At 63.9% G+C, this 57671-nt stretch carries 48 protein-coding genes and 1 tRNA gene (2 of these 49 cut by a window edge); 20 read left to right on the top strand and 29 right to left on the bottom strand.

Annotation, left to right across the window (positions count from 1 at the left end; genetic code table 11):
* Positions 1-749, bottom strand: partial view of a nitronate monooxygenase gene (locus J3A66_RS01875; protein WP_209570342.1) — the 5' portion only. It extends 310 nt beyond the left edge of the window; 749 of the gene's 1059 nt are visible here — the first part of the coding sequence; its start codon is at positions 747-749; its stop codon lies beyond the left edge, outside the window.
* Between the two features lie 259 nt (positions 750-1008).
* Here J3A66_RS01875 and J3A66_RS01880 point away from each other — a divergent pair, with 259 nt between their 5' ends.
* On the top strand, positions 1009-1614 hold the full coding sequence (locus J3A66_RS01880) for a plasmid pRiA4b ORF-3 family protein (RefSeq protein WP_209566712.1): 606 nt from the start codon (positions 1009-1011) through the stop codon (positions 1612-1614).
* Between the two features lie 150 nt (positions 1615-1764).
* Here J3A66_RS01880 and J3A66_RS01885 read toward each other — a convergent pair whose 3' ends face one another.
* Positions 1765-3090, bottom strand: coding sequence for a hypothetical protein (locus tag J3A66_RS01885; RefSeq protein WP_209566714.1), 1326 nt, complete (start codon positions 3088-3090; stop codon positions 1765-1767).
* A complete protein-coding gene (locus J3A66_RS01890; RefSeq protein WP_209566716.1) occupies positions 3077-4303 on the bottom strand; it encodes a hypothetical protein in 1227 nt (408 codons plus the stop codon). The genes J3A66_RS01885 and J3A66_RS01890 overlap by 14 nt, the downstream gene beginning before the upstream one ends.
* A 328-nt stretch (positions 4304-4631) precedes the next feature.
* Between J3A66_RS01890 and J3A66_RS01895 the strand changes: the two genes are divergently transcribed.
* Positions 4632-5135, top strand: a complete 504-nt coding sequence (locus tag J3A66_RS01895; protein WP_209566718.1) for a hypothetical protein — start codon at positions 4632-4634, stop codon at positions 5133-5135.
* Between the two features lie 190 nt (positions 5136-5325).
* Here the strand turns inward: J3A66_RS01895 and J3A66_RS01900 are convergent, their stop codons facing one another.
* The gene (locus tag J3A66_RS01900; RefSeq protein ID WP_209566720.1) at positions 5326-6114 is read right to left on the bottom strand and encodes a hypothetical protein; all 789 of its coding nucleotides are present in this window, start codon (positions 6112-6114) and stop codon (positions 5326-5328) included.
* Between the two features lie 347 nt (positions 6115-6461).
* Between J3A66_RS01900 and J3A66_RS01905 the strand changes: the two genes are divergently transcribed.
* Entirely contained in the window at positions 6462-7415 is a 954-nt protein-coding gene (locus J3A66_RS01905) for a DUF6615 family protein (protein ID WP_209566722.1), read from the top strand.
* Between the two features lie 53 nt (positions 7416-7468).
* On the opposite strand, the gene J3A66_RS01910 is transcribed toward J3A66_RS01905, so the two are convergent.
* Genes J3A66_RS01910 through J3A66_RS01925 form a run of 4 tightly spaced genes read right to left on the bottom strand, consistent with a single transcriptional unit; the run spans position 7469 to position 14840 of the window.
* The gene (locus tag J3A66_RS01910) at positions 7469-9535 is read right to left on the bottom strand and encodes an AIPR family protein (protein WP_209566724.1); all 2067 of its coding nucleotides are present in this window, start codon (positions 9533-9535) and stop codon (positions 7469-7471) included.
* Complete coding sequence (locus J3A66_RS01915; protein ID WP_209566726.1) at positions 9532-10518, bottom strand: PD-(D/E)XK motif protein; 987 nt, start codon at positions 10516-10518, stop codon at positions 9532-9534. The genes J3A66_RS01910 and J3A66_RS01915 overlap by 4 nt, the downstream gene beginning before the upstream one ends.
* Complete coding sequence (locus J3A66_RS01920) at positions 10515-13259, bottom strand: Z1 domain-containing protein (protein WP_209566728.1); 2745 nt, start codon at positions 13257-13259, stop codon at positions 10515-10517. Before J3A66_RS01920 ends, J3A66_RS01915 begins: the two co-directional genes overlap by 4 nt.
* A gap of 3 nt (positions 13260-13262) precedes the next feature.
* On the bottom strand, positions 13263-14840 hold the full coding sequence (locus J3A66_RS01925) for an ATP-binding protein (RefSeq protein ID WP_209566730.1): 1578 nt from the start codon (positions 14838-14840) through the stop codon (positions 13263-13265).
* A 139-nt stretch (positions 14841-14979) separates the two neighbouring features.
* On the opposite strand from J3A66_RS01925, the gene J3A66_RS01930 reads away from it, so the two are divergent.
* The 5 genes from J3A66_RS01930 (at position 14980) to J3A66_RS01950 (ending at position 18278) form a co-directional block, all read left to right on the top strand.
* Positions 14980-15159, top strand: a complete 180-nt coding sequence (locus J3A66_RS01930) for a hypothetical protein (protein WP_209566732.1) — start codon at positions 14980-14982, stop codon at positions 15157-15159.
* Positions 15156-16673, top strand: coding sequence for a DNA cytosine methyltransferase (locus tag J3A66_RS01935; protein WP_209566734.1), 1518 nt, complete (start codon positions 15156-15158; stop codon positions 16671-16673). Before J3A66_RS01930 ends, J3A66_RS01935 begins: the two co-directional genes overlap by 4 nt.
* Positions 16670-17251 (top strand): hypothetical protein, encoded by a 582-nt coding sequence (locus J3A66_RS01940; protein WP_209566736.1) that lies wholly within the window; start codon positions 16670-16672, stop codon positions 17249-17251. The genes J3A66_RS01935 and J3A66_RS01940 overlap by 4 nt, the downstream gene beginning before the upstream one ends.
* Complete coding sequence (locus J3A66_RS01945) at positions 17241-17708, top strand: very short patch repair endonuclease (protein WP_209566737.1); 468 nt, start codon at positions 17241-17243, stop codon at positions 17706-17708. Before J3A66_RS01940 ends, J3A66_RS01945 begins: the two co-directional genes overlap by 11 nt.
* Positions 17709-17792: 84 nt before the next feature.
* A complete protein-coding gene (locus J3A66_RS01950) occupies positions 17793-18278 on the top strand; it encodes a hypothetical protein (protein WP_209566739.1) in 486 nt (161 codons plus the stop codon).
* Here the strand turns inward: J3A66_RS01950 and J3A66_RS01955 are convergent.
* Complete coding sequence (locus tag J3A66_RS01955) at positions 18242-19528, bottom strand: phospholipase D family protein (RefSeq protein ID WP_209566741.1); 1287 nt, start codon at positions 19526-19528, stop codon at positions 18242-18244. The two genes, J3A66_RS01950 and J3A66_RS01955, sit on opposite strands and share 37 nt — an antisense overlap.
* An 87-nt stretch (positions 19529-19615) precedes the next feature.
* Here J3A66_RS01955 and J3A66_RS01960 point away from each other — a divergent pair, with 87 nt between their 5' ends.
* Entirely contained in the window at positions 19616-20083 is a 468-nt protein-coding gene (locus tag J3A66_RS01960; protein ID WP_209566743.1) for a hypothetical protein, read from the top strand.
* Positions 20084-20693: 610 nt separating this feature from the next.
* Here J3A66_RS01960 and J3A66_RS01970 read toward each other — a convergent pair.
* The 3 genes from J3A66_RS01970 to J3A66_RS01980 form a co-directional block, all read right to left on the bottom strand.
* Positions 20694-22457 carry a hypothetical protein gene (locus J3A66_RS01970; protein ID WP_209566746.1) on the bottom strand — a complete coding sequence of 588 codons (1764 nt, stop codon included), beginning with the start codon at positions 22455-22457 and terminating at the stop codon, positions 20694-20696.
* A gap of 341 nt (positions 22458-22798) precedes the next feature.
* Positions 22799-23503: a DUF4893 domain-containing protein gene (locus tag J3A66_RS01975; RefSeq protein WP_209566748.1), complete on the bottom strand. Its 705-nt coding sequence runs from the start codon at positions 23501-23503 to the stop codon at positions 22799-22801.
* The gene (locus J3A66_RS01980) at positions 23500-24285 is read right to left on the bottom strand and encodes a 3-hydroxybutyrate dehydrogenase (RefSeq protein ID WP_166747527.1); all 786 of its coding nucleotides are present in this window, start codon (positions 24283-24285) and stop codon (positions 23500-23502) included. Before J3A66_RS01980 ends, J3A66_RS01975 begins: the two co-directional genes overlap by 4 nt.
* A 168-nt stretch (positions 24286-24453) precedes the next feature.
* Between J3A66_RS01980 and J3A66_RS01985 the strand changes: the two genes are divergently transcribed.
* The gene (locus J3A66_RS01985) at positions 24454-25386 is read left to right on the top strand and encodes a neutral zinc metallopeptidase (RefSeq protein WP_209566750.1); all 933 of its coding nucleotides are present in this window, start codon (positions 24454-24456) and stop codon (positions 25384-25386) included.
* Between the two features lie 41 nt (positions 25387-25427).
* Here the strand turns inward: J3A66_RS01985 and J3A66_RS01990 are convergent, their stop codons facing one another.
* Complete coding sequence (locus tag J3A66_RS01990) at positions 25428-26429, bottom strand: NADP-dependent oxidoreductase (protein ID WP_209566752.1); 1002 nt, start codon at positions 26427-26429, stop codon at positions 25428-25430.
* A 282-nt stretch (positions 26430-26711) separates the two neighbouring features.
* On the opposite strand from J3A66_RS01990, the gene J3A66_RS01995 reads away from it, so the two are divergent.
* Positions 26712-26787 (top strand) — tRNA-Ala (locus J3A66_RS01995).
* Positions 26788-26900: 113 nt separating this feature from the next.
* On the opposite strand, the gene J3A66_RS19505 is transcribed toward J3A66_RS01995, so the two are convergent.
* Positions 26901-27350 (bottom strand): DUF4153 domain-containing protein, encoded by a 450-nt coding sequence (locus J3A66_RS19505; RefSeq protein ID WP_348633970.1) that lies wholly within the window; start codon positions 27348-27350, stop codon positions 26901-26903.
* Positions 27329-27805, bottom strand: coding sequence for a DUF4153 domain-containing protein (locus tag J3A66_RS19510; RefSeq protein ID WP_348633971.1), 477 nt, complete (start codon positions 27803-27805; stop codon positions 27329-27331). Before J3A66_RS19510 ends, J3A66_RS19505 begins: the two co-directional genes overlap by 22 nt.
* 589 nt (positions 27806-28394) lie before the next feature.
* Between J3A66_RS19510 and J3A66_RS02005 the strand changes: the two genes are divergently transcribed.
* The 3 genes from J3A66_RS02005 to J3A66_RS02015 all read left to right on the top strand — a co-directional run bounded on the left by J3A66_RS02005 (position 28395) and on the right by J3A66_RS02015 (position 31402).
* Entirely contained in the window at positions 28395-29012 is a 618-nt protein-coding gene (locus tag J3A66_RS02005; RefSeq protein ID WP_166747436.1) for an OB-fold-containig protein, read from the top strand.
* A gap of 26 nt (positions 29013-29038) precedes the next feature.
* Positions 29039-30775: a flotillin domain-containing protein gene (locus J3A66_RS02010; protein ID WP_209566754.1), complete on the top strand. Its 1737-nt coding sequence runs from the start codon at positions 29039-29041 to the stop codon at positions 30773-30775.
* Positions 30776-31075: 300 nt separating this feature from the next.
* Positions 31076-31402, top strand: coding sequence for a hypothetical protein (locus J3A66_RS02015; RefSeq protein WP_209566755.1), 327 nt, complete (start codon positions 31076-31078; stop codon positions 31400-31402).
* 17 nt (positions 31403-31419) lie between these two features.
* On the opposite strand, the gene J3A66_RS02020 is transcribed toward J3A66_RS02015, so the two are convergent.
* On the bottom strand, positions 31420-31632 hold the full coding sequence (locus tag J3A66_RS02020) for a hypothetical protein (RefSeq protein WP_159043688.1): 213 nt from the start codon (positions 31630-31632) through the stop codon (positions 31420-31422).
* Between the two features lie 234 nt (positions 31633-31866).
* Between J3A66_RS02020 and J3A66_RS02025 the strand changes: the two genes are divergently transcribed.
* The 3 genes from J3A66_RS02025 to J3A66_RS02035 all read left to right on the top strand — a co-directional run bounded on the left by J3A66_RS02025 (position 31867) and on the right by J3A66_RS02035 (position 33400).
* The gene (locus J3A66_RS02025) at positions 31867-32160 is read left to right on the top strand and encodes a hypothetical protein (protein WP_051916268.1); all 294 of its coding nucleotides are present in this window, start codon (positions 31867-31869) and stop codon (positions 32158-32160) included.
* 48 nt (positions 32161-32208) lie between these two features.
* A complete protein-coding gene (locus tag J3A66_RS02030; RefSeq protein WP_031393345.1) occupies positions 32209-32625 on the top strand; it encodes a secondary thiamine-phosphate synthase enzyme YjbQ in 417 nt (138 codons plus the stop codon).
* Positions 32626-32788: 163 nt separating this feature from the next.
* Positions 32789-33400, top strand: coding sequence for a hypothetical protein (locus J3A66_RS02035; protein ID WP_209570343.1), 612 nt, complete (start codon positions 32789-32791; stop codon positions 33398-33400).
* Positions 33401-33539: 139 nt separating this feature from the next.
* Here J3A66_RS02035 and secA read toward each other — a convergent pair whose 3' ends face one another.
* Together secA and J3A66_RS02045 are read right to left on the bottom strand one after the other, a co-directional pair.
* Positions 33540-36278, bottom strand: a complete 2739-nt coding sequence (gene secA / locus J3A66_RS02040; RefSeq protein WP_107933656.1) for a preprotein translocase subunit SecA — start codon at positions 36276-36278, stop codon at positions 33540-33542.
* Positions 36279-36375: 97 nt separating this feature from the next.
* Positions 36376-36627 (bottom strand): hypothetical protein, encoded by a 252-nt coding sequence (locus J3A66_RS02045; protein ID WP_037528446.1) that lies wholly within the window; start codon positions 36625-36627, stop codon positions 36376-36378.
* Between the two features lie 258 nt (positions 36628-36885).
* On the opposite strand from J3A66_RS02045, the gene argJ reads away from it, so the two are divergent.
* Complete coding sequence (gene argJ / locus J3A66_RS02050; protein ID WP_209566757.1) at positions 36886-38106, top strand: bifunctional glutamate N-acetyltransferase/amino-acid acetyltransferase ArgJ; 1221 nt, start codon at positions 36886-36888, stop codon at positions 38104-38106.
* A gap of 58 nt (positions 38107-38164) precedes the next feature.
* On the opposite strand, the gene trxA is transcribed toward argJ, so the two are convergent.
* The 7 genes from trxA to J3A66_RS02085 all read right to left on the bottom strand — a co-directional run bounded on the left by trxA (position 38165) and on the right by J3A66_RS02085 (position 49474).
* Positions 38165-38488, bottom strand: a complete 324-nt coding sequence (trxA, locus tag J3A66_RS02055; RefSeq protein ID WP_031393340.1) for a thioredoxin TrxA — start codon at positions 38486-38488, stop codon at positions 38165-38167.
* A gap of 65 nt (positions 38489-38553) precedes the next feature.
* Positions 38554-41982: a double-strand break repair helicase AddA gene (addA, locus tag J3A66_RS02060; protein ID WP_209566759.1), complete on the bottom strand. Its 3429-nt coding sequence runs from the start codon at positions 41980-41982 to the stop codon at positions 38554-38556.
* Positions 41969-44911: a double-strand break repair protein AddB gene (gene addB, locus J3A66_RS02065; RefSeq protein ID WP_209566761.1), complete on the bottom strand. Its 2943-nt coding sequence runs from the start codon at positions 44909-44911 to the stop codon at positions 41969-41971. The genes addA and addB overlap by 14 nt, the downstream gene beginning before the upstream one ends.
* A complete protein-coding gene (locus tag J3A66_RS02070) occupies positions 44904-45659 on the bottom strand; it encodes a nucleotidyltransferase family protein (protein ID WP_107933648.1) in 756 nt (251 codons plus the stop codon). The genes addB and J3A66_RS02070 overlap by 8 nt, the downstream gene beginning before the upstream one ends.
* Entirely contained in the window at positions 45656-46624 is a 969-nt protein-coding gene (locus tag J3A66_RS02075) for a phosphotransferase (RefSeq protein ID WP_209570344.1), read from the bottom strand. Before J3A66_RS02075 ends, J3A66_RS02070 begins: the two co-directional genes overlap by 4 nt.
* Positions 46621-47070 (bottom strand): tRNA (adenosine(37)-N6)-threonylcarbamoyltransferase complex ATPase subunit type 1 TsaE, encoded by a 450-nt coding sequence (gene tsaE / locus J3A66_RS02080; protein ID WP_107045840.1) that lies wholly within the window; start codon positions 47068-47070, stop codon positions 46621-46623. The genes J3A66_RS02075 and tsaE overlap by 4 nt, the downstream gene beginning before the upstream one ends.
* A gap of 43 nt (positions 47071-47113) precedes the next feature.
* A complete protein-coding gene (locus J3A66_RS02085; RefSeq protein WP_056675642.1) occupies positions 47114-49474 on the bottom strand; it encodes a PAS domain-containing sensor histidine kinase in 2361 nt (786 codons plus the stop codon).
* 425 nt (positions 49475-49899) lie between these two features.
* Between J3A66_RS02085 and J3A66_RS02090 the strand changes: the two genes are divergently transcribed.
* A complete protein-coding gene (locus J3A66_RS02090) occupies positions 49900-52839 on the top strand; it encodes a TonB-dependent receptor (protein ID WP_209566762.1) in 2940 nt (979 codons plus the stop codon).
* A gap of 137 nt (positions 52840-52976) precedes the next feature.
* Here J3A66_RS02090 and J3A66_RS02095 read toward each other — a convergent pair whose 3' ends face one another.
* The 4 genes from J3A66_RS02095 to hisI are packed head-to-tail and all read right to left on the bottom strand — an operon-like array spanning position 52977 to position 56130.
* Positions 52977-54779 (bottom strand): acyl-CoA dehydrogenase C-terminal domain-containing protein, encoded by a 1803-nt coding sequence (locus J3A66_RS02095; protein WP_031441213.1) that lies wholly within the window; start codon positions 54777-54779, stop codon positions 52977-52979.
* A gap of 3 nt (positions 54780-54782) precedes the next feature.
* The gene (locus J3A66_RS02100; protein ID WP_031396539.1) at positions 54783-55235 is read right to left on the bottom strand and encodes a MerR family DNA-binding transcriptional regulator; all 453 of its coding nucleotides are present in this window, start codon (positions 55233-55235) and stop codon (positions 54783-54785) included.
* Between the two features lie 32 nt (positions 55236-55267).
* The gene (locus J3A66_RS02105) at positions 55268-55771 is read right to left on the bottom strand and encodes a hypothetical protein (RefSeq protein ID WP_245336666.1); all 504 of its coding nucleotides are present in this window, start codon (positions 55769-55771) and stop codon (positions 55268-55270) included.
* Positions 55768-56130 carry a phosphoribosyl-AMP cyclohydrolase gene (gene hisI, locus J3A66_RS02110; RefSeq protein WP_209566765.1) on the bottom strand — a complete coding sequence of 121 codons (363 nt, stop codon included), beginning with the start codon at positions 56128-56130 and terminating at the stop codon, positions 55768-55770. Before hisI ends, J3A66_RS02105 begins: the two co-directional genes overlap by 4 nt.
* Positions 56131-56263: 133 nt before the next feature.
* Here hisI and purF point away from each other — a divergent pair, with 133 nt between their 5' ends.
* A protein-coding gene (purF, locus tag J3A66_RS02115; RefSeq protein ID WP_037527979.1) for an amidophosphoribosyltransferase crosses the window boundary here: on the top strand, positions 56264-57671 show its 5' portion. Its footprint extends 50 nt past the window's final position; 1408 of the gene's 1458 nt are visible here — the first part of the coding sequence; its start codon is at positions 56264-56266; its stop codon lies beyond the right edge, outside the window.

Genomic DNA, 57671 nt, shown 5'->3' on the forward strand with positions numbered 1-57671 from the left:
TCGTCTGCGGCCGACTCCGGACACGCGACAAAGGCAGTTCCCAATTGCGCTGCCGATGCGCCGAGGTCGAGCGCCGCGGCGATGCCGGCGCCGTCCATTATCCCGCCAGCTGCGATGACTGGTAGGTTGTTCTTGCGCACCAGGAGCCGAGTCAGCGCGAACACGCCGAGCGCGTCGTCGGGCGCGGTGGGGTCGAAGACACCCCGATGCCCGCCAGCCTCGATCCCTTGCGCGACCACCGCGTCGATCCCCGCCGCCTCGATCGCGTGCGCTTCGTCGAGGCTGGTTGCGGTCGCCATGAGGTAGATACCGCGCGCTCGCAACGCTGAAAGCACGTCGGTGGACGGCAACCCGAAGTGAAAGCTGACCACTGGCGGCGCGAGATCGAGCAGTACCGCCACCATGTCGGGATCATCTGCGAAGCTCTTGTAGATGGTCCTGAGCGACCTCGGGGGTTCTGCGCCGTACTCAGCAAACAGCGGGGCAAGCCAATCAAGCCATTGCGCTTCCCTTGAAAGATCGGCCGTTGCGCCAGCGTGGACGAAGACGTTGACGTTGAACGCACGGGTCGTGCGGCTGCGCACTTCGTTGATCATCGACCGTGCGCCGGCGGCGTAGGTCGCGCCCACTCCGATCGACCCCAAGGCTCCTGCCTCGGATACCGCTGCCGCCAGCGAAGGTGTAGCAACGCCCGCCATCGGCGCCTGGATCAAGGGCACCGAAAGTCCGAACCGATTGATGAGAGACATACCTACGCGGGATCCGATCATGAACGATTGTCCACTTATGACTACGCCAGCGCATTAAGTGAATGGCGCCAGGTGGGCGGATGCGGATGCTCTGCCAGTCAACCGCTACGACCCAGATGCGGTCGTTCCGACGCCATATGGCGCGCCCGAACTTCCGCCACTCGTTCAGGCTGCCTGTGCAGCGCGAATGCCGTTCACCCGTTGCGCTGCGACAAGACGGTGCCTTGGCATTGAGCCGCCTAGCCTTCAAAACCGCGGCATGACCCAAGAGACCATCGCGCGCCTCCGCATCAGTTTCAACGACATCGAGCCCGAAATTTGGCGGTCGGTCGAGATTCCGGTCACCGCCAGCCTCAAGATGCTTCACGACGTGATACAAGCCGCCATGGACTGGCAGGACTATCACCTCTGGCATTTCGAAGCGGGCGACCGCCGCTACGGCGTACCTAACCCTGAGTGGCCGGACCGCAATCTCACCAACGCCAGAAACGTGAAGCTCGGCTCCCTCATTGACCTCGGAGTCCGCCAGCTCACCTACACCTACGACATGGGCGACGACTGGCGGCATACGGTCGTTGTCGACGCGGTCGGGCCGGCCGAGCCCGATATCAAATACCCTCGCTTCGTCGCTGGCGAGCGGGGCTGCCCGCCCGAGGACGTCGGCGGCTTTCCCGGTTTCGAGCTGTTCCTCGACGCCATGAGCGACCCGGCTCACGGGGAACATCAACAGCTACGCCAATGGTACAGCGGCCCGTTCGACCCTGACGACATCGACGAACTCGCTATAAAGCGTGCCGTCGCAGCCATCGCGATCCGCCGCCACGTCGGCAAGGCTGCCTACGAAAAGAGCCGCGTCCGCCACTGACGGGGATTTGTCGGCCATGCTCATGGCGCAAGCGACCCACAAGTGGACGTTGGGCCGCCAGCGGCTCGCCTCAAGATTGGACGTTCATTCATCGCTGATCGGCGGCAACTTCCCGCTCCTAGTCTCGGGTGCATCCAACCCTCTCAGCCTTCAGTATAGTTTCAAGGCTTCTCTCGCGTACCGGAGAGGGTTCGGAGCCGCCACGGATGGGAGCCCAAATGCTAAGCGTTGCATGGCCGGTAAACAAAGATCGGTTAGCGTTAGCAGAACTGTAGGAACGCTCAACTCACGATTAGAAAGGTGGAATTCTGTTTCCTTGTTATGAACGATAGAGCATCGCACTTGATATAGCAATTTTGGTAGAATATCGCACGCCTCATTTAGGTTGTTCAAGGCAAGCTGCTGACCAGTTGCTCTCACTCCTAGCTTTTCTAAAAAACCATGGAATTCGTTGGCCACGAAGGCTGGGTTACTGAACAGCAAATGAAACATGTCTCGAACAGAATCTTTAAATGCTCTTCCACCAATCTGCTTATCCCAGGAAGTCTTGATAAGACTGCTTAGATGATGCGCCTCCTTGTTCTGAACTGATATTTCCATTTGCTTGAAATGCCGAATCCCAAAAAGCGCAGACGCGCCACTCTGATCAACGACCTTAACTATCTGGGCGCGTATCATGTAATTCTCGAGCACGTGATAGCAGCTTAGCAGAGTATCCAAAACTGTAGTTCGGCTATTGATCTCCCCTAATATCTCAAAGGGTTCGCTGAACTGATTGTAATTGTCAGTTATTCGAAGAGTTTCTGGAATCCCCATAAGAGCGGCCGTCGACGGTGCGAAGACGGGGTTCGTCAGCAAAAATCCAGCAAGGAGAAGGTGATACTTGCAATAGAAGTTGCGCTGTTGCTCGCCTGTTATCGTGGAAACCACCCAGACCTTACCTGTAAGGTCGCCTGCTTGCTCACCGACTATGATAGAGACACAGGCCGCGGTTCTATGGGGGATACTTACCGGACTTGCCTCCTCTCCAAGGGGTTGCCGCAAGTCCAAGAAAGCCACAGATCCTCTTAAGTCGCCCGGATGCTCATAGATGAACAGGTTTAACGCATGCCCACCCTTCCTAAACGCATCAAAGTGAGCCTCGCTAATCACGAATTCTGCGAGGTCGGCGGGAACATCGGCATCAAGTTCATCAGGATCGAGGTTATTGGCAAGACGCAAGAAGGTCAAAAGGTTAGCAGCCTTCGGAAAGACCTGCTCCCTAGGCGTAGCGAGCGGTAATCTACCAAATAGCAGATTTACCTGTTCGACAAAATTAGCGCCCTCTTCCCCAAAAATGTTCGCCGCAACGGCGCACAGCTCCTCCGCTTCAAGGATGATGTCTGTAATCTCATCAAGCCACTCCTGAGACAGAATAGTCTCATCGGCCGTGAGTCCAAACCTAATTATCTCAATGATCTTCTCACGAAGCGTCATTGAGGACACCTTTAGCGTTCAGGTTGCGCCAATCTATCGGACTACTGATGCGACCCTCAAGAAACGCCTTAGTAGCATTGAATACCGCTCGTCTGTTAACGTTGCCGATGTTAACCTTCGAGAGTTCCAGCGTGTTTCGCCATCTTTCAAACTCTTCGAGATTCAATATGCTGACGTAATCCTTGATGCGCGCGTTAAAGTCGGAAAGGATCTTGATCTTCGTGCCAGGATGAGTATGGGCTACCGATCCGATCGCGCCGAAGATCCCGACCATCACAACTTCCCGCCCGAGCCACCGGATGCCCAGTTCATCTCGCAGCTCGCCATCAAGAAGCTTAAGCGTTCCGGCAAACGCCGAAAGTAAATGATCGTCGATGTCGAACAGCGAGTCATCAGACTCGTCGGCAGTGAAGGACTGGGCCGCGGAAAATTCCGCGTTAGTTGTGACAATGCCTCCTTCGGCTAGAGAGACGAAAGCCGATATGAGGTGAGCAAAGTGAAACTCGCCCGACCGTCTCTCTTTGCTATAGGATGTAGAGGCCTTGTCTTTCTCTCTGAACAATCTGCCTGGCTGCAACTCATTCTCCAGGACATCAAAGTTGCTCCAAAACAGAAGCTCAATCTGGTGCTTTATGTTAACCGACTTGTGACCGGCATTAAGAACAAGCATCTTCTGTATCTGCTGCGCCTCGGACAAGCCGATCCACACCTCAAGCCAAATGGTGTTAACTTCGAACGTCTCAGATCCGTTGACGCCTGCTCGCTTGGCTTCGAGTATCTTCTGGAAGACCTGCGGGCTTAAGCCTTCAGCGCGAAGGCCTTGAGCGATCTTACGTGTCAACCGCGCAACAGGAATATCCCCCTGGTCGACGAAGCTATTGTCAATGTACTTTATGGTATCCCAGATTTCCCTGAGTCGATGGCTCCGCTGCAGTCCATCGAGAACTTTGAAGTCCGAGCCTAGATCAAAGGATGCCCCGATCTGTTGGGCTTTTAAATTGGGACCAGCCACAAGTACAATTGAAGGTATGTGCCTCCTCTTAGCGAGGGTGTCCCACAGATTATCGAGGAATCGATTCGTAACGATTCCTCTTTGTATGTAAAAATCCCGAAAATCCGCTGGAAGACTCGTAACGTACTCATACAAAGATGCCTTACAAAGAAGGCAGGTGGCATCACCCTCACGAATACTGTCCAGTACTTCCATTTTCACAAAATTACCCTTAGCTTGATCGTACGGTCACGCGAAACGATCCATCTTCGATGGTTTCGGATCGTCCAACATCGAGGGCAGAGGCCTAAGCCTCCCCAACGCTGAAACGACCATTTTACCCGGACGGAACGTAAGACTGCAGATTGGGGGAAAAGGAGGGACCGGGAACGAGAGGGTATCGGCTCTTATCTCCGAGCGCCATCTTTTTTCGGCTTTCGGAGCGGCACGATCGCAGGCGATCAGGGGGAGGATGTAGGCGCGTCGTTACTCTGTTCAGACGCGCGAAACCGGACGGCGATCCGCTGATCGAGCGAAGCGAGACTGAGGCATGAGCGAAGGCAATCCCGGCACTGGCGGGGCAGGTGCCAGCAGCGCCGGCAATCCCACCAGTGAAGACGGTCCCACCTTCCAGCCGCGCTTTCTGCGCACCACGCGCGAGCGGTTCGACGCTTTGGGCCTGTGGGGCCTGACGCCGGAGTTCCGCAAGGGGCGCACGCCCACGTCCTGGTGGGCCGCCGACCGCGAACGCGTGCTGGCCCGCTTCCCACCCAATTACGCAAATCGGTGTTTGCTGAACGAACGACGGCTTTCGGGGTCTGCAGGCGGCAGGTGGAATGGCCGTCATTGGGGCGCGTTGCTGCTAGACGGCTTCGCGCTGGGCGAACGGCAGGTTCTGGCGCAAGCTGCCGTTCAAAGCCCGACTGCGAACGACCCATGCTGGTCGACTTCGGCCGCCGGCGGGTGGGCAGCGGAGACCCACAAGGCAACATTTGGGGCGATCTGTCTGATCCTGAAAGCAGCCTCTTTTCACGTGGCGCTGCGTCGCGCGTAGCGAGGTAAATAAGCGATTAGGGAACCGCGGCAGTGTCGGACGATAGAGACACGGCCTCGCGCGCGATCTCGCAAACAGCGTGCTGCCATCAGAGAAGCCGATACGGCTGGTCGGGGTAACGGTGTCAACTTCGAGGATTTTGTGAACGACGTGGTAGCAGGTTTTGCCGCTGCCGGCCTGAGCGACACGCTCAGCTGTCCGGGAAATACACTTCGTGAGCGTGCTGGCCCGCCGCTTCGATCACCTCATCGATGAACGCGAGGATCCGGCTGATGAAGACGTCCGCCATATACCAGACCCAGGGTTTGTCATCCGACGTCGCGCTGATGAACCAGGATGTATCCCAGTTGCGGATGCGGTCCGCAAACTTCGTGCGCCGCTCAGGCAGCCATTCGAACCCATTGTGGAGCATGCCATTGCGATATTCGAACAGGGCTTCAAGCACTTTGCGGGTGTCGGCAGGCAGGCGCGGAGTCAGTTTCGCAGCGTCTGCCAGCTGGATGATCCCATCGACTAGGTTGGTTTTTACCTCGCCCGAGGTGAAACTGAAATGCGGGTTCCAGAAGTGGGCGCGTGAGAGCGTCGACCGCTTGGAATCTTTATCGCGCCCGAGATAGTCGCCCTCTTCTTCCCCGATACCGCGGAAGATGCCGGTGAACAGATTTTCTACGAATGGCGCAAGCATCCCGACGGCAGAGGCGCTGTGTGCAGCACCGCTGTAGACTGAAGCGTGAACGCTGTCGGTGTACATGCCTACCAGATGATCACTGCCAATCTCCTCGGCTCGGCCGGCAAGGGCTTTGATCTTAGCCGCTTCCTCATCCTCCTGCTCGCGCGAGCGATCGAGGAACCCGTGGATCGCAATCAGCTGAGCTTCGAGATCATAGTCATCGAAGAAGAAATGGGCATAATCGCTGTTCTGCATTTCCATTGGTCTGTTCATCGCCTGCCAATAGCCGTCCCATTGTAGTGCTGACATGCCACGATCAGCATCGCATTTCGAGCGTAACGGACAGGATTGCTGTTGTCGTCCGACGTCTCGGAATGCTGACTTCCCGCCTGCTGCGAGTCCCGGCAAATCCGGGTACCCTTGCGGAGAGTAGTCGGCGCGGCGGCGTGCGCACGGGCCTTGGGGCCAGCAGCCGCCGTGCCCTCCGCTTGCAGCCAGAGTGCCGCGCGGCAGGGCGAAAGCGCGCGACCGCTGGCGGCTTCACCGATGTCACCAGTATGCGCTCCGCTTATCCGCCGCGCCCGTGAGCGCACTCTACTGTCGACGCGACCGCAGTATCTGTGCCACGTCTCGAAGCGACGGAGGACTACCGATCGATGCTCTGCGAATTTGCCAACCGTTTTCCGAAAGATCTAGCGATACTGCTCGAACGCGACCGGCACCTGACCCGCAACTTCCGCGAGGAGACCGCGACAGACCTGCTGATGATGGGGCTGGTTTCGCTCCAGCCTTTCGGCGTCCGCGTCGATTTCCCGGACGAGACGGCCACCGGAGCAGATATGGACTGGATCTATGCAGCTCCGCACGAGGTCGGCAGCGGAAGTTATCTGCGCCTAATGATCCAGGCCAAGCGGTGCAGGGAAGCAACGCTAAAGGACGGGTCAACTTACTGGTATTACGATCATCTCGACCACGGCACACCTAAGGGCAGTCAGGCGCAGACACTGGTCACCCACGCCGCAACCAAGCCGGACGGCATGGATACGCTGCCGCTCTATATGTTCTATCATCCAGAAACGGCTCTGGCTTCGGCGGCTGGGGCGCTGCCAGGGATTGAAGGCGTTAATATCAGGCTCGCGCGCGACATAGTCGGAACGGTCGCTGGCGGCTGCAAGCGGAAGGAGAAGAAGGTAAGCCACTGGCGTCCCGGCTTTATGACGCTCTCCGATCTGCTGTGCTGGCCTGTTCTTCCTCTGCCCGCCCCGGCACCGCCACCGGCGGCGCCGGCAACTGAGTTCCTGCGGACAACGGGCCTTGATCCGATTACTTATCTGGGCATCGCGTTTCATCCGGAGCTCGTCGCCGAGCGAATCAACGCTGTGCGCGGAGAAGCAGAACGCAGCGCCGATCTCGATTTCCAGGTCAGACCGTCCGAGGGGCTGCCTGACGAGATCCGCCGGGCTATTGCCGGAGAGGTCACCGCTAAGGACCGTGCAGCGCTAAAGCGGCCACGGGTCGTACTCAGCACCCCGCTGACCCGGGAAGATCCGCACTTCGATCAGGCGCGTGCGGCCATCACCCGGCGGCGTGGCCGGCCGGCAAGCAACTGAAGGCCGCAAGGCGCTTAACGGGTTGGCCACGCCCCCAACCCACGCTTCAGAGCCTAGCGCTGATCCTCGTCGAAAAGGCCGGCTGCACGGACCTTCGCGACGCTCTCGAGCCCGTGTTTGGCCTGCTTGACTGACGGCCTCCGCGCCCACCCACCGGCCGCATAATTGGCGAGCGTCATGCAAATGCCGGCGAGCTTGAAATGCAGCACTCCGCTACGCTGGCCGGCTTCAGCGGTGGCGACCCAGATGGACGAGGGGATGCGCATACATTCTTCGATCCTGGCATAATCCGCGACGTTCAGTCCGCTGGCTGCTTGGTCAGCCACGACGGGCCCGCTTTCCGCTGAAACGCCCGTGAGTTCAGGTGGCAGAGGATCGGCAAGCGCGGGCAGACGGGTCCGCACGTCCACCCAGCAGTCTTCCTTCTTAAACCACTCGGTCGGGTTGCGGCTCCCGACACTCGCGCGTAGAGCCTCGTCGATCTTCGGCGCCCAGGCGGTTACCAGCGCCTCCAGTTCGGGTGACAAGCGCTGCTGCCGCCAGATCAGGTCAAAGTCGATACGGCCTCCAGTCCGTTCGCCGATCGCGGCGACAAGATAAGCGGTGATGTTTGCGCCATAGGCTGGGAACTTCATGGCTCGCACCATGCGTTCGGTTATCCGGTATAGGATCGTGAGCGCGATCAGTCGCCGGAACCATGCCGCGTCAGGCGCGGCCGCCGTCGTCTCTTTGCGGCGCTGCATAAACGCCTGGAAATTCTTTTGTCCGCCGAACGCTACTCGCCAGGGATAACCGTCCCATGCAGAAAGATAGCGGGCTAGGTCGAGCTTCCCGAACCGCCGCGCCTTTGGCGTTTGTTCGCGGAACGCCCGTTGCTCGGTGGTGCGATAGGAAGCCTTCTGCTCAGCAGCCAGCCAGGAGCCGCGGGCGCGTTCGTAAAACCACCGTCCCCGACCGCTTTCGAGCCAAGCGTTGTTCGCAAGCGTCTCGACCTCGCGGTGAAACGGATCGCTGGCGGAGAAGTCGGCCTGTTGCACGGTGTTCTGCCGGTTCGCAGCTCGCGAGATCGACCCGACAATTTCCTCAAGGTCGCCTTCGGTGACGTGAATGATCTTAACCGGCACTTCGACATTGCCGAGGGCTACGCTTTCCTTGCGCCGGGCTCGGTGCAGCGAAGCGGTGGTCTGGCCGCCATTGACGATCTGCAGACCGCGAAGGCCGGTCAGGAAGACCGCGCCGCCCTCCCGCTCAAGCCGGACCTCATCGGCGGTCGCCACCACGCCGTTATTGAACGCCAGAAACATCTCGGGCTGCTCAACCAAGGTGCGGCGCAGTTCGGCGTTGACTGATTTCCGCCCCGACAGACCGAGAAATGCCCGGACGTTCAGCTCGAGAAGGTGCGTGCCGTAGCGGTCGTAGATGCGTGACAGCGTCTCACCGGGAAAGGCAGCGAGGTAAGCCTCATAATGACCCGCGCCGGAGGCAACCGGCAGACAGGCAATGCGGTGCCCGGACAGCGCGACGAGGTCGACATCGATGTCGGCACGCGTCTGGCCTTCGCCCAGAACCCGGTGAAGCCGGACCATGTCATACAGCTCGACCTCTACGGTTTTGCCATGGCTTTCGATTGTCGCGGGCAGTGCGCCGCCGGAGATCCCGTCAGTCAGGACGACGATACGGAACCGGTCGATGCGCTCGCCGAGCGAGGCGACCTGCCGGGCAAGGTCACCGGCCTCGGTGTTGGACGGCTCAATCCGATCGGCAAGGCCGCCGATACATGCCGCCACGTATGTACCGGCCCGTTCCGCCGTTTTTTGCAATTCGGACGCCGGTACCCGTCGGGGTGGCAGGTCACCGGAATACTGGGTCGCGAACAGTGTCAGGTGCCCAGCATCCTCGTCGATCGCATACCCGCTGATCTGGAATGGCGAGCGGCCCACCCTGCCCTCCTGCGCCAGATCGAATGCGGCCTCGAAATGCCCGATCTCCTCAAGTTCATCGATGACGGTCCGTGTAAACAGCGCTTCGGTCGATGGCAGGTCTACAGCCGGGTCGTCCCGGGCCTCATCAATCTCCGCCGCCAGTCTGCGCGCGAATTCCGCAGTCGCATCATTACTCATTGTCCGCCCCCGAACCTGCTTAGCACCGCTGCGGCGTCTTGCTGGAATCCGGTCAGCGCGCGAACTTCAAGCTGATACGTCGCATCCGCAATGCCGATCGCCACTTCGCCCCGCCGCAAGCGCGGAAACCCGTCGCACACCGCATAGAAGTCCGTTCCCGCCAGCCGCACACGGGGTCCAAGACCGTCAGCGCCGGGTGCGAGGCCCCTGCGCAGCAGCGCATTGCGGAACGCGCTCCGCGCACGCTCGCCACTCAGCTGTGTTTCGATGCGATCGGCAACATCCGCCAGGGTTTCACCATCCAATGCTTCGACGAGCCGCACATGTGCCACATGCAGCGAGGAGAGCCCTGCGTCATCGAGCTGATCCAAAGTGGAGACATGGAGCTGGCGCGCTCCGCCGAGCGATGTCTTCACTTCAATACTGTCGCCCGCATTTTCAAAATCATGCAGGCCGTCATCAGGCGCCTTCCATGCGCTAGGCGCGTCGGCGCCGATTTCCAGGAGCTGACCGAACAGCAGCAGCTCGCCAATGATCCCGATCATTTCATTGCGCGACAGCGCGCCGGTCTGATCGCGCAGGAACGCTCGCCAGGCCGAAAGTCGCGCAGCGAACACGCTGAGCAGATCATCCTCGGCCTCATCCTCCCCGCGGATCACCGCGCGCAGACAGTCGCTGCAGACAGCCGCAAACAGATCACGGCGCGCCGGCTCCTCGAGAGACAGGACCAGCAGGACGCCAGCCGGGTCGGCGACGCGCGAGAGCCGCAGGCCGCCGGTTTCGAACGAAATGATGGCCCCACCTGCTGTCCCGGCGGAAACAACGAGGCACGGCGCCCCGTCGGTTTCGCGCAATCCCGCGCGCAGATCGAGCCGGACCGGCCGGGTCATACGCCGGGTACGGAACAGCCGGTCGCCGGGCGCTACGGTCGCCAGATCAGCCCACTCCTCGAGCAGCGCTGCAGCATCAGGAGCGGACGTCACGTCGCGGCCCGCTGCTGAACCGTATTCTCCAGTCTCCATTCCGCAGAAGCGGTGGGCGAGGTCGGAAAGCTAACGACCACACCCCACAGCGGTGTGCCCGGCTTGAGCCCTGCACCTGCAGGATCAATCGGATAAAGGATGAGGAGGCCCCGGCGAGGATCATCACCACGGATCTGGCGGATCCAGGGACCGGCCGGACGGTCGGCAGGGGGCTCGCCCTCTTCTGCAAGCACACGGTCAGTTTCCGCCTGGGCACGGGCATACTGATCGTCGGTCAGGTCAATTGCTTCGTCCAGCGGGCTGAGGATCGACTTGGTAATGAACCTCGCCGGCGTCGAACGGGAGATCGGCGTGCGGCGTACGCTGCGCAGGGTATGGCCCGCGACCTCGACGTTCGCCCCGACACCTGCCGGCACGAACAGCGTCCAGTCGCTCAGTTCGCCCTGCTCCAGCTGGGCGGTGATGTACGCAGCCATCCGTTTGCCATCGACATCGCTGCTCTCGGGCGGAAATGCCAGAGACTCCAGCAGTGCCGCGACCCGGTTGCCACGGACATTACGCCAGAGAAGGCCGGCAGCCGGCGGCCGACCGCCGGGCCGGGACGGATCGATCTCCGGCTCGCCGTGTTCGAGGAGCATTTCGTTCACTGCCCCGGCATTGGCGATCACGCTGTCGCCATCGCGATACTGAACCGTCTGGATCTTGCCTTCACCGGCATAGGTTACGGGCCGAAGCACGGCATGCCGCCGCTTGTTGGCGGCCGTGACGTTCATGATGCTGTGCGCGCTGATACTCAGCCCATAGAGTTTCGGGGTGCCGGCTGTGACGCGCATATGCGCAAGCTGTTTGCGCAGATCCTCATTGATCGTTGCGAGATGCCTGAACCAGCTTTCCATATCGATCGTGGTGTAAAGCCGGCAGAGGTCGGCATAGCCGCGCCGGTAACCGAACCAGCGACCCATCTGAAGCAGACTGTCATACTGGCGCGAAACCCGCAGGAAATAGCTGGTGGACAGGCCTTCCATCGTCAGTCCGCGAGCAAGCTTGTCACCACCAACGACAATCACTGACAGGCTCTGTCCGGCCTCGTCGGCGGCATCATAGTCAATCCCCTGGCGACTGCGGCCGTTGGAGACAGCGACTTGAATCCGGTCTGTTTCCTCGCCGAGTCGGGCCACCACATCCTGCCAGCCGACCCGGCGGACGGATCGCCCGAACACGGTCGTTGCCATCGCGTCTGTGGTGGGCTCGAAATCCTCGCGCCACAGTCGCTCAAGCGCATCGAGCTCGTTGCTGTCGTTGGCTGCGATCGCATTGCGGATGGAGCGCAGTTCAGCTTCTACCTGCGCATGGACCGGATCATGGACGTCCTGAAAGCGGGAGACATGGACCAGCATGGTCTTATGGGCATTGGCCTGTCCGCGTGCCGCGCGGGCGGCACAGCAGATGACGAAACTGCGGATCGCTTCGGCAAGGCTCGGCGGCACGCGCGCCTCGCCCGACCAGACAGGTCGAAGAGATTTATCGTGCGGATCCGGTATCCAGCCCTCGCTGGTCTGGTCGAGATGGCGGATGAGCGGCAGACCGACGGCGTCGGCGTCATCATCGCGACCGAAGATCGCAAGCGGTCCGAAATAATCGTTGGGTGCGGACAGCGAGACGATGAAGGCAGACGGAAACAGATCTGCGCCGAAATCCTGCGCGGCACGCTCGTCGTGAATCATGATGTTGGCGAATGGCGTTGCCGTATAGCCGATATATGCACTGCGCCTGAAGCCGCCGAGCAGTGTGCGGATCTGGCCGTTGATGCGCTTGGGATCATAATCTTCATCGAAGCTGCCGTCCGGCAGAAACCCCTGCTCACCGGTATCAGGCGACGCCTGATCCGCCTCGTCGTCGATCACGAGCAGCGGGGCGTCACGGGATTCCTCGGGCAGGCGCGCGATCCAGCGATTGAGATTCTTGAGGACCGCGCCGTTCTTCTTGACCACGAAAACAAAGGGACGGTTCGCCGGCGCAAAGTTGGCGTTGTTGGCCACGGTGCGGCTGAAATCACCGTTCAGCAGCGACGTGGTGACGCTGTCGACCAGCTGGACCGGTCCCGGCAGAAGGCCGACGCCAATCGGACGGCGTCCGCCATCCGCTGTGCCGCCTGCCGTATCGAAGCCGAGAAAATCCTGATCGAGCCGCAGCTGAGTCTGGCGCCGGAGGATCTTGTGCATGCCAGCAAGCACGATGATAACACGGTAACCGGCGTCGGCCGCACGGTTGATCACGCCGGCATAATGCGCGGTCTTGCCCGACTGGACGTTGCCAACGACGAGCCCGCGCCAGTCCCAGGGACCCTCACGCTCCGGATCATCGATCAGCTCGACGACCTCTGCGGTGCCTTCCTCCAGGACCTCAACGGCTTTCGGTGCCCAGCCGCCCTCGCTAAGCTTCTGGAGGTAGCGCGAGAAGGAGGCACCAGGCCGGCGGCGTTCGCCGAGATACCAGGGTGCCGGCTGCAACTCTCCTCGCAGCCTGATCGACGGCCCCTGCGCGACAACAAACAGGGCTTCCAGGTCGCGCGCAGCCGCCTCGATCTCAGCCTCGGTGAAGCTGTGGCCGCTGGTCAGCCCGACCAGCGGCGCAGATGCTCTGACGATGGTCAGGATCTCATCCGTAACCAGTGTCCGGTCACCGGCGCGTGGGCCAAGCGCAACGCGGGCGGTATTCGCAAGCTGTGTTACCGGATCCATCGTCTATTTCTCCCCCAATTTCCGGATGACCGCGGCACGCAGCTTGGGCGAAATCACGCCGAGCGAACGCAGCACCGAATCAAGGCGGTCTCCGGCTTCGTCCGAGTTGTCCATCTCGCGGGCGAGCGAGGCAAGCGGCGCCGCCAGTTCCGCGATTACCGCTGCGGAGGGTTCGAGCGGACCGCTTCCACCCTGTTCGGCAACATCCAGCCAGATGCGCTCGACCGGAACCGTGAGCTCAAGCGCCGAGAGCAGCCCTTCGAGCACGGCGGCGTTATCGCCCAGCAATCCTGCGACCGCGGCGACTGCCGGATGGTCGCGCCGTACGCGGTAGCGGGGAGCAGTTTTCCCGCTTCGCGCTTCCCACGGCCAGACCTCGCCGTCCTCCTTAGCGCGCCTGCGCGTAACGGTTGGCCCGGTGCCACGCCACGCGAATACCTCGCGGGCGCGGCGGCGGCTGTCTGTTCCGATCCCGGCTAGCCGAGCGCGGGCCCAGGCGGGCGGTCTCGCCAGCGACTTGCGGATGTCGATGCGCCATGCCTCGTCCATTGTTACGGGGAGGTCGAGTGCGATGCGGGCGAGGCGACTTGATTCTTCGCGCGTCCATGACCGTGCGCCACCCAGCCCGAGCCAGCCGCCGGGCGAGACCAGCCGGTCACCCCGATAGACGTAAAAACCCTGACGCTCGACCCAGCCGCCCGGGCCGCCGGCTTCCTCCCATTCCCGTTCGTTCGCGAAGCGGTCGCGGTGGGGAAGGATATAGGGTCGTGCGGAGATCGTTCCATCGCTGCCGCGGATGACGTCGCGGGGCAGCGCCATCGTCGCGTCGTGCCTGCGGCAGAACGGATCCCAGGCCGCCAGCGCGAGCCCGTTGACAGTAATGGAGAGCCGCCGCGCTTCGCCACTCAGGAAGCGGTGGAAGGTCATTGCAAGATGCGCCCGTATCGCAGCGAGCCGGTCGTTGAACGCGTCGCGATCCAGACCCCAGAGGCCGCCCAGCCGATCCATGCGGTTCCAGCTGATCAGCGTTCCGTCGCCTGCCTGCGCGAACTGCGTGGCGAGGGGGCCATCGGGTGACGCCTCGGGTATATCGGCGCACCAGCCGTCGCCCACGCGATCGACGTCCCAGGCCAGCCGCGCGATTGCATCATCCCTTCGGGACGCGACCGTGAGCTGGCGGCACTGCGAGAGCGACGCGGTCTTCAGCCCTAGACCAAAGCGGCCGAGGTCGGTGCCATCCCGCTCAGCGTCCGGACCGTCGCCACCGAATCGCATCGCTTCGATCAGGCGGTCCATGCCCATGCCGGCGCCGTCATCGAGGATTTCGACAAGCGGGTCACCGTCGCGCCACTCGAGGCGAAGGTCGATCTGCCGGGCGCCAGCCGCGAGCGAGTTGTCGACGAGATCGGCGAGCGCTGTTTCTGGTGAATAGCCCAGACCCCGCAGCGATCGGAGCAGCGCACGCGGAGATGGCGGAATTTCGATGGGACGCAAAGAACATTCTCCGGTGGCTGGCAGTTGAACGCTTCGCTGCCGGCACTCACCGCAGTCGGACTGGAGCAGGAATAGACCCGCCGGCACCCAAACGGCAATTGCATCAATTTCTGCGGGAAGCGCCCCCTTTTCATCCGATCCGGTCGGTCAGACCGGGTAAAAAATGATGTAACGTGGTGCATGATGGTGCCGACTGGTGTAACAGCGGTGCAGGGAGACACTGACCGTGGCCGCCAGCAAGACCGTTCGAAGCACCGTGTTGCTGCCCGAACCCGTGCACCGTCAGGTGCAGGCGGTTGCCGCGGCGCATGATGTATCGTCTGCCTGGGTCATCGGTCAGCCCCTGCAGTATCTGTCGACGCGCGCCGGCCAGTCCGAACTGCCGCTCGGGAACAGCCGGACGTGAGCGTTGATGCGAAGCTGATTCGACAGAAGATTCAGCGGCTGCGCGCCGGCGCGAAGCCACGTGTGCTCGACCTGTTCTCCGGCTGCGGTGGAATCTCGCTCGGCTTTCAGGCGGCTGGCTATGAGATTGTGGCGGCTGTCGAGAACGACGCTGACGCGGCCCGCTCGCACGGCCTCAACTTCCACCATGGCGAAGACCGCCACAGCATTGCGCGCGACATCACTGCAACCTCGCCGGACGATCTGGCAAAGGATCTCGGCCTCGGACCCGCATCGGCGGCCTTTGATGTCATCGTCGGTGGTCCGCCCTGTCAGGCATTTGCGCGTGTTGGCCGCTCGAAACTGCGCGAGATCGCGGAGCATCCCGAGGCGTTCCGTCACGATCCGCGAGCCCGGCTCTACATTGAATATCTCAATTATGTTGAGGCCTGCGCCCCACTCGCCGTCGTAATCGAAAATGTCCCGGACATGCTCAATCATGGCGGACATAACCTAGCGGCAGAGATCGGAGAGATCCTCGCCGGCAAGGGTTATGTCGTGCGCTATACGCTGCTGAACGCTGCCTTTTACGGCGTGCCGCAGATGCGCGAGCGGATGATCCTCATCGCGATCCGCAAAGAACTCGCCGACGATGTCGAGTTCCCGGCTCCGACGCATTGGATCGACCTGCCCTCCGGCTATCAGGGATCGCGCGCGGTCGCGCTTAAGCTGGCCACGGGCGGCGATCTCCTGTCCGGTGTCACTGGCCTCAGCGCCTATAAGGCGGCACCGGAAGCCGATGAGGCTCTTCCCGCCGCGATCACGACCGAACAGGCGATCAGCGATCTGCCCGAGATCCTCGCACGCGAACTTCTCGCAGACGGGCAGCTTCGTCGCGGTACGCGCCGGCTTGACGTGATGCTGCCTTACGGCGGTCACAACCGCCAGCACGACTATGTGAAAGCGATGCGCAGCTGGTCCGGCTTTGAAGGCGTCGCGCACGTGCGCGATCATGTGATCCGCTATCTTCCGCGTGATTACCGAATCTTCGCCGGACTTCAGCCCGGCGATCAGTATCCGGAGGCGCACCGTTACGCGCTCAGCCTGTTGGAGGCAGAGCTTGAGCGCCTGGATACCGAGGGTCTACGGCCAGCCGACGGAAGTGCGGAATGGGACGCGCTCAAAGCCGCATTTGTCCCGCCCTATGACGCGGGCAAGTTCCCGAACAAGTGGCGCAAGATGGAGGCTTGTGCGCCGGCACGGACGCTGCTCGCCCATCTCGGTAAGGACGGATACAGCCATATCCATTATGACAGCCGGCAGGCGCGCCCGATTTCGGTGCGCGAGGCGGCCCGCCTGCAATCGTTCCCGGATGGCTTCCGCTTCGCCGGCACGATGAACCCGGCGTTCCGCCAGATCGGCAATGCAGTGCCCCCGCTGCTTGCCCGCGCGGTGGCACAGACGCTGCGCAGTCAGTTACTTGGAGTCGTTGCGATTGAAACGCCGGCCCTTGCTGTGGGAGCCGGACGCTGTTGAGCCGCCGCGACGAGATCATCGTCGTCCGCTCGCTCGCCGAGTCCGACCTTGGCATTTTCTCGATGCACCGCCTGAGCTCGACGAGTAAACAGCGGGCAATTGCGCTGACGACACCGGTTGCGCGACGGCTGCTGAGCGAACGCCTGTTCGCCGCCGGGGGTGACGATCTTGATCTGATCTGTATCTATGGCGGTTATGGTAACCGCGAGCTGCGGAACGTCGGGAAGGTCGGCAAGAACTGGCGGCTGGGCGGTCGCAAGATCACCGCCAACGCCTGCGCCTTTCTCGACAGCAAGGACTTCGTGCTGCTGCGTTCGGTGGCCGGGAACGACGGCAACCATCCCATCCTGATGACCTTTATCGGCCGGCAGCGCGAGCGGCTGCTTCACGCTGGCATCGTCGCGAGCCTGGCCGAACACTTCCGCGACAGCGTTGCAATGGTGGCGTCCAGATCGGACGCTTTCGCCGCCCTGTCCGCTGCATTCCCCCCGGTTCCCTCCGACCTAGCGGTCGGATCACCGCTTCCGGACGATGAGGGCGCCGTCCCGGATCAGGCGGCCGGGGGCGATGGTCGATAGGCTGACGCCGGACCAGCGCCGGCTCAACATGAGCCGTGTCCGCGCCAAGGACACCCGTCCGGAGATGATCGTACGGCGGCTGCTGCACAGTCTGGGCTTCCGCTTTCGACTGCACCGTCGCGACCTTCCCGGCCGGCCCGACATTGTCCTGCCGCACTATCGGGCTGCGATCTTCGTTCACGGATGCTTCTGGCACGGGCATGACTGTTCGCTATTCCGGATGCCCGCGACACGGACTGACTTCTGGGCAGCGAAAATCGCGGCGAACCGTCGCCGCGATGAGGACGCTGTAGCAGGGCTGCACGGTATGGGCTGGCGCAGCCTCCTGATCTGGGAATGTGCGCTGCGCGGTCGCGGCAGGCTGCCAGCAGAGAAACTGACCGACAGGATCACGGCATTCATCCTCGGGGACACACCATTCGGGGCGATCAGGGAAGTGGGGGGCGAAGAAGCATGAAGAGTATCGTTCCGGTGACGGCGGTAGATCCGGATATCGCGCTCGAGGCGCTCGCTGATCTGGAACTGCTGCGGCTTCGCGCGCGTGGCGGCCGAGCTCAAGCGGCGCGGCCTCGCTTCCAATGTCGGTCAGGTCGCGGAAAGCCTTGCTCTTTCATTCTTCAATGGCACGCCCGGGCGCCCGAACCTTCAGCCCGCACCGACAGGCACGCAGAATGTCGATGTCCTTTCGCGTCGGGGCGATCGCTATTCCATCAAGGGTGTACTCGACGGGCGCAAGACAGGGACCGTCTACCCCGATCGCGACGATCGCGATAAACAGCTGTTCGAATATCTTCTGATGGTCCGGATCGATCCAGAGTGGCAGCTAATCTGCATCCATGAGTTCGACTGGAAGACATTCTGCGAGGTGCGCAGCTGGGACACGCGCATGAATGCGTTGTGTGTGGGCCTCGCGGCAAAAACGCTGGCGCGAGCGACCACTTTCGTCCCGCCGACGCGGCCTGACGCAATCGGGACATCGCAGGATCCGGATCAGGTGCCGCCTGCCGGCTTACGGTCAGAAACATAGTCGAAGTCCTTGAGCCGGCGCCGCGCGATCCTTGCTTCCTCGTCAGAAAACAGTTCGCGCCATTGCGGCTGGAGGATTAGAGCTTCGACTGACAGATCGAGGCGGCTGTGCTCCCACAGGGTCTGAAATCCGCTCGTCGCCGTACCACGAATGAGGCGTCGTGCCGTCTCGACCCCACCGTGTTCGGCAAGCATTTTAAGGAAGTAGGTCGGCCGGTATCCGAACGTCGTCGCCTCATCATAAATGTGCTGCATCGCGCGATCGAACGCCCGCGCGCGCGATGAACCGGCCTGCTCACCGATCAGTGCCATGGCATCGCCAAAGCCGACGATTGCATTTCCCTCACCGTCTCCATGCTTCGCAACGGCAGCCGCCGCGATTGCAGCCAACGCAGCCTGTTCCTGCTCTGAAACCGGGAACTGACCGAGTGGCTGCAGGGCAAGCCGTGCCACGGGCAGCACCAGCCGCAGCCGTTCGAGGCGGCCGCGAGGCATGGCTTTCCAGCTTCCGGAATATTTTGGCTTTCTGCCGCTGACATCGAAGTCGATCAACAGATCCCCCGAGGCGATATGCTCATTCCACCCCTCATAAGCGCCGCCCCCGGAATCGAGGCGACCATTGGCGATCTCATCGTCGATCCAGGCCTGATCCTCGGGGGAGAGGTCTTCACGCCACCAGACCACCTTTACCCGCTTCCATATCGCGTGCCGGGGAGCTGTCCGCCATGCCTCGAACAGCGATGAGGCGAGGCGCTGCCAGGTAGGGGCTTGCCACGCCCTCGCCTTCCAGATTAGCGCCGCCCGATCGAGGTCGTCGGTGCCGACGGGATATCCGGCGGTGAACAGGTCGGTGAACCGGCGGTCGATATCAGCCAGGACCTGCGGATCGGCGATGCTGATATTGGCTTCGTGCCAGCCGGTCGCTGCATCGGACTCAAGGGCTAGGCCGTTGGCCGAGGCGTTCGAGGAACCGAGGACAGCACCTCCGGCTGTCCAATAGGCCTTGGCGTGAAGTGCCGGGTGGGACCGCAGTTCAATGCCGGGCAGATCGAGAAGCCGTCGCAGCTCGGCCGGATTGCATGCGCCGGAATCGAGGTTGCAGAGAATTTCAAGCACTAGCCCCGGACGGTCGAGGCCGAGCCGGCTAATCGCGCCCTTGCCCCAGAACGCGACCGCAAGACGGGCGTGATCGGCTTCCGCAAGAAGGGTACGGATCGCGTCCAGCGCGGTGGTCTCATCGAGAAGCTTCATCACATGGACTTGCACAGTCCAACAGAAGTCCGTCAACTTGCTCGTATACCGCTCGCAATCGGAGCAACGGACAGGACCGGTGGAACCATGCGGCACGATAAAATCGAAGAGGATCTTCGGGCGCTCGTTTTCGAATTCTTCTTCTGGTTCTCGCGGTTCGAGTCGGCACTCAAGGAGAATGGCTGGCTTCAGTCCAAAGCTGTCGGTGCTCCCGCCCGTCCCGACTGGAAGGCCTTCGTTCTCAGCCATGCCGCGAACTATACGCCGTCGGCCGCGGCAGCGCAGCTCGTCCCAGAAAATCCGCTAAAGCAGGTCATTGGCGAACACGGACTGACGTTCGCCGATGTCGTGTTCGATGATAGAGCTTCACACCTCGCGCGCGTCACTGTGCTGCTCAACACGCTGCGCAATAACCTGTTTCATGGGGGAAAACACGGGAGTGCTTATTGGGACGATCCAGCCCGAATGCGGCTACTGCTTCCGCTGTCAGTTACGGTTCTCGGCGAACTGGTTGCGCTCGGTCGCCTCGAAGCTGACTACACCGGCTATTACTGATGCCGAGGCCTCCCGACAACGGTTTCGGGTTCCCCTGGAAGCCTGACGACGACTGCCCGTGCGGGAGCGGATCGCAATTCTCGGACTGCTGTCTGGGAAATGACGGACGCCCCGCCATGGCGGTGGGCAATCTTATTCTGCCAGCGTCGGCGACCGGGGGAGACTCAGAAAGGCTGCTACATGACAGCGACGGCAGACTGCGGCGGCGCTAAGCCGCGAGCACTATATCTCGCGCGGCCGCATAGACGGTCCAGAACTTCGGGTGCGAGGGGTGCCCTAGCAGCAGGAAAAGGTCGCGCGGTATTCGCCAGACAATCTCGTCGCCCGTAGCCTCCGAGCTTCCTTGTCCTCTTAGACGTTGAAAGTTGTTGCGGTGCAGGAGCGTCATGACGGCCGCGGTAAACGGCTGCCTCGGGAGCAACAGCTTGGCGGGCGAACGACCGATATTGGGGCGCCTAGCTGCCGTCGCGAGCGTAATAAACAAACGTCCGCTTCCGTCGCCTTAGCGCCCGAAAGCGGACCGGCCGCAATCCACCAAACGCACACGCCGGATACTGCCGTCAGCGACGTTCGAATAGAAAATCCTGGTTATGAATAGCTAAATCTAAAGTCAACGTGTCCTAACTTGCAGGTGCATCACATGAAGATGGTGTTTCTTTAATCCCAACGCATAGTCGGGAAGCCGTTTCAGAACTTTTAGGCGCTCCTGCAAAACATCTTCAAGGCCTCCGGACGCGAGTAAATTTTGATAGCTACGTGCGGTGGTACCTTCACGGCTATGACCCGCGATATCGGCTACAATATTCTGGTTTATATCGGCGCGATCAAGCTGACTTAGTCCTGTGCTACGTATAGAATGAAAGTCTGCTTCCTTTCCCGCTGGGGTTTTCGGTACATCGATACTAGGTTGAGCACGTAGCCATTCGACCAACTTCCTCCAGCTAACGCTGTAGTACTGATTGCCACCTCTTTTGACCGCGTTCAGCCAGAGCTCCGGAAATAGGGGCGTTTCTCCTCGCGCGATGGCGGCTTCCACAAACTCGCGTATGCCAAGGTCTAAAAGGCGTGGATGAATCGGCAGGAACCGCCCGGAGTCCTCCGTTTTTAGATTCCGTAACTGGTTGGGGTAGATAAGCATGTGCGGCGTACCATGATCGAACACGAAATCAGTTACATTATGCCCCGCGTGTTCATCCCGGCGGCCCAACTGATATGCGCCGAGCAGCGGCATCCAATAAGCAGCATCGTGGTAAACGACGCCCCCTTCTTTAAGTCTGCGCTGACTGCCGGCGTTCCCGACATATATCGGTGACCGAAACATCGTTTCGAGATGAACCGGCTTCCATGGAATGCGACCTGAGCTTTTCTGCTGACGGGTGACAGTCGCTGCAAGTCCCAAAGGATTGATGAAGTTCTCTGGCCAATGACCAACCGCCACCATTTCCTTAGCGAACGTCGAAATGTAGCTAAGATCCTTGTTCAGCGTCTTGTTTGCTCGCTTGTTAACCTCCGTCAGCTTGGGGAATTGTTTTACGGCCTCGTCGTACGGCAAGTGCCAGATGCTCTGAACACGAACGGTCTTCGGCATCGCCCACAAGGCATTCCGAAACTTCGCCAAGTCCAATTGCGAATACTCCAGGCATGGCTTGTCACCAACCATCCAGACGAACTGCTTCATCAAACGACTCGCGTCGTCGCCAACACCCTGAGTCCAGTTTCCGCCACGCACAATGTTGGCAATGATCGGGTCGATCAAACTGCTCAACAATGCAGAAACAACCGGCCGATGCTCGGTCGGCGTGACTGTTCCGGTCGGAGCATGAGAAGGCGCCCCCTTCGCAGCAGGTGCGCCCGCGACGCTCTGCCGCGGTGCTGTCAGCGTTCCCCCTTGCGTCAGCAAATAGTGGAGCGGATCGCCTGACGAAGTCACACGAGGATCGTTAAAGAACGCGGCCCTTCGCTGTCCTTCGCTGATAGCCCGATGCATCAGCAGCCGATCCTGAGCGCTAGTCTCGGCTATTGGACGAATTCCGATATGGCCCAACCTGATCTGCAGATTCGCATCGCTGATGACACTTCCGCTGCCAGAGGATCGGATCAGCCGCCGAAGATGACCAAGATGGTTGCTATCCCGACCGTCGCCGCGGAGCCGCGCCTCGTCGGCTTCGTCCATTACTGCGATACCGCCGTGGCGCCCCGCAAGGTCATGGAAGTCCGCATTCACCAGACAGGCAGCATCGACCTGCTCGTTCGAAGTCGCTGGATCAAAATAACCTTGGGTGGCGATGCCAAGCGTGAGATCGATCACGCCGTTGATAAGATCCTTGACCTCCGAGGCGGACCGAACCCTGATTGTTCCGTCGTACTCGATCATCTGCATAACCCTGTCGAGGGCTGCAGTGGCCGCTGCTGCCCGAAGCCGGGCTACGGGCCAGTGAGAAGTCCGTAACGACCATGTTATGTGTAGAAGCCCGAATTTGGGCAAATATAATTTTCGCCGGTACTGATAGCGCCCGCCCGAGCGCCGATAGGTATACGGAATTTTGATCACGATCCGCCCTTCTGGTGCGACGGCGAAGTGCGACGTTCAAGTGCGCACTCGGCCGCTGCATCCGACAAAAGCAGGAGGTTTCAGTATGTTACCGGCCTAACGGGGCAGAATCCTGTCTCCCCGACCATGTTGCGCAGTGTCGCAGCGATCCGGAGATGCCGGGTCTATTCCATCGGTACGATCTCGACGATGTCGAGTAGAGATTCAAAGCGTGGATGCGGCAGTATCAGCCGCCAGCGCCGGTCACCGATGCGCTCCATCACACCCGCCAGGTCGCGATTTGCGTCCGTGCCGTAGCGCATCGGGCGCTGCTCGTCGCCCAACGCCATGCTGCCGAGGAAGATCGCACGCGGTCGCGGAGCCGCATCTGCCCGGCTTTCGCGGTACAGCGTCCCGGACGGACGTTGCGATCCCCCCAGCCGCGTGAACGTCAGTTCTCCGTCTCCCCCCGTACGTGCAGGCTGTTCGATGCGGCACGAGAACCAGCCATAGGCAATGAAGCGTGACGCGCCCGCTCCAGGCGCCCCGAGCTTGATCGTGCGACACCGATAGGTGCCGATCGGTGGCAACGGATCGGGGAGTGCCCGGTCCGGATCGAACAAGTGAGGATCCGCGGCGATCTCACGCTGCGGGATCTGCGCAAGCGCATCCATCCACGCATCGCGCCAGTCGCGCAGCCTGGCGCGGTCGGCAACCGTTGCTGCCGTGCGCCATCCTGCCCCTCGTCCGGTGGGATCGGTTCGCTCGACTTCGGGGGGCGGCGCGCTGGCGATCCGTTTTCCGCCCCCGCAGGCGACGAGCAGGACGCATGTCGCCAACGCCCCGATCGCGCGTCGCGCGTCGACACCGGCACCGCCGACACCTGTCATGCTGCCGTCCAGCCGCCGTCCATCGACAGATTTGCGCCGGTCATCGCGCTAGCCTCGTCGCGGCACAGGAAGAGTGCGAGCGCTGCGACCTGCTCCGGCGTGACGAAGGCCTTGGTCGGCTGCGCGGCGAGGAGAATGTCGTTCACAACCTGCTCGCGGGTCATCGCGCGCGCCGCCATCGTATCCGGAATCTGATCCTCGACCAGCGGCGTCCAGACATAGCCAGGCGAGATGCAGTTGACCGTGATGTTGTCGGTCGCGGTTTCGAGTGCGATCGTCTTGGTCAGTCCGGCGATGGCATGCTTGGCCATGACATAGGCCGACTTGTTCGGGCTAGCGACCAGCGAATGCGCCGACGCCGTCGAGATGATCCGCCCCCAGCCCCGGCGCCGCATATGCGGAATCGCCGCCCGCATCATGTGCCAGGCCGACGCCATGTTGATCGCGATGATCCTATCGAAGGTCGCGACGGGAAAATCCGCAATTCCCGCAACATGCTGGATGCCCGCATTGTTGACGACGATATCGCAATTCCCCGTCTCGGCCACCGCACGTTCGACCAGTGCGGCGATCTCGTCGGGGCGGGTCATATCGGCGGCATCGTAAAGCGCAGTCGCACCGCTGATCGTGCTCAGCGCCGCACGCTCCGCCTCGATCGTCGCGGCGTCGCCAAAGCCGTTGAGAACGACGCAGGCCCCCTCCCCCGCAAAGGCCCGCGCATAGGCAAGACCGATCCCCGATGTGGATCCGGTGATGACCGCCGTCCTGCCCGCCAGAAACATTGTCTCGTCCCCCATCTTGACGCGGCCGGAACGCCCCGCCTGCCGTACAAGGCTTTGTCATGCCTTCCAAAGGTCGGCAGAATACGATTAGACCCGGCAAGCCAATCGGATGCAACTCCGCATCGTCCCATGCTTTTCGTTACCACTCCAGAATGAAAGTCTTAAACCATGCGGCTCGATGATTTCGACCCCAACATCAACGTCGAGGATCAGGGCCGCGGCGGCGGTTCAGGCGGTGGAGGCGGCGGCCTTCTGTTCGGCCTACTGCCGCTGATCGGCAGCCGTTTCGGGTGCGGCGGCATCGTCGTCGTGTTGATCGTGATGGCGCTGTTCGGCGGCCTCGGCAATATCGGTGGCATGCTGGGTGGCGGCTCGGCGCCCAGCGCACCCTCCGGGCAGATAGCGCAAGGCGGGGCCGGCCGCGGCGGCGAACAGGGTTCCGGCACCGACGCGCAGTCGATCTGCACGCTAAACCCCGAGCGACGCGCCGCGTGCAACGCATTCAGTTCGGCGCAGAAGACCTGGGCCGCGATCTTCGCGAAAAACGGCGAACAGTTCCAGGCGCCCAAGCTCAGCTTCTTCGACGACAATGGCCGTTCGGGCTGCGGCGCAGCACAGGCGGCAATGGGCCCCTTCTACTGCCCGACCGACAACGGAATCTTCTTGGACACCAGCTTCTTCGACGAACTGGCCAACCGGTTCGGCGCGCGCGGCGACTTTGCGCAGGACTATGTCATTGCGCATGAATTCGGTCACCACATCCAGAATCTGGTCGGCACGTCGAGCCAGGTTTCACGCGCGCAGCAGCGCGCTGGTTCGAGCGAGGGCAATGCGCTGTCGGTTCGGCTGGAGCTCCAGGCTGATTGTTTCGCCGGTGTCTGGGCGGCCGCCAATCGCGACCGTCTCGAGCCCGGTGACATCGAGGAGGGCATGACCGCCGCGCAGGCGATCGGCGACGACACGCTCCAGAAGCAGGCTCAGGGCCGGGTCGTGCCGGACAGCTTCACGCACGGCACCTCGGCGCAGCGTCAGACCTGGCTTCGCCGTGGTCTAGACAGCGGGGACCCGAAGGTGTGCGACACCTTCTCCGGCGCGATCTGAATGAATGCCCCCTCCCGCACTACCGGGAGGGGGCTAAATGCTCAGAGCTTGACGAGCATCTTGCCGGTATTTCCACCCGAAAACAGTCCGAGAAACGCGTCGGGCATTGCGTCGAGGCCATCATGCACGGTTTCCTGCCGCTGCAACGTGCCCGCCTTCAGCAGGGCGCCCATGTCCGTATAGAACTCCGCAGCCCGATCCATGAAATCGCTGACGATGAAGCCGCGGATCTGGATACGGTTACCGATCAGCCTTGCGAGATAGCGCAGTTCAGTCGCCGCGCCGCTGTTGTAGACGTCGATCATGCCACAGATCGCGAACCGGGCGTGCAGCTTGGCGTGCGCCAATGCCGCATCGAGATGTTCGCCACCGACATTATCAAAATACACGTCAATGCCGCCCGACCCGACCGCGGCCACAGCTTCGCCTAGAGCTTTCACGACCGGCGTACCGGACTTGTAGTCGATCACGGCATCAGCGCCGAGCGACTTAACCCAGGCGCATTTTTCGGCGCCGCCTGCCGAACCGATCACCGTCATGCCCTTCGCCTTGGCGACCTGGACGACGGTCGACCCGACCGCGCCCGCCGCGGCCGAAACGAAGACGGTATCGCCGGACTTGGCGGCGGCAACCTCAAGCAAACCGAAATAGGCGGTCATGCCCGGCATGCCGAGCTGCCCCAGAAACGCCTGTGGATCGACCGCCAGGTCCGGCAGCTTCTGGACCTGGTTTGCGGGCAGCGTCGCTTCGTCGCGCCACCCCGCCATATGCTGGACGAGATCACCCGCCTCCAGACCCTCGGCCCGGCTCTCGACGACTTCGCCGATCGCACCACCCTGCATCGGCTTGCCCAATTCGAACGGCGGGGTGTAACTTTTCACGTCGTTCATGCGACCGCGCATATAGGGATCGACCGAGAGCCAGCGGTTGGCGATGCGCACCTCGCCGTCGGCCAGTTCGGACTGTGAAATGTCGATCATCTCAAAGTCGGTATGCTTGGGCATGCCTTGCGGACGCGTCTTCAGGCTCCATGCACGGGACATTCTTCACTCCTGTCGTTGAGGTTTCATGACTCGGGTATGGCGCAGAACGGATCCCCCGCCAAGCGGCAGAGGCACAGATTACCTGCCCGTCTGCAGCGAGCCTGCCCGTCAATCGCCCGCGCCCTGATCGAAGTTCCGCCGGCCGTTGCCGGGTGCGCCCGTGCGAGCCACGTGCGGGATGAATGTCCCGTGTCCAAAACATGAGGGGGAGAGCGCGGCGGTGGATTGCATGCCGGCGGCGCGATCGCTAATATCGCAATAGCCGGCGTCGCCGGACCGCGCGGGGCCGTAGCTCAGATGGGAGAGCGCTGCAATCGCACTGCAGAGGTCAGGGGTTCGATTCCCCTCGGCTCCACCAGCGCGACCTTTTCGATACTGTTACCGTTTTCAATAAAGCGGCAATTGAGGGCGTGTTCGGCGCCGGAGCGGACGGCGGCGCTGATAGAATCTCTATCCAGGGCGGCGGCAGGATCAGCCCGTACAGCGCCGTCCGTCCGGTGCTGACCGCAACCGCGGCGCCTTGGTGCCGAACATCCCGCGGACGGTCGCAAGCCGTCGCGCGTTGCGCGGGGTCCACAGACGCCAATTGGCCTGCGCATCTGCCGTTTCGGTCTGACGTTCCCACCGCAGATACGTCAGACGATCGCGCAGCCGCGGCTCGTGTGCATGCTGCTCCAGCGTCGCGATCGAGACGAGCGACGATGGCCCGAGCCGTCCCATATAGCAAAGGTCGAGCGGCGGCCCCGCCTTACCCATTTCGAGCGCTGCGCAGACATTCCAAGCCGACGCAACCGCGCCAAGATCCACAACGCTCGCCGTCACCAACACAGTCACAGCCGCCAGCGCATTGGCGTTGATCAGCCACGCCGCCGACCTATCGACAAGCAATCGCCAGCCGATCAGCGCCAGGCCCGTGGCCACGAGCGCCATCCATGAAGTGCCGACAGTCGCAGCACCGTCATCACGTAGGCGTCGACATAATCGAGCGTTCGCAATGCACTCGACGCGACCAGCAGCAGGTTCTGGACGAGCCAGACCGTCACCAGCCGCCGCACCAGCGGACGCGACGCGGCTGTACTGCCCGGACGTAATGCCAACAACACGAACACGCCGGCGAGCGCTGCCGTCACGATCAACGAATACGCGCCACGGTGCGCATAGTCCGCCATCGTCACACCCGAGCGCAGTCCCGCGCCTCTCCACAGGAATACAATGTCGAGCACATTCTCAACCGCGAAGATCGTATTGAATGTCACGAGCGACAGGATCAGCGTCACCGCGCCTGGCTCGAACACCGTACCGATCGAGCGATCGTCGAATCGCGATCGACCCGTCGTGTAACGACTTGGCCACAGGCTTGCCCAGATGGTGCGCATCGTCGAACCGGTGCCGCGGCAGGAGTGCGGCAAGCGAGACAGCCGTCCATAACAGAACCCAGCCGAGGAGGCTTGGATCGTCGACGAGTACCACCGCCAATCCGGCGCCGGAAAGCAACGCCAGTCGCGCCGATCCGTCTTTCCAGATCCCCCGTCGCGTCAGGAACAGGGCGGTAATCCAGGCCAAAGCGAACCCACCAACCACCGCGCCATTGCCGTCGTCGATCGGTATCTCCGCCAGGAAAGGCAGCGCCGATCTTGGCCATCAGTCTTCCATGACGACTCATCTTCGCGCTCCCCGATTGTCGAGGTTCTGCTTTGCAGCGGTCCCGTGAGCGTCAGATCGCGAGGTCCGCGTACGATCCGTTCGCTTGTCGTGCAGATCCCGTGCAGATGATGAATCCAAACTCGGGCGGTGTCCTCAGCGCGCGTTGCGAATGTCTTGGCGCAGGGCTAGCCTCCCTTTGGGGGAGCATCGACACATGGAGTTCAAAATCCGGATCGGCCAGCGTTTCGTAACGAAGCGTTGTCGTCTGTCCGATACCAGTTCGCCGATGCACAAGCAGAGCCCCCAACAGCGCCACGGCTTATGTTCGCGATCTTCCTGACGCCCGCTTACGCGCCGTTCGCGATCGCGTTCGTCATAATGGTCGGGATCGGGCTGATCGAGGCGATCGGCCTTGGGCTCGGCCATCTCGATCTCGACGCGGACGTTTATGCCGAAACCGATAGCGGTGTGCTCGACTGGCTCGGGCTCGGTCACGAACTGCCGATCCTGATCTGGCTGACCTCATTACTCGGCTGCTTCACGCTCACCGGGATAGCCATTCAGCAGGGCGCGACCGCGTTGACCGGCGGCCCATTGCACTGGGGTCTCGCCTCGGGTGGTGCGCTGGTCGCCGGCAGCCTGCTCAACACACTCGCCGCCAACGGGCTTGCCCGGATCATGCCCGGCTACGAAACCAGTGTGATCTCCACTGACGACTTCCTCCGCCGCCGCGGCACCATCCTCGAAGGCACCGCCCGCCGGGGATCGCCGGCCCGTGCAAAGATCGTCGATCAGCATGGTCAGGCGCACTTCATCATGGTCGAGCCGCACGACGACGCCGACGTGATCGCCACCGGCGAGACCGCCCTGATCGTCCGCCGCGACGGCAAACTCTTCTACGCGCTGCCCGACGCCAACGCGCTCCTGCAGTCGATCTGACCACAATCATAACCGGGGAGGGTTTCATGCCCGCACAGCTTCTGAACGTCCTTATCTACGCCGGTATCGTGCTGTTCGCGCTTGTCGTGATCGGCATCATTCTGACCCGGCTCTACCGTCGCGCGACCAAGGACGTTGCGCTGATCCGCACCGGCTTCGGCGGCGAAAAAGTCGTGCTCAACGGCGGCATCATGGTGATCCCGGTGCTTCATGAGTTGATGCAGGTCCGCCTGACGACAGTGAAATTAGAGGTATCGCGCCTTAACAAGGATGCGCTGATCACGCTCGACAAGCTGCGCGTCGATGTCGTCGGGCTGTTCCACATCAAGGTGAAGCCCGACGCGGAATCGATCGCCGCCGCCGCGCAGACGCTTGGCGATTCGGTCAACAGCCCCGATGCGGTGAAGTCGCTACTCGACGGCAAGCTCGTGTCCGCGCTGCGATCGGTCGCCGCGACGATGACGATGGAGCATCTTCACGCCAACCGCGCCGACTTCATCCAGAAGGTGCAGGAGGCGCTGATGACCGACCTGGACATGAACGGTTTCCAGCTCGAGTCCGTCAGCATCACCCATTTCGACCAGACCGCGTTCGAGCATTTCAACGAGAACAACGCGTTCGACGCCGAGGGGCTGACCGTGCTCACGCGGACGATCGAGGAGCGCAAGAAGATCCGCAACGACATCGTCGCAACCAACCGCGTCGAGATCGAGCAGCGCAACCTCGACGCCAACAACCAGTCGCTCGAGATCGCGCAGGCCGCCGAACAGGCTCGCCTGACACAGGAGCAGACGCTGTCCGCGCGCCGTGCGGAACAGGCCACCGCGATTGCCACCGCCGAGGCCGAGCAGACCCGCCTCGCCGAGATCGCCCGCATCACCGCGGGCCAGGCGCAGACCGTAGCGCAGACCGAAGCCGACAAGGTGATCCAGACCGCCACGATTGCCCGTGACGGCGCGATCCAGACCGCAACGATCGAGCGCGACAGGACGATCGAGATCGCACGCATCACAACTGCGGTGCAGACCGCACAGAAGTCCGAAGAGGAGTCGACCGCCACTGCCGCGGCCAACGAAGCCCGTGCGCTCGCCGTCCGAGCCGAGGAAAGCGTCGCTACTGCCAAGGCGACCGAGATCGCCAACCGGAACAAGAACGTGGCCGTGATTGCCGCCACCCAGCGCGCGCAGGAAGAGGCCGTCGGGATTACCGTCGCTGCGACCGCCGAGAAGGAAGCCGCGGAAGCTCGTGCGAGCGCCCTGCGTACTGAAGCAACCGCCGAAGCAGATGCAGAGAAGGCACGCGCGGAAGGCCGCGAGGCGGCCTTCAAGGTCGACGCGGCAGGTCAGGCTTCGCTGAACGAGGCGACCAACCTGCTGAGTGACTCGCAGACCGCACTGCTGATCCGCCGCGCGATGCTCGAAGCGTTGCCCGCGATCATCGCTGCGGCGAGCAAGCCGATGGAGAACATCGACAAGATCAGCATCCTCGATGCGCGGGGCCTGCACGGCGACAGTGGCGGTGATGGCGCGTCCGGGGGCGGCCAGAGCAATCTTGCCGATACCGCGGTCGCGGCGGCGATGCGTTACCGCGTCGGCGGGCCGCTGATCGATGGCTTGATGGCGGAACTCGGCATGACTGGCAGTTCGTTGAACGGCATGCTCGCCGGGAGCAGCGCGGAAACGGCGCCTGCCCGAGCCTCCTCCAACGATGCCCACAAGCATTCCGTTTCACTTAATGGTGGGACGGGCAACCCGCCGGCCTGATCGGAGGCACTCGAAGGCCTAGCCCTTGAAATTCGATCTGCGCTTCGAAGAAGACGGGGCGCAGATCTTTGCTAGAGACGTTCTGAGTGTAAGGAGCGGGTCCGCCCCTGCCCTGCGTCCCATGCGCGCGATCGACGGCCCATTGGCTGCATTACCGCATCGGCCTTGGGCTCTACCGCGGGTGCCGTTATAGACGTGCTGTTCGACCCCAGTCCGCAACGACAACGCCAAACTCGCCCGTATCGGACGGATCGTGCGATTCGTCGCGTGAGATGCTGCGATCGGCGCACGCATGCGGCGATGGTCTGGACCATTGGCGCAACCTGCGGCATCGCGGTCGTGCCAGGGGGCTGGAGCGTAAACGTGTTCAAGACAATGTGGAAAATGCCGGCAAAACTGCTCCGACGCGCGGCTGCCGAAAGCCCTGTCAACGGCGAGGATGCGGTGCCGGTCGCGGATGAGCAGCTCGCTACAGGCTCGCTGGAAGACATGATAAAAGCCGCGGACGAACTGTCCGCCGAAGATGCCGACTTATTGATCATCGAATGCGTCGGTCGTGACCGGCCCATCACTTGGGCGGAAATTCAGGGACTGCGCCATGCGACGACCTTCCCGGTCGACGCGTAGCTATCAGTCGACCCCTTTTAGCGGCGAAACTTGCCGAGCAGTCGTTCGAGCAGGCTTGGCTGCATCGCGATCAGCTGCTGCTGGCGAAACCGGTCACGATCGGCCGCGGCACGCCGGTAAAGGGCGTCAAGCCGGTCTGCGCCATAGCGGTCTGACAGGCGTGGCGGAGACTGATCGACGCGGTGAAACGCGGGCTGGTCGCGCTCGGGTCGGTGGGACATAACAGGCATTGATCGGGTTCCGGTGACAGGATGCAGTCAAAATACACACGCTTTTTACCACCTTTTCAACACGCTTGGTCGTGAGCGGTTCCCGAAAGCGTGCTGAATCGAGGCGTTTTGGCGAAAACCGGCGGAACTTTCCAGCCTTCCACAAGACCCGTTTCCTGGGTCGAGACTCCGCCATTCGGGACCACCCGCAACGTCTGCTGTACAATCACGACGCAGGTCGGGTAGGCGCCGACCATGGGTGAAATCGACAGACTCGTTCCTTCCGGCGTCATCGAACAATGGGTATTCCATCTACGGCGGCAGCGGGCCCGTGCGGCGGATACCATCTGGTTGATCGATCAGGGTTTCACGCTTCACGATGGCAAGTGCGGCACACCGACGCACGACGCGACGGCACGCTGGCGCGCCGAGCAGGAAACCGTCATCGCGGAGGTCAGCGATCTTCTCAAACTCTATGACGAGATCAATTTGGGTCGCGACGTCCCGGCGGATGCCGATAGCGACCAAGGCCGTGACGACAGGCGTTGAGCATCGTCACGGACCTGACCGGCTAGGCAGTTACATAGGAGCGCAGCGATGCGGCAGTCCACGACCCAGATCACGATCGATACCCGCCGGCAGGGGCTGGTCGACATTACCGCCCCGATCCGGCGCTGGGTCGATGCGCAGGCGATGCAGTCCGGGTTATTGACGGTGTTTTGTCGCCATACCTCCGCATCGCTGCTCATCCAGGAAAATGCCGCGCCCGAGGTCCGAACGGATATCGAGGCTTATTTCGAGCGCATCGCACCGGAATCAAGTTCGTATCTGCACGATGACGAAGGGCCCGACGACATGCCGGCGCATCTGCGCGCCGCTCTCACGCAGGTACAATTGTCGATCCCAGTAATCGACGCCACGCTCGCGCTCGGTACGTGGCAGGGAGTCTACTTGTTCGAGCATCGCCGTCGTCCCCATGGTCGCTCGCTGGCGCTTCATCTGATCGGGGACTGATTCTGCGTCGCGGACGACGGCCTATGACGGCGCCGGGGTGGTTTATTCAATCACCGTCATAGACCCGTGGACCAATCCCGTTCATCAACCGTTCCACCACTGAAGGCTAATGTAAGGCGTTTCGCCGCATTCGCCGCGAACGGAGACGACAATCATGTTCATCATGCCTAGTCGCAAGGTCCTGCTGGCAGCTCTCGCCACGAGCACGTTGCTGGTCGCGGGTTGTGCGACCGAAACCACCTACCGCCCGGCCACTGGCCAGGGGTTCAACCGTACCGGCTATAGCGATCGCCGGATCGAGGATAACCGCTTTCTCGTCAGCTTCGCGGGAAACAGCGTCACGTCGCGCGACACCGTCGAACGCTACCTCTTCTTCCGCGCGGCGGAACTTACGCTCCAGCAGGGATATGATTATTTCCTGATGGCGGACCGCGATACCAATCTTCAGTCGCGCACCTATTCGACCCCGGGGATCGGCGGCGGGTTTGGTTATGGCGGCTTTGGTGGCTATTGGGGCCCGTCGTGGCGCTATCGCGGCCGCGGCTTCGGATGGCGGAGCTGGGATCCCTATATCGGTGGCGGCTTCGGTGGCTTTGGCGGCGGCGGTTTCGGCGGCCCATGGGGCAATGATTTCGACGTCCGCACGATCGACCGCTACGAGGCGACGGCCGAGATCGTGATGCGCAAGGGGCCGATCCCGCGCGACAACATCCGTGCGTTCAATGCCAAGCAGGTCGTCGACAATATCGGGCCGAGCGTCATCCTGCCAAAGTAAGCAGCGTCGCGGCCGCACTGCCGCAACCAAGCCTACAAGCAAAAGCCGGACCGTCCATATGGGACGGCCCGGCTTTTTATTGCCTGCTATGCTGCCAACCGGGCGCGGCCGCTAAACGGCCGGCCCGTCAGCGCAGCGTTCAGACCGCGCCGTGGCACTGCTTGTATTTGCGCCCCGACCCGCATGGGCATGGCGCGTTGCGGCTGACCACGCCTTCCCAGTTCGCCGGATCCTCGCCGATATCCGCGGCCTGAGGCTGCGGGATCTGCATCGGCGGGAGTTGCGACGTGATGTGGCCCGACATGCCGCGTGCCTGGTCGAGGCTGTCATTCTCGCCGGTGAACGGGTCGAAATGCGTCGTGATGAAATCGGGCAGCTCGGGCAGGCCGACCGGCGCCTGGATCTGGAACTGTGCGTGGGCGATCGTCTTGGTCACGTCCTCGCGGATCGTCTCGAGCATCCGCTGGAATAGCGAGAACGCCTCCTGCTTATACTCGTTGATCGGCGTCTTCTGCGCATAGGCGCGCAGATGGACGACCTGGCGCAGCGCGTCGAGCGTCGCCAGATGCTCCTTCCAGTGATGGTCGAGATTCTGCAGCAGAATCGACTTCTCGACCGACGTCCACGTCTCGGTGTCGAGGTCTGCGGATTTCGTCGCGATCGCCTCGTCCGCCATTGCACGGATGCGTTCCTCGACGATCTCGGGATCGATCGCCTCTTCGAGCAGCCACGCCTCGATCTGCGGCTCGAGGTTGAGCACCTCGGCAAGCCGCGTCTTCATCCCTGCAATGTCCCACTGTTCCGGATAGGAATTGGGCGGGCAGGCTTCGCCAACGATGACGTTGACCGTCTCCGCACGCATGTCCGTCACCACGTCGCCGACGGTATCGGCATCCATGATGTCCGCACGCTGTTCGTAGATGACCTTGCGCTGCTCGTTCATCACGTCGTCATATTCGACGACCTGCTTGCGGATGTCGTAGTTACGCGCCTCGACCTTCTTCTGCGCGGTCTCGATCGCCTTCGACAGCCACTTGCTCCCGATCGCCTCGCCGTCCTCGATATTGTTGCGCATCATCTTGGCGAACAGCGTGTCCGGCCCGAAGATCCGCAGCAGATCGTCGTCGAGGCTCAGGTAGAAGCGCGACAGGCCGGGATCGCCCTGACGACCCGAGCGCCCGCGCAGCTGGTTGTCGATGCGCCGGCTCTCGTGACGCTCGGTACCGAGCACGAACAGGCCGCCCGCGGCGAGCACTGCCTGCTTCTCGGCCTCGATCTCGGTCTCGATCCGCGCCGCCTCGGCGGCATATTCGGGCGTGCCCTCGACCAGATCGGGATGCTCGTCGAGCATGCGGAATTCGAGATTGCCACCGAGTTTGATGTCGGTACCGCGGCCCGCCATGTTGGTCGCGATTGTCACGGCCGACTTGCGTCCGGCCTGCGCGACGATGTGCGCCTCCATCTCATGGAAGCGCGCGTTCAGCACCTTGTGCTCGACCGCCTCGCCGACGAGGAACTCGCTGAGCAGCTCGGATTTTTCGATCGATACCGTGCCGACGAGCACCGGCTGACCGAGGTCGGCGTGATGCTTGATCTTCTTGGCGATCGCCGCGAACTTGTCCTTGGTGTCCTTGTAGAACTCGTCTTCCTCGTCGACGCGCTTGACCGTGACGTTGGTCGGGATGCTGACGACGTTGATCTTGTAGATGTCGTAGAACTCGGCCGCCTCGGTCGCCGCCGTACCGGTCATGCCGCCGATCTTGGGGTACATGCGGAAATAGTTCTGGAACGTGATCGAGGCCATCGTCTGGTTCTCAGGCTCGATCTGGACGCCTTCCTTGGCCTCGACCGCCTGGTGAAGGCCGTCCGACCAGCGCCGGCCGTCCATCATGCGACCGGTGAACTCGTCGATGATGATGACCTTGCCGTCCTTGACGATGTAATCGATGTCCGACTTGAACATCACGATCGCGCGCAGCGCCTGGTTGAGGTGGTGGACGACCTGCGTGTTCTCGAAGTCGTACAGGTTGGCGCCTTCAAGCAGCCCTGCCGCCTCGAGCATCCGCTCGACCTTCTCGGTGCCGTCCTCGGTGAGGATGATCGTCTTCTGCTTCTCGTCCTTGTCATAGTCACCGGGGACGAGCTGCTTCACGACCGCATCGACCTGGATATACAGCTCGGACTTGTCGTCGGTCGGCCCCGAGATGATCAGCGGCGTACGCGCTTCGTCGATCAGGACCGAATCGACCTCGTCGACCACCGCGAAGTTGAAGCGGCGCTGCACCATCGAACTGCGCTCGTACTTCATGTTGTCGCGCAGATAGTCGAAGCCGAACTCGTTGTTCGTGCCGTAGGTGATGTCGGCGGCATAGGCGGCGCGACGCTCCTCGTCCGACAGGTTCGGCACGATCACGCCGATCGTCATGCCAAGGAAGGTATAGACCTGCCCCATCCACTCCGCGTCGCGCGCCGCCAGATAGTCGTTGACCGTGACGACGTGGACGCCGTCGCCCGGCAGGGCGTTCAGGTAGGTCGCAAGCGTCGCGACGAGCGTCTTGCCCTCGCCGGTGCGCATCTCGGCGATCTCGCCGCGGTGGAGGACGATGCCGCCGACCATCTGCACGTCGTAATGCCGCTGGCCAAGCACGCGCTTGGCCGCCTCGCGCACCGTGGCAAATGCCTCTGGAAGCAAGTCGTCGAGCTTCTCGCCGTTAGCGAGTCGGGCACGGAACTTCGCGGTCTGCCCGGACAATTCCTCGTCCGACATCGCGACGAGCGAAGGCTCGAACGAGGCGATCTTCGCGAGGATCGGGTTGAGCGACTTGACGTAGCGGTCGTTGGACGACCCGAACAGCGATTTGGCAAAGCCACCGAACATGGGCTGATTTCCTGATTATAGGGCGCGACGGCACGCGGAGGCACGCACGCGCAAAGAGGAGAAGTGGCCCGCAGGCCGAGAGATCAGGCGCGCGGCGCTATTCGCGCCGACGGTCTACCCAGATAGGGGCCGTGATGATCGCGACGACGGGCAGCGTCGCCGAGGTGGCAACGTCGTCGAGCGAGGCGAGCGCGGCGACCGGTCGTACCGCGACCTTTGCCACCGCCACCGCCGCGGTCTGCGCGCAAATGCTGCCCTGCGCCACTGCCTGTGCGGACTGCCCACGCACACCCGGCACCGCGCCGGTCAGCGCGGACAGGAGGGCAGAAAGGAGAAGCAGCAGGTTCATGCGAGACCGGCTGTATGCGAGCTTGCGCGTAAAATCTACCATTCGTCGGACGGAAGCACCCGGCGAACGCGCGGACGCTCGATCCGTAAGGGGACGGCGTGGTGCGTAGGTACGACGACCCTGACGGACGCTCGTCGACCGTCGACGCGCGCAGATGTCATGCGATAGCCCCCAACCGCACGGGACACCGGTCGACGGGCGGCTGTCAGACGCGACCCGCGATCTTGCGGGCCGGACCGCAGCGACTATGAAGGCCGGATGCAGATCTCGCCGCTCGCCTTGCCCTTCCCCGCCGCCCCTTTGATCGACGGGGTCGTGCCGCATGTCGCGCGTGCCGGCTACAAGGCCTGGGACCGGTGCGACCTGACGTTCGTGACGCTCGATCCAGGGACGGTCGTTGCGGGCGTCCTTACGCAGAGCAAATGTCCGTCTCCCGAGGTCGAGTGGTGCCGCGCGGCACTGACTCTCGGACAGGCGCGCGCGCTTGTCGTCAACGCGGGCAATTCGAACGCCTTCACTGGTGCGCGTGGCCGTGCCGCGGTCGAGGCGATCGCCGCACGAACGGCCGCGCATCTCGGTTGCCAGCCCTCGGACGTGTTCGTCGCCTCAACTGGCGTGATCGGCGTGCCGTTGCCGATCGACAAGGCCGAAGCCGGGCTCGACGCCGCGTTCGCAGCCACGCCGTGCGGCTGGGAGGACGCCGCCGCGACGATCATGACCACCGATACCTTCACCAAGGGCGCGGTGACGACCGCGGTGATCGGCGATCGGACCGTCACTTTGGTCGGCATCATCAAGGGCTCGGGTATGATCGCGCCGGACATGGCGACGATGCTCGGCTTCATCTTTACCGATGCCGCGGTCGAGCCCGCGTTTCTCCAGGCTGCACTGTCCAAGGCCAATGCGCCGAGCTTCTCGTGCATCACCGTCGACAGCGACACCTCGACCAGCGACACGGTGCTCGCATTCGCGACGGGCAAGGCCGGCAACGCCCCGCTCAACGACGACGACAGCATCGGCGCCGACGCGTTCCGCGCGGCACTGGTAGATCTATGCCATCAGCTTGCCCTGCTCGTCGTCCGCGACGGCGAAGGCGCACAGAAGCTGATCGAGATCCAGGTGACCGGCGCAGAAAGCGACCGCAGCGCACACCGGATTGCTATGAGCATCGCCAACTCGCCTCTGGTCAAGACGGCGGTGGCTGGCGAGGACGCCAATTGGGGTCGTGTCGTGATGGCCGTCGGGAAAGCGGGAGAGCCCGCCGACCGCGACACATTGTCGATCCGGTTCGGCAATACGCAAGTGGCTGAGGGCGGGCTCGCGCTCAGCGGCTATGACGAGGCGCCCGTTGCGGATCATCTGAAGGGGCAGGACATCGAGATCGGCGTCGATCTCGCGCTGGGCGACGGTGCGGCCACGGTGTGGACCTGCGACCTGACGCACGGATATATCTCGATCAACGCCGACTATCGCAGCTGAGCTCACCTCTAACCGCCACCTCAAAGAATCTGAGGTGGCGGTAGCGGTACGTACCGTCTTAGGCGAGCTCGCCTTCAAGCCACGCCTTGAGCTGGCCCTTGGGTGCTGCACCAACCTTGGTTGCTGCCGGGGCGCCGCCCTTGAACAGGATCATCGTCGGGATCCCGCGCACGCCATACTGGCCTGGCGCATCGGGGTTCTCGTCGATGTTGAGCTTGGCGATCGTCACCTTCTCGCCCAGTTCCTCGGACAGCTCCTCGAGGCTCGGCCCGATCATCTTGCACGGCCCGCACCATTCGGCCCAGAAATCGACGAGCACGGGGCCGTCGGCGTTCAGCACGTCGGCATTGAAACTCGCATCGGTGATCTGCTTGGTCGCCACTGAAATATCTCCTTTGTTATACCGTAATCTAGGGTTCGGCTGCACGCGTCTCAACCGTCGACAGCCTAGCTTTGCTCCGTCATCGCATAGCGCGGCTTGTGCCTGTCGAGCATATCTGCCGGTATCGCGATCAATCGGGGTGCCGCGGTGTACAGCAACGCCGCCTCGATCGTCCGCCCCGGAAAGATCACCCGCAACGCCGCTGCATAGGCTGCCATCTGCTTCAGATGATAGTCCGGCACCTCGTCGAGCCCGCGCGGCGCACGCCGCCCGGTCTTGAAATCGATCACCCGGATGGTCTCCGCACCGATCAGCAGCCGGTCGACGGTTCCCGATACCACGATGCCGTCCGCCAGCGTGGCCGCGATCGGCGCTTCGGCAAGCGAGTCGATACCGAACAGGTCTGCGAAGCGCGGATCCTCGATCACGCCGATCGCGCTCGCTGCAATTTCCGCACGCGCGGCGGGATCGGAAACACCGCCGGCTTGGCCGAGCCAGCGATCCGCCGCCGCCGCCCGCGAACCGCCGTCGACAGCGGGAAGGCGCTCGAGCAGCTTGTGGATCAACGCGCCGCGTTCGGCCGCAAGCCGCATCTCCGGGGTCGGCGGCGGGTCGGACACCGCATCCTCGCCGAGCGCAGATGGCGACAACGGGCGCGACGGTCGCGACTCCTTCGGTGCCGCGTGCCGGGCCCAGTCGGGTATCGTCTGGGAAGGCACGGCCACGTCGTTCGCCGCGGGCTTGACCGGTACCGGAAATTCCGTCCCGTCGCCGACGAAGACCCGCTCGCCCTCCGCGTCCGCCACGCCCAACGCCGTCAGCGCGCGATCCGCGGCGCCATACCAGCTCGTCACCGGCGCAATGCCCTGCGCCCGCGTACCGAGCGCGCCCGCGATGACCAGACGCTCCTCGGCGCGGGTCGCCGCGACATAAAACAGCCGCCAATGCTCCTCCAGTTCGCGCCGCTCGGCTGCAGTCACCACGGCATCGAGGGGGCCACCCCGCTCGCTGCTGCGCGGGCGGAACACCGGCAACGGGGCGACCATGTCCTCGGGAGTCCATTTCAGGATCGACCGCGGTGCGGCGGCGGGATCGGCGGTCGCATCGGCAAGGATCACCAAGGGTGCCTGCAGGCCCTTGGCGCCGTGCGCGGTCATCACGCGCACTGCATCGAGCGGCGCCGACGGATCGCGGACGATGTCGACATCGCCGCGATCGAACCAGTCGAGGAAGCGCTGCAGCGACGGTGTCGTGTTGCTCTCGAACGTCAGTGCTGCGTTGAGCAGTTCCTCGATCGGATCGCGCGCTTCGGTCCCCAGCCGCAGGATCAGCTTGCGCCGTCCGTCGAGCGGCCCGGACAGGAGCTCCTCCAGAAACTGATAGGGAGTCGCGATGTCCGCACGAGCGAGCATCGCGAGCAGCGGCGCAAGGCGCTCGGCGGACTGCGTCCGCTGAAGATGTCGCCACAACGGGCCGGCCTCACGTGGCGCCGCCGCCATCAGCTCGTCCTGCGTCCAGCCGATCAGCGGCGAGACGAGCAGCGATGCCAGGCTCAGATCGTCTTCCGGCTGCAACACGAAGCGGATCGTCGCGAGAAGATCCTGGACGGCGAGCGGTGCGTTCAAGCGCAGCCGGTCGACACCCGCGACGGGCACGCCCTCGGCATAAAGCCGCGCGACGATCAGCGACGCGAGATCGCCGCGCCGCTTCACGAGGATCATCACATCCTCGGGGCGGAGCCGTCGCCCCTTGCTCTCGAGCATCAGCCCATCGGGCGCGAGCCAGCGTCGGACCGCCTTGGCGATATCGCCCGCGAGCTTGCGGACCGCATCGTCGACCCAGCCCTCCTCGTCGTCCTCGCTCCCCCCTGCGATGACCGTTGGCCACAGCGTCACGCTGCCCGGGCCCTTGACCTCGCTCGCATGGACCTCGAGCTCGCCGATCGCGCCAAGCCCCGGCTCGCCCGCCGCGGCGACCGCGGCATCGACGAACGCGAGGATCGGCCGGGTCGATCGGAAGGAGTGGGTCAGCGACAGCCGCTCGAGCGGCAGGCCCCGCTCCGCCTCCGGCCACTCGTCGTCGCCCGCAACCTCGAGCGCACGCCGCCCGAAATGCAGCTCTGCGGCGGCGAAGTTAAACGGGTCGGTCCCCTGGAAGCCGAAGATCGCCTGCTTCCAGTCGCCGACCGTGAACAGCGTGCGCGTCGACGGGGCATAGATACCGCGCCCGACGAAGAACTCGTCGGCCAGCGCCCGCACGATCCGCCACTGGTCGGCATTGGTGTCCTGCGCCTCGTCGATCAGGACATGCTCGGTTGCCTGATCGAGCTTGTAGCGAACCCATTCGCCAATGCCGGGCTGGTCGAGCAACGCCACGGTCGTCGCGATCAGATCGTCGAAATCGACCCCGCCGACGCGTCGTTTCGCGAGTGCATAGGCACGCGCATAATCGCGCCCGACCTCCAGCCCATCCGCGAGAAGATCGGCATAAGCCACGCGCTGGATCATCGATGCAATATCTGCACAGGCCGCGCCGACATCCTGTGCCAGGATCTCATAGTCAGGTTCGAGGTCGATCAGCTTCTTCTGCGCCTTGCGCGGCTCCCCCTTGGCCGTCAGCACGACGCCTGCGAGGTCGGGAAGCATAGCCGCACGGTCCGGCGACGCGAGCCACGCCTCAACCGTGGCCGCCTGCTTCAGGCCGGTCGCGGTTCCCCACGCCCGGTTGGCCGCGCCGATCCGCGTGATGGCATCGATATCCAGCGCCTCGCACCAGTCCGCGACCGCCTCGTCGATATCGCCGGCGGGCAGCTCGAGCGTCCGGCGCAACCAGGGCCGGATACCGGACGGCAACGCCTCGAGCGCGGGCAGCGCGCGGGCGCAGGCCATCAGGAACCCCTCGGCACCGCCCTCCCCCATCCGCAGGGACAAGCGGCCGACGATCTCGACGGGACGCTCCCGCCCCTCACGCTCGGCGTCCGCGAGCATCCCCGCCAGCGCCTCGCGTGCAAGCCCGGCTTCCTCGCGCGCCTCCAGAGGGCGAAAACCCGGCGTCAGCCCGGCTTCGACCGGAAACGCCGCCAGCAGGCCCTGACAGAAACCGTGGATCGTCTGGATCCGCAACCCGCCCCCCGGCGCGTCGAGCACCTTGGCGAACAGCGTCCGCGCACGATCCTGCAACGCTTGGTCGGGCACCTCCCCCAGGGCGATCAGGTCGGCACCCAGCGCGGGGCCGGGCATCCGCACCCAGGCGGCAAGGCGCCCGTTGATCCGCTGCGCCATTTCGGCCGCACCCGCCTTGGTGAAGGTCAGGCACAGGATCGCGCCCGGATCGACACCGCGCAGCAACAGGCGGAAAACGCGCGCCGCGAGGACCTGGGTCTTGCCGGTTCCCGCCGATGCGGACAGCCAGACATGAGTTCGGGGGTCACTAGCTGCGGCCTGCGCGCCCTTGAGCCGGGGCAAGGTGCGGAGCTCGCCGCTATTCACGGCCATACCATTCATCGCGGCGCATCAGCTGGTCATACTCGGCATAGGGGGCGTATTCCGGCACGAGCTTGGCGGTGAAGGCGGCGCTGCCGGTGAGCCAGTTGCCCGCGACCTCGGTAAAGTTGTGTGCCGCCGTCGCGGTGAAATCCGCGGTCGGGATCTTATCGCGTTTGCCCTCGGGATCGACCGGACTCTCGACATAGCCAAACGCATCGCGCTTCTTGCCAAGCGACCAATATTCGAACGCGCCAGCCTTGCCGGCGACATCGGCAAACCCGCCGCGCTCGGCGATCAGGCCCAGCAACCCCAGTTGCAGGCTATAGCCGGCGCGCACCGCGGTCGCCGAGGGTGGCTTGCCGGTCTTGTAGTCGATGATTGCCAGTTCCCCGCCCGGCAGCCGGTCGACACGGTCGTACCGCCCGCGCAGCGTCACCCCTGCAATCGCGATCTCGCCCTTGCCCTCTGCGCTGGCGACGACCCGACCATCGACGGCCTGCGCCGCGATCGTGCCCGCGATCCAGTCGATCGCCTCGAGCAGCCGCGGCTGCCAGAGCGCACGCATCATCGGGTGCGTCCGCTCGTCGCGCAGCATCGCCTCGGCACGCGGCCGCAATGCATCGATCGCGCAGGCGTCGTGCTTCCACCATTGCTCGAGAATGTCGTGGACCGCGGTGCCACGCCACGCCGCGCTCGGATCCGCATCGACCGGGTCGAGCGGCATCAGACCGAGCACCCTGCGGGCATAGAAGGCGTAGGGGTCGGCCTTCAGCCGGTCGACCTCGGTCACCGAAATCAGCCTTGGCCGCAGCGCAGCGATCGGCGACGGTGCCGGACGGTCGGAGGGCCGGTGCGCCCGCGGATCGTCGAGATCGCGTGTCCACGCCTCGAGCGCCTCGGCGCGCTCGAATCTGTCCCCCGCAAGTGCCTGCAACCGCAGCCACAGTCGCGACGCCAATGCCGGCGATTTGGCGTCGCGGCGCGCACGTGTGACGATCGCCCGCGGCGCGCCGAGCGCCTGCGCAAAATCATGCGCCGACGTCCCCACCTGCCGCTCGAGGCCCGGCAGCCCGAGTTCGGCGCGGATCCGCGGCGCAAGCCACGGGTCCGGCGCAGGACGGCCTGGCCACATGCCTTCGTTCAGCCCGCCCAGAACCATCAGGTCGGCGGTCTGCAATCGCGCCTCGAGCAGGCCGTAGATCGCCAGACGCGGATGCGCGCCCTGCAATGGCCGCACCGCAACCTCGTCGAGCAAGGTCCGCAAGAGCTGCGCAAGTTCGCCCGGATCGACGAGTGGCGGACCAGCATCGGCCTCGATCTCGAGATCGGCAAGGCATTGCGCCGCCGCACGCCCCGCGGGGCCGGCCCAGAGTTCATCGCCGCACAGCGCCGCGGCCGTCTCGCGAACGATCGCGAGCAACGGGCCGAGCGGCTGGGCGCCGCGTTCGAATACCGTGACGATCGGCGTGAGCAGCGCTTCCGCCTCCGGCCACCAGCGCTTCGCCGTTCCGGCGCGCAGATGCGCATCGACAGCATCGAGCCCTGCTGCGGGCCGCGGTCCGCGCAACGCGCGATCGAGCGCGCGAACGCCGTCGAGCCACGCCAGCCGGGTATCGCCACTGCGGACCAGCGGGTGCTTCAGCAGCGCCAGCAACGCAAGCGGTGCGAAACGCTGTGCCGCAGCCTCGACCAGCGCGAGGATCAGGGTCCCGGGCGGGAGGATCGACAAGGGCCGGCCCGCGCTGTCGTCGATCAGGATCTGCCAGCGTCCAAGATGCGCCGCGACACGCCGCGCTAGTGCGCGATCGGGCGTGACGAGCGCCGCTGTCCGTCCCGGCTCCTCCAGTACGCCGCGCAGGGCCAGTGCGATCGCCTGCGCCTCCTCGGCGGGGGTTGCCAGTTCGGCGACCGTCACCCCCTTCAGGCGGCGGTCCTCCGCGCCCAGCCGGGTCCACTTTCCGGTGAAGTCGGCGGGGGCCAGTGCATTGGCGATCGCGCGGCTTCGCGTCGTGTCGGCGTCATGGCCACCGCCCTCGCGCCAGGTCGCGACCTCGGCGCGCCCGACGCCCATGCGTTCGAGCAGGAGCTTCAGATGAAATTGCGGATGCGTTTCGATCGACCGCCGCGTCAGCCCGGTATCCGGGTTTCGCGGGTGGGGGCCCAGCGCATCCCATTCCTCGTCGGGCAGGTGCAGATCGAGATCCGCGAACACCACCATGCCGCCTGGCAGGTCCGCGACGCAACGCAGGGCGCGCGCGACCGACGGCGCGGAGTCGGTGACGCCTGCGGCGCAGACCAGCCCGGCCGGCGGCGCCGCACGCCATCGCGTCACCAATCGGTCGAGCAGCGCGGCGCGCCGGGTCGCCGCGTCGATCCGCCCCAGGCGGGCCAGCTCGCCCGGCCATCGCTGCAGCACGACGTCGAACGTCGACAATGCGCGCTGCCAGTGTTCAGTCAGTTCGGGACCGAGTTCGATCTCGTGGAGGCGCGTCGGCGCAACCTCCTCGACGAGCAACTGGTCGAGCGTCTTGGCGAGTTCGCCTGCAAGTCGGACCGCCTCGGCGGCATCGATCGGATGCCCCCCACGCCGGCGTTCTTCCGACACCAGCCGCGCAAGGATCATCCGCCGCTGATAGGGCGGCACTGCCGGCAGTGGCGGATCGGCATCGTCCGCCGGATCGAGCGCCGCGCCGACAGCTTCGCCCAGCCCCGTGTCCCCCAGCGCGATCATCCGCGGCAGAACCAGCCCCCCGCCGCTCGCCCGCACGAACGCATCGGTCACGGCCCGGATCGCGCGGTTGTTGGGCAACAGGATCAGCGCGCGGGCGAGCGCCAGCGGATCCTGCCCTGCCCGCCGGAGCAACCCCGCGACCAGCGCATCGGCAAAGGCGCGATGGGCGGGGATGGTGTAGAGGGTCGGCCCCGTCCGTTCAGCCACCGGCGAGGATCGCCTCGGTCCTTGGAATCGCCGCGGGGGTGCCCACGTCGAACCACAGGCCCTGGTGAACCTGGCCAAATGCCCGGCCCGCAGCGATCGCACGGTCCCAGAACAGGTTCGTCGAAAACGGTCCCTCGGGCCAATCCGCGATGACGCGCGGGTGGAGAATCTGAATACCCGTAAAGGCGAAGGGTGCGACCCGCCCCGGCTTGCGTCGTCCGGTGATCCGGCCGTCCGCTGCGAGATGGAAGTCGCCCGGACCGCCGTGATTGTGCGCGCGGGCGAGCGGCACCATCAGCAGCAGCGCATCCATCGTCGCATCGTCCCAGCGCGACGCGAGCAGGCGGATCGCGTCGACCGGTCCATCGATCCAGAGATTGTCGCTGTTGACCACCAGAACCGGTGCATCGCCGAGCAGGGTACGTGCCTGGACCAGCCCGCCGCCCGTCTCCATCAACCGGCGACGCTCGTCCGAAATCACGACTTCGATATCGGGATAGCGATCGGTGACATGCGCCTGCAACGTATCGGCAAGATAGTGGACATTGACCACAGCGCGCGCGATCCCGGCACGCTGCAGCCGATCGAAGACATGGTCGATCAGCGCCTTGCCGGCCACTTCAACCAGCGGCTTGGGCCGCGTCGCGGTCAACGGCCGCATCCGCTTGCCAAGCCCGGCCGCCATCACCATCGCCGTCTCGGGCACCGTCCCGCGCGGGATCGGACGGATCATCCGCTGGCCGCTCATGCCGCCAACGCCAGCGGATCACCGCGCATCGCTGCCGGCACATTGGCATCGAACCAGGCCGCGACCGGCGCCATCACCGGCTGGGCCAGGTCACGCTCGAGATAGGTCCAGACCCGGGGACACAAGGTCGGGTAGCGCGGCTTGCCGTCACGCTTCCACAGCCGCGTGAAGATGCCGAGGATCTTGGCGTTCCGCTGCGCGCCGAGCACGTGATAGGCGTTTAGGAAGTCGTCACCAACGCCCGTCGCTTCGCGGTAGCGGGCGAGCATCGCTGCCTCGACCACCGGATCGACGTCGCGGCGGGCGTCCTGCAACAGCGACACGAGGTCATAAGCCGGGTGCCCGGCAAGCGCGTCCTGGAAATCGAGCAGGCCGAGCGCTCCGTCCGGTGCGAGGAGCATCAGGTTCTCGGCATGATAGTCGCGCAGGACGGTGACGGGGGCGGTCGCGATCCCGTGATCGAACACGGCGTCCCATGCCGAATGCCAGCCCGCCCGGTCCGGGACGATCCCGATTGCCGGGCAATACCAGTCGACGAACAGCGCGGCCTCGCGCGCGAGCACGGCACGGTCGTAGGCTGCGAATGGTCCGGCCGGGTGCGCGTGAAGACGCCCGAGCAGGTCGATCGCGGGCGCATAGAGCGCCATGCCCTCGTCGGACGATGCGTCGATCGCCTCGCGCAACCGATCATCGCCAAAATCCTCGATCAGCACGAGCCCCTGCGTCAGGTCGCTCGCGAGGATCGCGGGTGCCCGGAACGTCCGCTCGACCAGCCACTGTGCGACCGCGATGAACGGGCGCGGGTCTTCATGTGGCGGCGGCGCGTCCATCAGGATCGCGTGGCGCGGCCCTGCGACAACGCGGAAATAGCGACGGAACGAGGCATCCCCCGCAACCGGCAGGAGCGTCGCCCCCGCCCAGCCATGCGCGTCGAGAAATGCGGCGGCGCCCGCCGGGGGTGTCATATCGGCCATCGCCGCGTCCAACCCTCCGGCACTCCGGCTGTCAAGCCGCGCGTGCCGTCCGGTTCGATCGTGAGGTCGAGCCGAAGCGCGTCCGGCCAATAGTCCGGCCCCGCCCGCTCTGGCCATTCGACGATCAGAACGGAATCATAGCGCGCGTCGTCAAGCGCGAGCTCGACGATCTCGTCCGGATCGTCGATCCGGTACAGATCGACGTGGAGCACCGGCAGACGCACCTCGGGGGGTGCATAGGGCTGGACGATCGCGAAACTCGGCGATGGCGCCTCGCCGACCAGACCGAGCGCCGCCAGCAACCCGCGTGCCAGGCTCGTCTTCCCCGCGCCGAGCGTCCCCGTCAGCGCAATCACGTCACCCGCCTTGACGTGCGCTGCCAGTTTCGCGCCGAACGCCTCGGTTGCGGCGGGATCCTCTAACCGCAGCGCCGTCATGCGACCGAACCGGGGCAGCGTGCGTGTCTTTTCAAGGCGATGATCATCTCCGCGGCAGTTCGACCGTGATCAGCGTGCCGTTTCCGGGTTCGGATACGAGATCGATCGTGCCGTTATGCGCCTCGACAAACTGCTTGGCGAGCGGCAGGCCGAGCCCCAGCGCACGATCGCCGATCGTCTTGGATTCGGCGAACCGGTCGAACGCATGCGCGACGCCCTCGGCGCTCATCCCCGCGCCGTCATCCGACACGACGATCCGTGCATGCGTCGCGTTACCGTCGGCGTGCAGGAGGATCCGCCCCCCCTCGGGCGTACCGGCGACCGCGTGACGCAGCAGATGCTCGACAATCTCACGCAGTCGCTTGGGATCGCCGCAGATACGCCCGGTCGAGCGCCCGATCTCGATCGCGAAGTCGAGCTTGCGGCGCCGCGCGGTGGCCTGGATCGAGCCTGCCGCGGCGCGGGCGACCACCGCCAGCTCGACATCGGTGCGCACCATCTCGGTGCTCTCGCTCTCGGTCCGGGTCAGGTCGAGCACGTCGTCGACCAGCAGCCCGAGCCGCTCGACCGATTCGAGAATGGCCTCGAGATACCCCCCGGCCTGTTCGCTCATCGGCCCGGCATAGCCACCGTGCAGCATCTCGGCGAAACCACTGATCGACGTCAGCGGCGTCTTGAGCTCATAGCTCATGTTCGCGACGAACGCCGTCTTCACCTTGTCCGCCGCCTCGAGCGCGTTCGCGCGTTCGCGCAAGGCCTGCTCCGCGCGCCGGCTGTCGGTGATGTCGAGCATCGTGAACAGCGCGTTGCCGTCGGGCAGCGGGACGCCCGCGAATTCGAAATGCCGGCCGTCGGCAAAGGCAACGCGGCCCCCGCGCTGCTGGCGTCCGGCGGTCGCCGATCGCACGAGATCGGGGATCAGCGCCGACCGGTTGGGCGTCATCAACTTGCCCGCCGCCGCATCCGCAAAGACGTCGACACGCGGATGGCCGGCAAGGAATTCCTCCTCGAGGCCCCACAGCACCCTGAACCGGTTGTTCCACAGTTGCAGCCGGCCGTCGGCGGCGAACACGCCGAGCGCTTCGAACAGATTGTCGAACGTGGCCGTACGGACGCGGAGCAGCGTGTCGCGCGCGCTGGCGAGCTGGACATGCTCGGTGCGATCCTCGAAGATCAGCAACAGCCCGCCATCGGGCAAGGGCTGGGCGACGACTCGCAAATGCGTCCCGCCGCGCAGGTGCCAGATCTCCTCGCTCGCGCCGCCGTTCGGCATGGTCCCGGTCTGCATGAACCATGCGCGCCGCTCGGCCTTCCATGCCGGAAAGTCGCGTACTTCGGGGAGCCGGTCCGCTTCGCGCATCCGTTCGAGCACGCGGTCGAATTCTGGACGGTCGGCGAGCCACTCCGCCCGCATCGCGAACATCCGCCGGAACGGCTGGTTGCAGAAGACCAGGCCGCGGTCGCCACCGAACTGCGCGACCCCCGCCGACAGTCGGTCGAGCATCGCCCGCTGCGCCTCGGCGAAACGCTTGGCACCCGAGCGCGCCTGCTCGAGATCCTCGATGTCGATCGCAAAGCCCGCCACCCCGCCGGTCGGCAGCGGAACGTCGTAGATCTGGAGCGAACGGCGGGCACCATCAATCGTCGCGGGCAGGACCTGCTGGTGCGGCCGCCCCTGCTCGCGCGCGGCGGCGGCACCAGCCAGCGGCCCGCCGCGCCCCGATCCCTCGACGAGTTCGAGGCCGCGCGCGACCACGTCCTGCGCATCCTGGCCCTCGACCGCCGCGACATAGGCGGAATTGACCATCGACAGCCTGAGATCGCGCGCCCGGTACCACATCGGCAGCGGCGCGGCTTCGATCAGCCCGGTCAGCGCGTCATAGGCGGCACCAAGCCGCGCCGTCTCGGTGCCGAGGCGCTTGATCTCGGATTCGCTGTCCGTTGCATCGAACGCCCAGATCAGGATGCTGCCAGTTGCCCCCATCGCGCCGGGCGCACGCGCGCCGCGCAGCGTGATGGCCCGCGTCGAACCGACGGGGCGGACTGCACGAACAAAGGGTCGGCCCGAACGCTGTGCAGCGGTCACATCGGCGGTCAGCGCGGCAGCATCCTCGGGTGAGAGCCCGGATTCCTCACCCGCCAGATCCATCAGATAGCGTGGCGCCGGAATACCCAGCCAGTCCGCCATCCGCTGCGGCATCTCCACTCGTCCATCCGAGCGGACGACCGTCGCGACGGCCGGCGACCCATCGAGCAACGCGCGCATCGTCGCATTCTCGGCGAGGGTCGTCGCGACACCGGCGCGCGCGCGCAATCCCAGGAACAGCAGCAGGCCGCCGAGCCCGAGCAGCAGCAGCGTCGCAACGCCGGCCAGAACGGTCGCCCATGTTCCGGGGACCGTCATGTCCCGGAGACACTCTTCGCAACGAGATCGGGAAACACGGTAACCGCCATGGCTCCGTCTACGCCAACAGCGCCCTCCGGGGGAAGACGGCGATCGGGAAATTGCATGCGGCTGATCGGGCGCCTCGCCTGCGCTTGGCGGCTCCGGCACGTCAGCCCGAGGCGCTGGAATCCCAATCCCTCCAGACTGTTGCAAGGATGAAACACATTGTAAAAAAACGATCCTATTCGTCTCAATCGAGTGGATCGGGCCGCGCCGCGAGGCCTAACGGCGGCGCATCGACGAAGGTCAGCGGCTTTGCCCCTTCGTCGGAATGTTTCAGTCGAGAGTATTAAATGACCCCAGCCTATCGTCGCAGTCTGCTCGCCACGAGCCTCCTCGTTGCCGTCTCAACGCTTCCCGCTAACGCGCAAACTGCGCCTGCGATGCCTGCAGCAACACCCGAGGCAGCCGCTCAAGCAGAGGCTTTGGAGCCGGCAACCCCGACCCAGACCGCGACGGATCAGAACCCGCAGGGTGCTGCAGAAGCGCCGGCAGGCGAGATCGTCGTGACCGGCTCGCGCATCGCATCGCCGTCGGCCACCGCCGCCTCGCCGCTCCAGAGCGTCGGCATCGCGCAGATCCAGCAGGCCGGCGCGATCAACGTACAGGACGTCCTGCTCCAGAATCCGGCATTCGGCACCCCGGGCGTCAGCCGCACCAATTCGAGCTTTGCGACGCAGGGCGCGGGCGTGGCGACGGTCAATCTGCGCAACCTCGGCGACGACCGCACGCTAGTCCTCGTCAACGGCCGCCGGTTCGTCGCAGGTCTGCCCGGCAGCAGCGCAGTCGATCTCAACGTCATCCCGACGCAGTTCCTCGAGCGCGTCGACGTCCTGACCGGCGGCGCGTCCGCGGTCTATGGCTCGGACGCCGTCGCGGGCGTCGTCAACATGATCTACAAGACCAAGTTCGAAGGCATCCAGCTCGACGGCCAGATGGGCATTTCGCAATATGGCGATGGCGCCGATCGCCAGGTCAACGCGCTGGTCGGCAAGAACTTCGCCGATGGCCGTGGCAATATCATGCTGTTCGGCGGCTATTCGAAGCAGGGCACCGTGCTGAAGAAGGATCGCTTCACCGAGGCGGGTTCAAGCGCGGTGGATTCGAGCAGCCTCGCCTTGACGACCGGTAACGATGCCGACCTGTTTACGCGTAGCACGCTGCTGTCGGGCTTTGCGCCACAGGGACGCTATGTCACGGGTACCGGCGACAACCGTCGCGGCTTCAGCTACAACCCCGATGGTTCACTCTTCGAATGTTCAAGCGCCGCGTGCCCCGACGCGCCTGGGTTTAATCGCTCGGACTTCCGCTATCTCGCGGTGCCCGTTGAGCGTTATACCGCTGCGGGTCGTGCGAACTTCGAAGTTTCGCCAGCGCTCAACCTGTTCGTCGAGGGCAACTACGCCAAGACGAAGGTCAAGACGGTCATCGAAGCGTTCCCGCTGAGCTCCGACCTCGTCGATATTCCCAATGACGGCCAGATCGCGATCGAGAGCATCGTTGGTGGTGTTCAGTACCGCAATCCGTTCGTGCCGGATGCGATCTTCAACGCTGCCACCGACACGAACGGCGATGGTCTTCGCGACATCAGCTTCGATCGTCGCCTCAACGACTTCGGTCCGCGCACGAGCTCGTCGAGCCGAGAGCTGTTCCGGTTTGCGGGCGGCGCCAACGGCAAGTTCCTCGAGGACCGCTTCAACTACGAGGTTTATGGCATCTACGGCCAGACGGTCGAGAACCAGACCGGCAACGGCCAGTATAACAGCCTGAACTTCACGCAGGCGCTCAATGCGTATCGCGATCCGACGAGCGGCCAGATCGTCTGCGCCGATCCCGCCGCACGCGCAGCCGGCTGCATTCCCGCGAACATCTACGGCGCGGGCGCACTGACACCTGCCGCCTCGTACCTCGCGGTGCCGACGACGTTGTCGACGAAGGTCACGCAGACGGTTGGCGGCGCCAACGTCTCGGGCAAGCTGTTCTCGCTGTTCGGCGCGGATCCGGTCGGCGTCAGCATCGGCACCGAATATCGTCGCGAGACGAGCAGCAACGTGTTCGATCTTCTTACGCAGCAGGGCCTGAATGGTAACAACGCACTGCCGTCCACGCGCGGCAGCTTCGACCTGATCGAGGGTTTCGCCGAGACGATCGTGCCGTTGCTCCAGGATCGCCCGTTCTTCCACTCGCTGTCGGTCCGCGGTGCGATCCGCGTGTCGAACTATTCGACGATCGGGACGACCTACAGCTACAATTACGGCGGCGAGTGGGCGCCGATCGAGGACGTCCGCTTCCGCGTGATGCAGGCGCGTTCGGTTCGCGCCCCCAACATCAACGAGCTGTTCCAGCCGAACCAGCAGGACTTCCCGAATGGTCTGGTCGACCCCTGCGCAGGCGTGACCGCGGCCGCGACCGGCACGCTCGCCGTCAACTGCCGCGCAGCCCCCGGTGTTGCCGCGAACATCGCACAGAATGGTCAGTTCACGATCGGACAGGCGGATCGTCAGGGCATCACCAGCTTCGCCGGCGGCAATCCTGACCTGCAGGAAGAGAAGGGTGACTCGTTCACCGCCGGTGTTGTCGTCAACCCCCGGTCGATCGATGCGCTGCGCAATCTGGTCGTGACGGTCGATTACTTCAACATCCGGATCAAGGGTGCGATCACCACGACGCCGCTGCAGTTCATCCTCAACCAGTGCTACAACGCGGAAGACTCGGACTTCTGCAATCTGGTGGTGCGCCGCGCTGCCGCGCAGGGTGCGAACAGCGCCGGTTCGCTCGACGAGGTCAACAGCAGCCCGCTCAACAGCGGCGGCATCAAGACGTCGGGTATCGACACGACCGTCGCCTATCGCCAGAATCTCGAGAGCCTCGGGCTTGGCGGGACGCTCGGCATGAAGGTGTCCTACACTCACCTGATCAGCGGGTTCACGGTGCCGCTGCCGGGTTCGGAGCGCGACTATTTCGCCGGCGAGATCGGTGCGTCGCGGGATCGCTTCACGACGAACGCGTCATACGACATCGACGGCGTCGGACTGACGATGACGGGCACATGGATCAGCCAGGCAAGCCTCGACGACCAGCTGACGGGCGCCCGCCCGGGCAGCAACCCCGACTACCGCGTGAAGCCGCAATTCTACCTCGACTCGCAGCTCCGCTTCCAGGCCGGCGAAGGCTTCGAATTCTATGTCGGCGGGTCCAACCTGCTCAACAACAAGCCGCCATACCTCGCCGATATCGGCGCGTCGGCCGGCCAGGATACCGATGCGGGCACCTATGATCCGCTCGGCCGCCGCTATTACGCCGGTGTCCGCGTCAGCTTCTGACCGGACCACCATCGATAGAGCGACAGGGGAGCCGGCAACGGCTCCCCTTTTTTGTCCGAGTGACATGGACAAAAAAAGGGCGCGGGCCGCGGGAGAATATCCCGATGCCCGCGCCTTTCACGCCGTGAAGATGGCGATCACGCCGCCATGAACATCTCCGGCGGCAACGCCATCAGCGACTCCGCGCCACCCTCGATCTTGCGACGCAGCGCGCCCGCGTCGGGCAGGATCCGCTCGGCATAGAAACGCGCGGTGATCAGCTTGGCGTCGAGGAACGCCGCCTCGCCCTCACCGGCCGCCTTCAGCTTGGTGGCGGCAACCGCCATCCGCAGCCACATCGCGCCGACCGCGACGATCCCCATCAGATGCATGTAGCTGACCGCACCGGCGCCGACATTCTCAGGGTTCTTCATGCCGTTCGCCATGAACCACATTGTCGCCGCCTGAAGCTGGCCGTTCGCCTTTTCCAGCGCCTCGGCAAATGCCGCCGTCGCCGGATCGCTCTTGGCCGCCGCAACGTCGTCCGCGACCAGCTTGAAGAACGCCTGGATCCCGCGACCGCCGTTCTGCGCCAGCTTGCGACCGACCAGATCCATCGCCTGCACGCCGTTGGTGCCTTCGTAGATCATCGCGATCCGCGCATCGCGCACATATTGCTCCATGCCCCATTCTGCGATGTAGCCATGACCGCCATAGACCTGCTGCGCGTTGGTGGCGATCTCATAGCCCTTGTCGGTGCCATAGCCCTTGATGACCGGGGTCAGCAGGCTGATCATGTCGCCCGCCAGCTGACGCTCTTCCTCGGTCGCGGCGTTATGCTCGAGATCGCCCTGCAGCGCGGTCCACAGGATCAGCGCGCGCAACCCCTCGGTCATCGCCTTGCCCTCCATCAGCATGCGGCGCACGTCGGGATGGACGAACAGCGAATCCGCCTTTTCCTGCGGCTCCTTCGGCCCGGTCAGCGCGCGTCCCTGGCGACGGTCCTGCGCATATTGCACCGCATTCTGATACGCGACCTCGGCCACGCCCAGCCCCTGAAGGCCGACGCCCAAACGCGCCGCGTTCATCATGATGAACATCGCGGCGAGGCCCTTCATCTCCTCGCCGACGAGCCAGCCGGTCGCCGAGTCATAGTTCATCACGCAGGTCGAGTTGGCGTGGATCCCCATCTTGTGCTCGATCGACCCGCAGGTGACGCCATTGCGATCGCCGAGCGACCCGTCTTCGTTGACGAGGAACTTCGGCACCACGAACAGCGAGATGCCCTTCGAGCTGTCGGGTGCGCCCGGCGTCTTGGCAAGGACGAGGTGGATGATGTTCTCGGTCAGGTCATGCTCGCCGCTCGAAATGAAGATCTTCGTACCGGTGATCGCATAGGATCCGTCCGCCTGCGGCTCCGCCTTGGTACGGATCAGGCCCAGATCGGTGCCGCACTGCGGCTCGGTCAGGTTCATCGTCCCCCCCCATTCGCCCGACACCATCTTCGGCACGTACATCGCCTTCTGCGCGTCCGATCCCTTGGCGACCAGCGCGGCGATCGCGCCATGCGTCAGGCCGGGATACATCGCGAACGCCATGTTCGACGAGATCATGTATTCCTGGAACGCGGTCGAGACGACGTGCGGCATCCCCTGCCCGCCATATTCGGGCTGGTTGCCAAGCGTCGCCCAGCCGCTCTCGACATATTGCTTGTACGCCTCCTTGAAGCCGTCGGGCGTCGTGACCGATCCGTCCTCGTGGCGGGTGCAGCCCTGCTGATCGCCCGACAGGTTGAGCGGGAACAGCACTTCGGCGACGAACTTGCCGCCCTCTTCCAGCACCGCATCGACGACGTCGGGGGACGCCGCGTCGAAGCCCGGCAGGTTGCTGTAGCGGTCGAGGCCAACGACCTGTTCGAGGACGAAGCGCGTGTCGCGGACGGGGGGCGTATATTGGGGCATGGTCTATCCTTGCTGGTCGTTGGCGCGGCCGACTTCGAGAAGGGCCACGAAATTGGTAAGCTCATCGATGGCGGCGTCGATATCCCGCTTCTGCGCGGTCAGCAGCGCGATCCGCGACTGGCTGCGTTCGATCACGACCTGACGCTGCGCACGACGCCCGTCGCCGACGTCGTAGAGGTCGATCATCTCGCGGATCTCGCCCAGACTGAAGCCCACACGCTTGCCGCGCAGGATCCATGCGAGCCGTGCACGGTCACGGTGCGAGTAGATACGCTGGGTGCCCCGTCGCTCGGGTGCGATCAGCCCTTCGTCTTCGTAGAAGCGAAGCGCGCGCGCGGTCACGTCAAACTCGCTCGACAGATCCGATATCGTGAAATGGTCGCGATCATGCCGCGGTTCAATCACCGCATAGGATTCGGGAGATGCCCGTTCTGCCGGGGATGCTCTGGTCGCCATGCCGAAACATTTAGCTCTCGTTTACGTCAACGTCAATCTCGGCAGAGAAATTTGCCCGCCTTCGAGCGCAGCGTGGCCGCCTCGGACCGCGACTCGCTCAACCGATCGACCGTCACCGCGGCAAGCGAGGCACGTCCCGCACACAGCGCTTCGCACGCTTCGGGCATGTCGGCGGGGAACGTGATGCGATCCCCGTCGGACCGCGCATCGAATGCGCATTTGCCGAACGTCATCTTCAGCCGCTCGCCGGAGCGCTCGACTGTCCCCGATGCAGCGCAGCTCTGAGCTTCGCCATAATCGACGCTGACGCCGATCCGGCTGACTCGCTCGGTCCCGATGATGCAGATCCGGTCGGTATCGCGCGCCCAAGAGCCCTGAAGCGCGGCACCGGGATCACCAACGATACCCGCGCTCCGCGCCGCCGCCTCGAGCCGCGAACCGGGCGTGCTTTCGGTATTGGTGATGCTCGTCGACGCACCGTCGCATCCGGCCAGCAGCGACAGCAGGAGCATAAGCCCGCCACGCCAGTGGCTCATTCGGCGGTCACCAGGCCACCACCCTCTATACGCCGGAAAAAACAGGTACGTTCGCCGGTGTGACAGGCCGGACCCGCAGCATCGGCGATAACCCATATCGCGTCCTGGTCACAGTCGATCCGGAGTTCGGCGACGCGCAGCACATTGCCCGACGTCTCCCCCTTGCGCCACAAGGCCTGCCGGCTCCGCGACCAGAAATGCGCTTCGCCGGTCGCTTGGGTTTGCGCCAGCGCGTCGGCATTCATGTGCGCCACCATCAAGACATCGCCCGACACGCGGTCGGTGACGACCGCCGTCAGCAGGCCGGAGGAGTCGAACTTCGGATCGAGCGTCAGGCCCGTGTCGCGGCTGTGTGTCATGCTCGGGGACATACCAGAAAGCGGGCGCGAAGCGACGCGAGAGATCAAACCCATTGCGCAATGTTATTACAAGGAGGCGACAAACGCGTGAACCGCGACTATAGGGCATGCTCCGCACGACGTGAGACCCGGCATGCTGACCACAAACCCTTATGATGACGACAAACTCCGTGAAGAATGCGGGGTGTTTGGCGTCTCGGCCACCGACGGCGCGGCGGCGCTCGTCGCCCTGGGCCTCCATGCGCTGCAGCATCGCGGGCAGGAAGCCGCCGGCATAACGACGTTCGATGGGGCGCATTTCCATACGCACCGCGCGATGGGGCATGTCGCCGGGAACTTCGATCGCGACGACGTGATTCGCGCACTGCCGGGCACGGTCGCCTGTGGGCATGTCCGCTATTCGACGACGGGCGAGACCGCGCTCCGCAACGTCCAGCCGCTGTACGCCGAGTTGTCGACGGGCGGTTTCGCGATCGCGCATAACGGCAATATCTCGAACGCGATGCGGCTGCGTCGTGAACTCGTCCGTCGCGGTTCGATTTTCCAGTCGACCAGCGATACCGAGACGATCATCCATCTCGTCGCGACGTCGAACTATCGCACGCTGCTCGATCGCTTCATCGATGCGTTGAAGCAGGTCGAGGGTGCCTATTCGCTCATCGTGATGACGCCCGAGGGCATGATCGCCTGCCGCGATCCGCTGGGCATCAGGCCGCTGGTCATGGGCAAGCTTGGCGACGCGGTGATCTTTGCGTCCGAGACGGTCGCGCTCGACGTCGTTGGCGCAACCTTCGTCCGCGCGGTCGAGCCGGGTGAGCTCGTGATCGTCCAGGGATCCGAGATCCGCTCGATCCGCCCGTTCGCGCCGATGGCGGCGCGGCCGTGCATCTTCGAATGGGTCTATTTCTCGCGCCCCGATTCGATCGTTGATGATCATTCGGTCTATTCGGTGCGGAAAGCGATCGGGGCTCAGCTCGCGATCGAATCGCCGGTCGATGCCGATCTCGTCATCCCGGTCCCCGATTCGGGCACACCCGCGGCGATCGGCTATGCCCAGCAGTCGGGGATTCCGTTCGAGCTCGGGATCATCCGCTCGCATTATGTCGGTCGCACCTTCATCTCGCCGGGCGACAAGGTCCGCCATCTCGGTGTGAAGCTGAAGCACAACGCCAACCGCGCGCTGATCAAGGGCAAGCGCGTCATCCTCGTCGATGATTCGATCGTCCGCGGCACGACCTCGCTCAAGATCGTGCAGATGATGCGCGAGGCGGGCGCGGCCGAAGTCCATATGCGCATCGCCAGCCCGCCGACCCGTCACTCCTGCTTCTACGGCGTCGACACGCCGGAGCGCGCCAAGCTGCTCGCGGCCAAGCTCGATCTGGGCGGCATGACGGGCTTCATCCACGCCGACAGCCTCAACTTCATCTCGATCGACGGGCTGTACAAGGCGCTCGGTGAGGCCAAGCGCGCGGATATCCGACCGAAATATTGCGACGCCTGCTTCACCGGCGATTACCCGACCACGCTGACCGATCATGACG

The organism is Sphingomonas sp. PvP018, from assembly GCF_017876865.1.
GTDB classification, from domain to species: Bacteria; Pseudomonadota; Alphaproteobacteria; order Sphingomonadales; family Sphingomonadaceae; genus Sphingomonas; species Sphingomonas aerolata.

Coding starts and splice junctions, on each gene's coding strand:
- J3A66_RS02090 (WP_209566762.1), top strand. CDS start 49,900: ATGCCTGCAGCAACACCCGAGGCAGCCGCTCAAGCAGAGGCTTTGGAG.
- J3A66_RS02005 (WP_166747436.1), top strand. CDS start 28,395: ATGTTCGCGATCTTCCTGACGCCCGCTTACGCGCCGTTCGCGATCGCG.
- J3A66_RS01990 (WP_209566752.1), bottom strand. CDS start 26,429: ATGTCCCGTGCATGGAGCCTGAAGACGCGTCCGCAAGGCATGCCCAAG.
- J3A66_RS01910 (WP_209566724.1), bottom strand. CDS start 9,535: ATGAGTAATGATGCGACTGCGGAATTCGCGCGCAGACTGGCGGCGGAG.
- J3A66_RS02075 (WP_209570344.1), bottom strand. CDS start 46,624: ATGACACCCCCGGCGGGCGCCGCCGCATTTCTCGACGCGCATGGCTGG.
- J3A66_RS02095 (WP_031441213.1), bottom strand. CDS start 54,779: ATGCCCCAATATACGCCCCCCGTCCGCGACACGCGCTTCGTCCTCGAA.
- J3A66_RS01920 (WP_209566728.1), bottom strand. CDS start 13,259: ATGGATCCGGTAACACAGCTTGCGAATACCGCCCGCGTTGCGCTTGGC.
- J3A66_RS02070 (WP_107933648.1), bottom strand. CDS start 45,659: ATGAGCGGCCAGCGGATGATCCGTCCGATCCCGCGCGGGACGGTGCCC.
- J3A66_RS02010 (WP_209566754.1), top strand. CDS start 29,039: ATGCCCGCACAGCTTCTGAACGTCCTTATCTACGCCGGTATCGTGCTG.
- J3A66_RS01970 (WP_209566746.1), bottom strand. CDS start 22,457: ATGATCGAGTACGACGGAACAATCAGGGTTCGGTCCGCCTCGGAGGTC.
- argJ (WP_209566757.1), top strand. CDS start 36,886: ATGCAGATCTCGCCGCTCGCCTTGCCCTTCCCCGCCGCCCCTTTGATC.
- addA (WP_209566759.1), bottom strand. CDS start 41,982: ATGGCCGTGAATAGCGGCGAGCTCCGCACCTTGCCCCGGCTCAAGGGC.
- J3A66_RS02020 (WP_159043688.1), bottom strand. CDS start 31,632: ATGCCTGTTATGTCCCACCGACCCGAGCGCGACCAGCCCGCGTTTCAC.
- J3A66_RS19510 (WP_348633971.1), bottom strand. CDS start 27,805: ATGCGCACCATCTGGGCAAGCCTGTGGCCAAGTCGTTACACGACGGGT.
- J3A66_RS01960 (WP_209566743.1), top strand. CDS start 19,616: ATGCGGCACGATAAAATCGAAGAGGATCTTCGGGCGCTCGTTTTCGAA.
- J3A66_RS01945 (WP_209566737.1), top strand. CDS start 17,241: ATGGTCGATAGGCTGACGCCGGACCAGCGCCGGCTCAACATGAGCCGT.
- J3A66_RS02045 (WP_037528446.1), bottom strand. CDS start 36,627: ATGAACCTGCTGCTTCTCCTTTCTGCCCTCCTGTCCGCGCTGACCGGC.
- J3A66_RS01885 (WP_209566714.1), bottom strand. CDS start 3,090: ATGACGCTTCGTGAGAAGATCATTGAGATAATTAGGTTTGGACTCACG.
- J3A66_RS02035 (WP_209570343.1), top strand. CDS start 32,789: ATGCCTAGTCGCAAGGTCCTGCTGGCAGCTCTCGCCACGAGCACGTTG.
- J3A66_RS02015 (WP_209566755.1), top strand. CDS start 31,076: ATGGTCTGGACCATTGGCGCAACCTGCGGCATCGCGGTCGTGCCAGGG.
- J3A66_RS01905 (WP_209566722.1), top strand. CDS start 6,462: ATGCTCTGCGAATTTGCCAACCGTTTTCCGAAAGATCTAGCGATACTG.
- J3A66_RS02100 (WP_031396539.1), bottom strand. CDS start 55,235: ATGGCGACCAGAGCATCCCCGGCAGAACGGGCATCTCCCGAATCCTAT.
- J3A66_RS02085 (WP_056675642.1), bottom strand. CDS start 49,474: ATGACGGTCCCCGGAACATGGGCGACCGTTCTGGCCGGCGTTGCGACG.
- J3A66_RS01955 (WP_209566741.1), bottom strand. CDS start 19,528: ATGAAGCTTCTCGATGAGACCACCGCGCTGGACGCGATCCGTACCCTT.
- tsaE (WP_107045840.1), bottom strand. CDS start 47,070: ATGACGGCGCTGCGGTTAGAGGATCCCGCCGCAACCGAGGCGTTCGGC.
- J3A66_RS01975 (WP_209566748.1), bottom strand. CDS start 23,503: ATGACAGGTGTCGGCGGTGCCGGTGTCGACGCGCGACGCGCGATCGGG.
- J3A66_RS01880 (WP_209566712.1), top strand. CDS start 1,009: ATGACCCAAGAGACCATCGCGCGCCTCCGCATCAGTTTCAACGACATC.
- J3A66_RS02030 (WP_031393345.1), top strand. CDS start 32,209: ATGCGGCAGTCCACGACCCAGATCACGATCGATACCCGCCGGCAGGGG.
- J3A66_RS01895 (WP_209566718.1), top strand. CDS start 4,632: ATGAGCGAAGGCAATCCCGGCACTGGCGGGGCAGGTGCCAGCAGCGCC.
- J3A66_RS01900 (WP_209566720.1), bottom strand. CDS start 6,114: ATGTCAGCACTACAATGGGACGGCTATTGGCAGGCGATGAACAGACCA.
- secA (WP_107933656.1), bottom strand. CDS start 36,278: ATGTTCGGTGGCTTTGCCAAATCGCTGTTCGGGTCGTCCAACGACCGC.
- J3A66_RS02105 (WP_245336666.1), bottom strand. CDS start 55,771: ATGAGCCACTGGCGTGGCGGGCTTATGCTCCTGCTGTCGCTGCTGGCC.
- J3A66_RS01980 (WP_166747527.1), bottom strand. CDS start 24,285: ATGTTTCTGGCGGGCAGGACGGCGGTCATCACCGGATCCACATCGGGG.
- J3A66_RS02025 (WP_051916268.1), top strand. CDS start 31,867: ATGGGTGAAATCGACAGACTCGTTCCTTCCGGCGTCATCGAACAATGG.
- J3A66_RS01985 (WP_209566750.1), top strand. CDS start 24,454: ATGCGGCTCGATGATTTCGACCCCAACATCAACGTCGAGGATCAGGGC.
- hisI (WP_209566765.1), bottom strand. CDS start 56,130: ATGACACACAGCCGCGACACGGGCCTGACGCTCGATCCGAAGTTCGAC.